General features: G+C 68.8%; 40 protein-coding genes and 2 pseudogenes. 25 read left to right on the top strand and 17 right to left on the bottom strand.

Annotated features, from left to right (window positions below):
* Both Q0Z66_RS06645 and Q0Z66_RS06640 read left to right on the top strand, forming a co-directional pair.
* Window positions 1-203 (top strand): annotated as a pseudogene (locus Q0Z66_RS06645) (allophanate hydrolase); the annotation flags it as partial.
* A complete protein-coding gene (locus Q0Z66_RS06640; protein WP_298039251.1) occupies window positions 200-1912 on the top strand; it encodes a biotin carboxylase N-terminal domain-containing protein in 1713 nt (570 codons plus the stop codon). The pseudogene Q0Z66_RS06645 and the gene Q0Z66_RS06640, both read left to right, overlap by 4 nt.
* 23 nt (window positions 1913-1935) lie before the next feature.
* Here the strand turns inward: Q0Z66_RS06640 and Q0Z66_RS06635 are convergent, their stop codons facing one another.
* Together Q0Z66_RS06635 and Q0Z66_RS06630 are read right to left on the bottom strand one after the other, a co-directional pair.
* Entirely contained in the window at window positions 1936-2595 is a 660-nt protein-coding gene (locus tag Q0Z66_RS06635; RefSeq protein ID WP_298039248.1) for a response regulator transcription factor, read from the bottom strand.
* Window positions 2588-3778: an ATP-binding protein gene (locus tag Q0Z66_RS06630; protein WP_298039246.1), complete on the bottom strand. Its 1191-nt coding sequence runs from the start codon at window positions 3776-3778 to the stop codon at window positions 2588-2590. Before Q0Z66_RS06630 ends, Q0Z66_RS06635 begins: the two co-directional genes overlap by 8 nt.
* Before the next feature lie 105 nt (window positions 3779-3883).
* Between Q0Z66_RS06630 and Q0Z66_RS06625 the strand changes: the two genes are divergently transcribed.
* Both Q0Z66_RS06625 and Q0Z66_RS06620 read left to right on the top strand, forming a co-directional pair.
* Window positions 3884-5608, top strand: a complete 1725-nt coding sequence (locus Q0Z66_RS06625; RefSeq protein ID WP_298039244.1) for a PspC domain-containing protein — start codon at window positions 3884-3886, stop codon at window positions 5606-5608.
* Window positions 5605-5958, top strand: coding sequence for a hypothetical protein (locus Q0Z66_RS06620; RefSeq protein WP_298039242.1), 354 nt, complete (start codon window positions 5605-5607; stop codon window positions 5956-5958). Before Q0Z66_RS06625 ends, Q0Z66_RS06620 begins: the two co-directional genes overlap by 4 nt.
* A gap of 106 nt (window positions 5959-6064) precedes the next feature.
* Here Q0Z66_RS06620 and Q0Z66_RS06615 read toward each other — a convergent pair whose 3' ends face one another.
* The 3 genes from Q0Z66_RS06615 to Q0Z66_RS06605 form a co-directional block, all read right to left on the bottom strand.
* Window positions 6065-7405, bottom strand: a complete 1341-nt coding sequence (locus Q0Z66_RS06615; RefSeq protein ID WP_298039240.1) for a solute carrier family 23 protein — start codon at window positions 7403-7405, stop codon at window positions 6065-6067.
* A gap of 83 nt (window positions 7406-7488) precedes the next feature.
* Window positions 7489-8349 carry a phosphoribosylaminoimidazolesuccinocarboxamide synthase gene (locus tag Q0Z66_RS06610; RefSeq protein WP_298039237.1) on the bottom strand — a complete coding sequence of 287 codons (861 nt, stop codon included), beginning with the start codon at window positions 8347-8349 and terminating at the stop codon, window positions 7489-7491.
* A gap of 68 nt (window positions 8350-8417) precedes the next feature.
* Window positions 8418-9266, bottom strand: a complete 849-nt coding sequence (locus tag Q0Z66_RS06605; protein WP_298039233.1) for an Ltp family lipoprotein — start codon at window positions 9264-9266, stop codon at window positions 8418-8420.
* A 132-nt stretch (window positions 9267-9398) separates the two neighbouring features.
* On the opposite strand from Q0Z66_RS06605, the gene Q0Z66_RS06600 reads away from it, so the two are divergent.
* The 5 genes from Q0Z66_RS06600 to Q0Z66_RS06580 all read left to right on the top strand — a co-directional run bounded on the left by Q0Z66_RS06600 (window position 9399) and on the right by Q0Z66_RS06580 (window position 14685).
* Window positions 9399-10652: a histidine kinase gene (locus tag Q0Z66_RS06600; protein WP_298039228.1), complete on the top strand. Its 1254-nt coding sequence runs from the start codon at window positions 9399-9401 to the stop codon at window positions 10650-10652.
* Between the two features lie 113 nt (window positions 10653-10765).
* Window positions 10766-11779 (top strand): Abi family protein, encoded by a 1014-nt coding sequence (locus Q0Z66_RS06595; protein WP_298039223.1) that lies wholly within the window; start codon window positions 10766-10768, stop codon window positions 11777-11779.
* A gap of 61 nt (window positions 11780-11840) precedes the next feature.
* Complete coding sequence (locus Q0Z66_RS06590; protein ID WP_298039220.1) at window positions 11841-12530, top strand: response regulator transcription factor; 690 nt, start codon at window positions 11841-11843, stop codon at window positions 12528-12530.
* A 90-nt stretch (window positions 12531-12620) separates the two neighbouring features.
* Window positions 12621-14111 carry a DHA2 family efflux MFS transporter permease subunit gene (locus Q0Z66_RS06585; protein ID WP_298039214.1) on the top strand — a complete coding sequence of 497 codons (1491 nt, stop codon included), beginning with the start codon at window positions 12621-12623 and terminating at the stop codon, window positions 14109-14111.
* Between the two features lie 43 nt (window positions 14112-14154).
* On the top strand, window positions 14155-14685 hold the full coding sequence (locus Q0Z66_RS06580) for a GNAT family N-acetyltransferase (RefSeq protein WP_298039211.1): 531 nt from the start codon (window positions 14155-14157) through the stop codon (window positions 14683-14685).
* A gap of 160 nt (window positions 14686-14845) precedes the next feature.
* Here the strand turns inward: Q0Z66_RS06580 and purD are convergent, their stop codons facing one another.
* Window positions 14846-16123 carry a phosphoribosylamine--glycine ligase gene (gene purD / locus Q0Z66_RS06575; RefSeq protein ID WP_298039207.1) on the bottom strand — a complete coding sequence of 426 codons (1278 nt, stop codon included), beginning with the start codon at window positions 16121-16123 and terminating at the stop codon, window positions 14846-14848.
* A 133-nt stretch (window positions 16124-16256) separates the two neighbouring features.
* Here purD and Q0Z66_RS06570 point away from each other — a divergent pair, with 133 nt between their 5' ends.
* Complete coding sequence (locus Q0Z66_RS06570) at window positions 16257-17096, top strand: DUF805 domain-containing protein (protein ID WP_298039201.1); 840 nt, start codon at window positions 16257-16259, stop codon at window positions 17094-17096.
* Between the two features lie 69 nt (window positions 17097-17165).
* On the opposite strand, the gene Q0Z66_RS06565 is transcribed toward Q0Z66_RS06570, so the two are convergent.
* A complete protein-coding gene (locus Q0Z66_RS06565; protein WP_298039198.1) occupies window positions 17166-17849 on the bottom strand; it encodes a CoA pyrophosphatase in 684 nt (227 codons plus the stop codon).
* Window positions 17850-17946: 97 nt separating this feature from the next.
* On the opposite strand from Q0Z66_RS06565, the gene Q0Z66_RS06560 reads away from it, so the two are divergent.
* Window positions 17947-18315: a sterol carrier family protein gene (locus Q0Z66_RS06560; protein WP_298039195.1), complete on the top strand. Its 369-nt coding sequence runs from the start codon at window positions 17947-17949 to the stop codon at window positions 18313-18315.
* A gap of 15 nt (window positions 18316-18330) precedes the next feature.
* On the opposite strand, the gene Q0Z66_RS06555 is transcribed toward Q0Z66_RS06560, so the two are convergent.
* The 3 genes from Q0Z66_RS06555 to Q0Z66_RS06545 are packed head-to-tail and all read right to left on the bottom strand — an operon-like array spanning window position 18331 to window position 21280.
* On the bottom strand, window positions 18331-19107 hold the full coding sequence (locus Q0Z66_RS06555) for a heme ABC transporter ATP-binding protein (protein WP_298039192.1): 777 nt from the start codon (window positions 19105-19107) through the stop codon (window positions 18331-18333).
* Window positions 19104-20153 carry an iron ABC transporter permease gene (locus Q0Z66_RS06550; protein WP_298039189.1) on the bottom strand — a complete coding sequence of 350 codons (1050 nt, stop codon included), beginning with the start codon at window positions 20151-20153 and terminating at the stop codon, window positions 19104-19106. Before Q0Z66_RS06550 ends, Q0Z66_RS06555 begins: the two co-directional genes overlap by 4 nt.
* Window positions 20150-21280 (bottom strand): ABC transporter substrate-binding protein, encoded by a 1131-nt coding sequence (locus Q0Z66_RS06545; protein WP_298039186.1) that lies wholly within the window; start codon window positions 21278-21280, stop codon window positions 20150-20152. Before Q0Z66_RS06545 ends, Q0Z66_RS06550 begins: the two co-directional genes overlap by 4 nt.
* 155 nt (window positions 21281-21435) lie before the next feature.
* Here Q0Z66_RS06545 and Q0Z66_RS06540 point away from each other — a divergent pair, with 155 nt between their 5' ends.
* From Q0Z66_RS06540 to Q0Z66_RS06525, 4 genes are all read left to right on the top strand, one after another.
* Complete coding sequence (locus Q0Z66_RS06540) at window positions 21436-22032, top strand: hypothetical protein (protein WP_298039183.1); 597 nt, start codon at window positions 21436-21438, stop codon at window positions 22030-22032.
* A 20-nt stretch (window positions 22033-22052) separates the two neighbouring features.
* Window positions 22053-24089: an HtaA domain-containing protein gene (locus Q0Z66_RS06535; protein ID WP_298039181.1), complete on the top strand. Its 2037-nt coding sequence runs from the start codon at window positions 22053-22055 to the stop codon at window positions 24087-24089.
* A gap of 97 nt (window positions 24090-24186) precedes the next feature.
* A complete protein-coding gene (locus Q0Z66_RS06530; protein ID WP_298039178.1) occupies window positions 24187-25029 on the top strand; it encodes a siderophore-interacting protein in 843 nt (280 codons plus the stop codon).
* Between the two features lie 53 nt (window positions 25030-25082).
* Window positions 25083-25397 carry a potassium transporter Trk gene (locus Q0Z66_RS06525; protein ID WP_298039175.1) on the top strand — a complete coding sequence of 105 codons (315 nt, stop codon included), beginning with the start codon at window positions 25083-25085 and terminating at the stop codon, window positions 25395-25397.
* A 28-nt stretch (window positions 25398-25425) separates the two neighbouring features.
* Here the strand turns inward: Q0Z66_RS06525 and Q0Z66_RS06520 are convergent, their stop codons facing one another.
* On the bottom strand, window positions 25426-26031 hold the full coding sequence (locus Q0Z66_RS06520; RefSeq protein ID WP_298039173.1) for a zinc-binding alcohol dehydrogenase: 606 nt from the start codon (window positions 26029-26031) through the stop codon (window positions 25426-25428).
* A 78-nt stretch (window positions 26032-26109) separates the two neighbouring features.
* Here Q0Z66_RS06520 and purM point away from each other — a divergent pair, with 78 nt between their 5' ends.
* From purM to Q0Z66_RS06505, 3 genes are read left to right on the top strand one after another with little or no spacing between them, the layout of a single operon-like run.
* The gene (gene purM, locus Q0Z66_RS06515) at window positions 26110-27228 is read left to right on the top strand and encodes a phosphoribosylformylglycinamidine cyclo-ligase (protein WP_298039171.1); all 1119 of its coding nucleotides are present in this window, start codon (window positions 26110-26112) and stop codon (window positions 27226-27228) included.
* A 6-nt stretch (window positions 27229-27234) separates the two neighbouring features.
* Window positions 27235-28695 (top strand): amidophosphoribosyltransferase, encoded by a 1461-nt coding sequence (gene purF / locus Q0Z66_RS06510; RefSeq protein WP_298039169.1) that lies wholly within the window; start codon window positions 27235-27237, stop codon window positions 28693-28695.
* Window positions 28692-29984: an MFS transporter gene (locus Q0Z66_RS06505; RefSeq protein WP_298039167.1), complete on the top strand. Its 1293-nt coding sequence runs from the start codon at window positions 28692-28694 to the stop codon at window positions 29982-29984. The genes purF and Q0Z66_RS06505 overlap by 4 nt, the downstream gene beginning before the upstream one ends.
* Window positions 29985-30055: 71 nt before the next feature.
* Here Q0Z66_RS06505 and Q0Z66_RS06500 read toward each other — a convergent pair whose 3' ends face one another.
* Window positions 30056-30244 (bottom strand): DUF3073 domain-containing protein, encoded by a 189-nt coding sequence (locus tag Q0Z66_RS06500; protein WP_298039164.1) that lies wholly within the window; start codon window positions 30242-30244, stop codon window positions 30056-30058.
* A gap of 150 nt (window positions 30245-30394) precedes the next feature.
* Between Q0Z66_RS06500 and Q0Z66_RS06495 the strand changes: the two genes are divergently transcribed.
* Window positions 30395-30937: a universal stress protein gene (locus Q0Z66_RS06495; RefSeq protein WP_298039161.1), complete on the top strand. Its 543-nt coding sequence runs from the start codon at window positions 30395-30397 to the stop codon at window positions 30935-30937.
* On the opposite strand, the gene Q0Z66_RS06490 is transcribed toward Q0Z66_RS06495, so the two are convergent.
* From Q0Z66_RS06490 to Q0Z66_RS06480, 3 genes are read right to left on the bottom strand one after another with little or no spacing between them, the layout of a single operon-like run.
* Window positions 30934-31578 (bottom strand): hypothetical protein, encoded by a 645-nt coding sequence (locus Q0Z66_RS06490; RefSeq protein WP_298039158.1) that lies wholly within the window; start codon window positions 31576-31578, stop codon window positions 30934-30936. The genes Q0Z66_RS06495 and Q0Z66_RS06490 overlap by 4 nt on opposite strands.
* A gap of 58 nt (window positions 31579-31636) precedes the next feature.
* Window positions 31637-32278: a PadR family transcriptional regulator gene (locus Q0Z66_RS06485; protein ID WP_298039154.1), complete on the bottom strand. Its 642-nt coding sequence runs from the start codon at window positions 32276-32278 to the stop codon at window positions 31637-31639.
* A complete protein-coding gene (locus Q0Z66_RS06480) occupies window positions 32275-33114 on the bottom strand; it encodes a DUF4097 family beta strand repeat-containing protein (protein ID WP_298039152.1) in 840 nt (279 codons plus the stop codon). The genes Q0Z66_RS06485 and Q0Z66_RS06480 overlap by 4 nt, the downstream gene beginning before the upstream one ends.
* A 116-nt stretch (window positions 33115-33230) precedes the next feature.
* Here Q0Z66_RS06480 and Q0Z66_RS06475 point away from each other — a divergent pair, with 116 nt between their 5' ends.
* Both Q0Z66_RS06475 and Q0Z66_RS06470 read left to right on the top strand, forming a co-directional pair.
* The gene (locus tag Q0Z66_RS06475; protein ID WP_298039150.1) at window positions 33231-33599 is read left to right on the top strand and encodes a hypothetical protein; all 369 of its coding nucleotides are present in this window, start codon (window positions 33231-33233) and stop codon (window positions 33597-33599) included.
* 5 nt (window positions 33600-33604) lie between these two features.
* Window positions 33605-34408, top strand: a complete 804-nt coding sequence (locus tag Q0Z66_RS06470; RefSeq protein ID WP_298039147.1) for a nitroreductase family protein — start codon at window positions 33605-33607, stop codon at window positions 34406-34408.
* 2 nt (window positions 34409-34410) lie between these two features.
* Here Q0Z66_RS06470 and Q0Z66_RS06465 read toward each other — a convergent pair whose 3' ends face one another.
* Complete coding sequence (locus Q0Z66_RS06465) at window positions 34411-35937, bottom strand: FAD-dependent oxidoreductase (RefSeq protein WP_298039145.1); 1527 nt, start codon at window positions 35935-35937, stop codon at window positions 34411-34413.
* 92 nt (window positions 35938-36029) lie between these two features.
* Here Q0Z66_RS06465 and Q0Z66_RS06460 point away from each other — a divergent pair, with 92 nt between their 5' ends.
* The 3 genes from Q0Z66_RS06460 (at window position 36030) to Q0Z66_RS06450 (ending at window position 39966) form a co-directional block, all read left to right on the top strand.
* Window positions 36030-36398, top strand: coding sequence for a CrcB family protein (locus Q0Z66_RS06460; protein WP_298039142.1), 369 nt, complete (start codon window positions 36030-36032; stop codon window positions 36396-36398).
* Complete coding sequence (locus tag Q0Z66_RS06455; protein WP_298039141.1) at window positions 36395-36754, top strand: CrcB family protein; 360 nt, start codon at window positions 36395-36397, stop codon at window positions 36752-36754. Before Q0Z66_RS06460 ends, Q0Z66_RS06455 begins: the two co-directional genes overlap by 4 nt.
* Before the next feature lie 77 nt (window positions 36755-36831).
* Window positions 36832-39966, top strand: coding sequence for an efflux RND transporter permease subunit (locus Q0Z66_RS06450; RefSeq protein ID WP_298039138.1), 3135 nt, complete (start codon window positions 36832-36834; stop codon window positions 39964-39966).
* A gap of 43 nt (window positions 39967-40009) precedes the next feature.
* Here Q0Z66_RS06450 and Q0Z66_RS06445 read toward each other — a convergent pair whose 3' ends face one another.
* Complete coding sequence (locus tag Q0Z66_RS06445) at window positions 40010-40906, bottom strand: aldose 1-epimerase family protein (RefSeq protein WP_298039136.1); 897 nt, start codon at window positions 40904-40906, stop codon at window positions 40010-40012.
* 234 nt (window positions 40907-41140) lie between these two features.
* Between Q0Z66_RS06445 and Q0Z66_RS06440 the strand changes: the two are divergent.
* Window positions 41141-41757 (top strand): annotated as a pseudogene (locus Q0Z66_RS06440) (ATP-dependent helicase); the annotation flags it as partial.

Below are 41757 nucleotides of genomic sequence, written 5' to 3'. Positions count from 1 at the left end.
ACGGCGAACTGCCCAGCGAGGGCGCCGTGACCGGCGCCATCCAGGTGCCCGCCGACGGACAGCCCGTGCTGTTCCTGCCCGACCACCCGCTCACCGGCGGCTACCCCATCATCGGTGCGCTCACCGACCGCAGCCTGGACCTCGCCGCCCAGCTGCCGCCGGGCGCCCGCATCCGTTTCCGCATCGAAGAAGGTCTCTCATGAAGAAGGTTCTGATCGCCAACCGCGGCGAGATCGCGGTCCGCGTGATTCGCGCATGCGCCGAGGCGGGCTACGGCTCGGTCGCCGTGTACGCCGACCAGGATGCCGAGGCCATGCACGTGCGCCTCGCCGACGAGGCCGTGGGGCTGGGCGGGGCGACCGCCGCCGACACGTACCTGTCGATCGACGCGCTGCTGGATGCGGCCCGCCGCTCGGGCGCGGACGCCGTGCACCCCGGCTACGGGTTCCTCTCGGAGAGCGCCGCATTCGCGCGCGCCGTCGAGGACGCAGGCCTCACCTGGATCGGCCCGACGCCGGCGAGCATCGACGCCCTCGGCGACAAGATGACCGCGCGCCGCATCGCGCAGAAGGTCTCCGCGCCTCTCGCCGCCGGCACCGATGAGCCGCTGGCCGGCCCCGCCGAGGCCGTCGCATTCGCCGAGCAGCACGGCCTGCCCATCGCGATCAAGGCCGCGTTCGGCGGCGGAGGACGCGGACTCAAGGTCGTGCGCGAGCTCGACGAGGTGGCCGAGGCGTTCGACGCCGCCACTCGCGAGGCCGTCGTCGCCTTCGGACGCGGGGAGTGCTTCGTGGAGCGGTTCCTGGAGAGCCCCCGCCACATCGAGGTGCAGGTCCTCGGCGACGGCACGGGCACCGTGGTCGTCGTCGGCGACCGGGACTGCTCGATGCAGCGCCGCAACCAGAAGCTCATCGAAGAGGCGCCGGCGCCCGGGCTCACCGAGGCGCAGCGCGCCGAGATCCACGACGCCGCCCGCCGGGTGTGCGGCGAGGTGTCGTACCGGGGCGCGGGAACCGTCGAGTTCCTGCTCGCCGCCGACGGCACGATCTCGTTCCTCGAGGTGAACACGCGCCTGCAGGTCGAGCATCCGGTCACCGAGCTCGTCACCGGCGTCGACCTCGTGCGCGAGCAGTTCCGCATCGCGAACGGCGAGGGCATCTCGTTCTCCGCGACTCCTGAGCCCGCCGGTCACGCGTTCGAGTTCCGCATCAACGCCGAGGACCCGGGCCGCGGCTTCCTGCCCAGCCCCGCCGTCGTCACCGTGCTGCGGGTTCCCGGCGGCCCCGGTGTGCGCTGGGACAGCGGCATCGAGGCGGGAGACGCCGTACAGCCCGCGTTCGACTCGATGATCGCGAAGCTCATCGTGCACGCGGACTCCCGCGACGCCGCGCTCGTGCGCGCCCGCCGTGCGCTGCGCGAGCTCTCGGTGGAAGGACCCGCGACCGTCATCGGCTTCGACCGCCTCGCGATCGACCAGCCCGAGTTCGCCACCGACGGCTTCGCCGTGCACACGCAGTGGATCGAATCGGCCCTGCTGCCGCGGCTCGAGCCGCAGCTGCGCCCCGCACCCATGGAGGACACCGGCCTGCAGCGCTTCGGCGTCGAGATCGACGGCCGCCGCGTGGTGCTCGGAGTTCCGGCCGCGCTGCTGCGCGGATTCGCCGCGGGTGCTCCTGCCGGTGAAGCGCCTGCCGCGGCCGACCCCGCCGAGCTGCGCACGCCCGCGCCCGGCAGCCTCGTGCGCTGGACGGTCGACGACGGAGCATCCGTCGCCGAGGGCGATACGGTCGCCGTGCTCGACGCGATGAAGATGGAGACCCCGGTCGCCGCCCACCGCGCCGGTGTGCTGAGCCAGTCGGCCGCCGTCGGCGACATGGTCGCCGCGGACGCCGTGATCGGCCGCATCGGCTGAGGCAGGACCGGCGGATGGCCGCCTCAGAGCAGTCGTCGCGCGGTCGCCCAGGCGGTCAGCTCGTGCCGTGACGACAGCTGCAGTTTGCGCAGCACCGCGGATACGTGGGTTTCGACGGTCTTGACCGAGATGAACAGCTCTGTCGCGACCTCCTTGTAGGCGTATCCGCGGGCGATGAGGCGCATGACCTCCTGCTCGCGGCTCGATAGACGGTCGAGTTCGTCGTCTGCGACAGCGGTCTCACCGGACGCCGCGCCGAACGCGTCGATGACGAATCCGGCCAGCCTCGGTGAGAACACCGCGTCTCCCGCGGCGACGAGGGCAGCGGCGTCGGACACCTCGCGGCCGGACGCGCCCTTGGTGATGTAGCCGCGGGCACCGGCACGGATGACGCCGACGACATCCTCCGCGGCGTCGGAAACGCTCAGAGCGAGGAACCGGGTCGAGGGCGCATCGGGTCCGGCACGTCGGATCACCTCTTCGCCTCCGGTGCGTCCGGCGGGGCCGCCGGGCAGGTGCACGTCGAGCAGCACGACGTCAGGCTGCGTCCGCGTGATGGTCTCGATGGCGCTTGGCACGTCGTCGGCCTCGCCGAGCACGGTCAGGGCGGGGTCGAGGTCGGCGCGCAGCCCGGATCGGAAGATGGAGTGGTCATCGATGATGACGATGGTCAGCTCAGGCACGGGCACCTGCCTGAGCGTAACGGATGCGCACCTGCGTGCCGGTGCCGCCGGGGCCCGGGCCGACGGCCGCTGATCCGCCGGCTCGCTGCATCCGCCCGATGATCGATTCGCGCACGCCGAGACGGTCGGATGGCACGGCGGCGAGGTCGAATCCCGCACCGCGGTCGCGGATGAAGACCTCCACCGTCCCGGGGGAGCCCTCGATGTAGACGGACAGCTCGCCGCCGGCGTGACGGGCGGCGTTCAGCATGGCTTCGCGGGCGGCGGCCGCCACCTCGCCGCTTGCGCGCTCGGAGATCGTTCCGGCCGAGACGACGGTGACGGCGGTCTCGAAGTCGAGCTCGAGCGCGTTGGCGAAGTCGCGCAGGTCGGTGGCGAGGTCGCTGTCGGCGACGTCGTCTCCTTCGTACAGCCAGGAGCGCAGTTCGCGCTCCTGTGCGCGGGCGATGCGGCCGACTTCGCTCGATGCGCCTGCCCGGTTCTGGATGAGCGCGAGGGTCTGCAGCACGGAGTCGTGCAGGTGCGCGGCCATGCGGGCGCGCTGCTCTTCGCGGATGCTGTGCACCCGGGCATCCTGCAATTCACGGAAGCGCGCCACCCAGGTGGCGGACCAGACCAGCCCCGTGCCGATGGCGGTGAGGAGGACGATTCCGAGCGCCGCGCCCCAGACGGATGTGCGTGCCTCTTGCGGAACGACGAGAACGACGAGTGCCGCGATCGCGGTGAGCACGGCGGTCGCGACACCGCGGACGATGAGGTCCTGCTGCGGTCCGCGGGCCGGGTCGCTTCGATCGAGGATACCGGACCAGACGCCGGCCGCGGAGGCGAGCACGACGGGCAGGACGAAGGGCGTCAGCGCCATCGGAGCACGAAGCCCCGCGGATGCTGCGGCTGAGACCTCGACGCCGATGACGAGCAGTGCGGCCATGGCGGATGCGAGCAGGATCCATGCGACCGGAGCCCGCCTCGTGACGTGTTCCGTGCCGTCGCGGAGAGGGGTGAACGCCCAGATCCACAGGTACAGCAGCGCCCCGGATCCGAACACCGCGGTGCCGGCGACGAACATGACCCGCACGGCTGAGACCCGCCACCTGTGCTGCGCGGCGATGCCCTCAGCGACGCCGGCGACCGTGCTCGAGCGTGTGCGCTCGAGGCGCGGCATCCCGAGCTGTGAGGTGGTCATGTCCTCTATGTAACCACCGGCATGCGTCCCTCATCGTCGAAGCCAGGGTTCGATCAGGGGGATCCCCCATGGCGACGGATGAGCGGATGCCGGGAGGATCGAAGCATGGAAAAAACGTTGACCTCGGATGCCCCGCCGCCGAGCCCTCCGGACACCGGATTCTTCGCCTGGGTGCGTTCACTCGGCTTCGTGCGCACGGAGGGCTGGATCGCCGGCGTCTGCTCGGCCGTCGCCCGGCGCACCGGTACGGATACGATCATCATCCGCGGCATCTTCGTGGTGGCGGCTGTACTGGGCTTCCCGATCGCCTGGGTGTACGCGATCGCCTGGGCGCTGATGCCTGATGGTGAGGGACGCATCATCGCCCGGTTGCGGCACGGCTCGGCGCCGGGGGCGCTCGGCGTCGTGATCACCGCCGGGTTCGCGCTGATCGCGGGCTGGGCGGGCGCATCGGTGTTCGGCGCTGTCGTGGCCGCTTCACGGCCGGAGGGGATCGGCTGGAACGCGGGCGCCCTCGGCGCCTGGCTCGTCGTGATCGCGGCGGTCGTGATCGGGGTCGCGTGGCTGCGCCGTCGCCCATCACCCGCCCGTCCTCACGGCGCCGGCCGTGAGCGGCTCAGCGCGGGTGGACGCTTCGGGGTCGTCGCGCTGAGCATCGGGCTCGGCATCCTCCTGCTGATCCTGTTCGGGATTCTTGCCCCCGCCATCTTCGGGTACGACGCGGGAGGCGCCGGGTCGGCGCTGGCCATGCTCGTCCTCCTGGCCGCCGCATTCGGCGCGGTGCAGCTCGTGCGCACCGTCGTGCGGCGTCGCCGGCATCCAGCCCCGTCATTCGCCCCGGTGTCCGCGCTGTCCGTGCGCAACATCGACGGCATCGCCGGCGAATTGGATGCTGGAGAGCCGGGTTCCGAGGCTCGGACCGAGGGTGCAGCATCCGCCGACGATCCGGAAATCGCGACCGACTCCGACTACGACGCCTGGCGCCGCGGTCAGGACGAGTGGCGCACCGGGAGCGACGAGTGGCGTCGCGAGCAGGCCGACGCGCAGCGCATCGTCCGCGAGCAGCAACAGGCCGAAGCGCGCGCATTCGCGCAGGAGGTCGCGCGTCGACGGGCAGAACGCCGGGCCGCACGGCCGCGGATCCCGTTCGCGTTCGGCGCGGTCGTGATCGGCCTCGCGATGCTCATGGCCGCGGCTGCAGGGCTCTTCGCGCTGCAGGATGAGGGGTGGGGCACCGAAACATACCGGGCGCTCGGCGCCTTCAGCGGCGCGCTGTTCGCCTTCGCCCTGGTGTGCGCCATCGGCATGATCGTCGCGGGTTCCCTGCGCCGCCGCAGCGGATTCCTCGCCGCCGTCACCACGATCGCCCTGCTCATCGGAGGCGGGACGGCACTCGGAGCCAACGGTGCCCTCGGCGCCACGACACGGGGAACGATGGTCACCGCGGGCAACGAAGAAATCGTTCAGGCCTATGGGGCGCTGTACCTCGAACTGCCGTCCCTGGGAGACGATGACGCGAGCATCGACGTGCAGCGCCGCCGCGGATTCACGAAGATCACCGTGCACCCCGACGTCGCCGCCGAGCTGCGACTCGACGTCGATTCCGAAACCCTGGTCACCATCATGGGGACCGACGACGACGGCTGGTACGTCGAAACCGAGCGGTTCCCGGCGACCGACGGGGTGATCACCTGGTCGAACGGACAAGCAGATCCGGCTGCGCCGGTGCGCACGGTCGATCTCACCCAGATCGACGGCGGACACATCACCATCTACGTGATGGAGACCGCAGACGACGGCACACCGGACGATGAAGGAGACACGGAATGAACGACATCGACGAGATGGACCACGCACCGGCCGAGCCGCCGCTGTTCCACCCGGCGCCCGGGCAAGATGTCGAGGGGCCGCGCATCCGGTGGGCGGCCATCATCTGGGGTGCTGTGTTCGCGGCGCTCGCCGCGTGGGGACTCTGGCACACGGCCGGGGCCGGACGCTTCGGGGCCCTGCAGGAAAACATCGTTTCGTTCCTCATGCTGGCGGACGCCGCGACCATCACGATCGGGGTGATCCTCACCATCGGAGCCGTGGTCCTGATCATCGGTCTCGTCGGCATCGCCCGGCAGCTGCAGAAGCGGACGTCCCCCGGCGGTGTCGTCGCGCTCCCTCCCCGCGCATAACTCCGGAAATTTCGCGGCACCGCGCACAGTGGCAGAAGAGACACCGCAGCAACGCAGAAGGCCGGGCCCCACGCAGGGGTCCGGCCTTCATGCTGACGTCGGAGGATTACTCCGGGTCGCCGCCCATCTGGCCGACGGCGGGAATGGGGCCGCCGTCGTCTGCGCCGGTCTTGCGGGCACGGGCGATGGCGTTGCCCACGTGGTAGATGAGGATGGCCGCGACGGTGCCGAGCACGATCGCGCCGAGCTCGAAACCGCCCCAGTTCATGGTGTAGCCGCCGACGGCGAGCACGAACGACACGGCGACCGTGTACTGGTTGACGGGGCGCGAGAAGTCCACGCGGTTGTCGACCCAGATCTTGATGCCGATGACGCCGATGAGGCCGTACAGGGCGGTGGTGACGCCGCCGAGAACACCGGCGGGGATCGTGTTGAAGATGAAGCCGACCTTGGGCGAGAAGGCGAGCAGGATGGCTGCGGCGCCGGCGACCCAGTAGGCCGCCGTCGAGTAGACGCGGGTGGCGGCCATGACGCCGATGTTCTCGCCGTAGGTGGTGGTGGCCGATCCGCCGAAGCCGCCGGCGATCGCGGTGGCGACGCCGTCGGCGACGAGCGCGCGGCCGGTGTGCTTGTTGATCGACGGGTCGTTGGTCATGGTGGCGACGCCGCGCACGTGGCCGACGTTCTCGGCGATGAGCACGAGCACGACGGGCAGGAACATGGGCACGTATGCCCACGCTGCCGGGTCGGTGAGGGCTGCGAGGTGGAAGTCGGGCAGGCCGATCCACGCGGCGTCCTCGATGCCCTCGAACTTCACCTGGTCGGTGAAGATCGCGACGATGTAGCCGACGATGACGCCGAGGAAGATGGAGATGCGCCCGAGGAATCCGCGGAACAGCACGCTGAACAGGATGACCGCGACGAGGGTCACGGAGGCGAGTTCGGGCTGGGCGTTGAAGTTGTTCCACGCGGCGGGGGCGAGGTTGAAGCCGATCAGCGCGACGATGGAGCCGGCGACGACGGGCGGCATGAACTTGTCGATCCAGCCGACGCCGACCGCCTCGACGATGAAGCCGATCGCGGCGAGCAGAACGCCGACGACGAAGATTCCGACGAGCGCCTGGGTGATCTGCTGCGGCGTCTCAAGGGCCTGACCCGCGTTGATCGCGGTGATCGGGGCGAGGAAGGCGAACGATGAACCCAGGTAGCTGGGCAGGCGGTTGCGGGTCAGCAGCAGGAACAGCAGGGTCCCGACGCCGGAGAACAGCAGGGTCGTCGAGACCGGGAAACCGGTGATGATCGGGACCAGGAAGGTGGCTCCGAACATCGCGACGATGTGCTGTGCGCCGATCGCGAAGGTGGCGGGCCAGTTCAGGCGTTCTTCGGGTTTGACGACCTGGCCGGGTGCGACGTTACGACCGTCGCCGTGGATCTTCCACGCGGGCATGCGGGTGCTCCTCATATTCGGGGTGGTGGGAGTGCTGAAAAAACACTACCGCCCCGGTGGGCATGCCCGAGTGCGGGCGGATGCTACGCGGTGAGCAGCTCGATCAGCTCGCGGTAGCGTGCGGCGGTGCGCTCGACGATCTCATCGGGCAGCACGGGCGGCTCGCCCTGCTTGTCCCAGTTCGCAGCGAGCCAGTTGCGGACGATCTGCTTGTCGAAGCTGGCCATGCGCTCATCGGGCGTCGTGCCCGTGCGCCAGGCCTCGGCTTCCCAATAGCGGGAGGAGTCGCTCGTGAGCACCTCGTCGGCCAGGCGCAGGGTGCCGGTGGCATCCGTGCCGAACTCGAACTTCGTGTCGGCGAGGATCACGCCCTTCGTCTCGGCGATCTCGGCGGCCTCGCCGTAGATGCGCAGCGAGACGTCGCGGAGCTCGGCGGCGCGGTCGGCGCCGACGAGTTCGACGGTCTGCTCGAAGGTGATGTTCTCGTCGTGCTCCCCCATCGGCGCCTTGTAGGCGGGGGTGAAGATCGGCTCGGGCAGACGGTCGCCGTTCTGGAGGCCGGCGGGCAGCGGGATGCCGCAGACGGTGCCGTGCTCCTGATACTCGGTCCAGCCGGAGCCGGTGATGTAGCCGCGCACGACGCATTCGACGGGCAGCATGTCGAGCGACTGCGCGAGCATCGCCCGGTCGGCGACGGCATCCGGCATCTCGCCCTCGGCGAGGTGATTCGGGAAGTCGATCTGGTCGAACCACCAACGGCTCAGCGTCGTCAGCAACGCCCCCTTGGCGGGGATGCCGGGGGAGAGCACGAAGTCGAAGGCGCTCACCCGGTCGGACGCCACGACGAGGATGCGCGTGTCCGCGGCGTCTTCCGGGGCATACAGGTCGCGGACCTTGCCGGAGTAGACATGACGCCAGCCGGGGATGCTCTTCGCTTCGCTCACGTGAACATTATTGCGTGCCGGAGGGTGCGCTCGGACCGCGCTCCCTCCGGCATCCGCCCGCCATGGGCTCAGTCGTTCAGATGCGCGATGGCGTAGTCGGCCTCGGATGCGGTGAACTTCTCGCCGTATTCGCTGGTGAGCTGGTCGCGGATCGCGTCCGGCGACATGGACATGAGGTTCTGGTAGTCCTTGGCCTTCGCAAGGGCGTTGGCGTTCCAGTCGGCGTCGATCGTGTCGATCGCGTACTGTCCGGCCTCGGCGGAGAACTTCTCGCCGTACTGGCTCGTGAGCTGGTCGTAGATGCCGGCCTTGCTCATGTTCATGAGATCGGAGTACTGCTCGGCCTTGGTGAGCGCGTTGGCGTATTCCGCGGGGATAGCGGGCTCGGCGGGCTCCGCCTGCTTCTCCTCGACCGGTGCGGCGGGCTCCTCCTCCTGCTCTTCGATGGCGGGTTCGGCGACGGTCTCGACGGCGGCCGGCTCGTCGGCATCCGGTGCGGCGCTCGTGCCGGAGGTGCCGGTGACGACGTTCAGCACGATCCCGAGGGCGATGATCGCGCCGGTGACGATCCAGGCGGTCTTCCGGTGCTGCGCGTAGCCGGCGAGGCGCTGTCCGCGGGAGTCGCGGGTCGCGCCGGTGAGCACGAGCACGAGGTCGACGAGCACCCAGATGCCGAGGCCGCCGAGGGTGATGAGCTTGAGGATGCCGGTGCCGATCTTGCCGAGATAGAACCGGTCGACGGCGAAGAAGCCGAGGAGCATCGCGAACAGCCACGTGAGGATGAAGGACTTGTCGCCGGTGGTGGCGGGGCTGGATGCGGGAACGGGGGCGGATGCCGGAATAGGCGGTGTCAGGGCGGGCGGGGCGACCCCTGCCGGGGCTGCGGGCGGTGCGGGAGTGGAGTTGTCGAATGTCATGCTCTGAGTGTCTCGGTGCAGGAAGTCGGGGCGGATCGGCCGGTCGGGCACAGTGTCCTCCGCCGATCGGCGGAGGCAGCCGCGGACGACCGGCCGACGCGCCGTGTCGGTGGTGCGCCGTACTGTCGAACCATGACGAACCCGACCAGCATCCGCCGTCGGATCACCCGGCGCGGGTGGTCCGTGCTGCTCGTGGTGCTCGGTTCGCTGTTCGATTTGTGCGCGGTCGTCAACGTTCCCGGCGGGGCCGCGCTTGCGGCTCAGCACGGAGGGGAGGTCACGATCACCGGGTTCGGCGCGGTGCTCGGGCTTCTCTCGTTCGTGGCGTGGATGAGTGTGCCCTGGCGGCGCAGGCATCCGCTCGTCGTTCTGATCGCCGGGGGAGTGATCGCGCTCATCGGCATCTCCTATCTGCTGCTGCTGGTCGGGGCGGTGAGCACGATCCGTCGGCATCCCGATCGTCTGCGGCCGGTGTCCGCGGGCGTGATCGCGGTGGTCGCGATCTTCGTGATCCGCGAGACGGTGACGCCGTGGTGGGGTGCGGCCCTGCCCTGGTTCGCCGCGTCATCGGCGGATCGCTCGGGCATCGGCTGGGCGATCGCATCCGTCGTCCTCGCGGTGGCATCGCTGACCGTGACCGGCGCGGTTGTGCTCTCCTCCCGCGCGCAGCAGCGCGCGGCGCTCAGCCGGGGGATCGCGGATGCGGAGCGCGAGCGGGCCGATGTGCTCGGCGAGGAGATGGTGCGTCAGGCCGAGCGCGAGCGCATCGCCCGCGACATGCACGACGCACTCGCTCATCGACTCTCGGTCGTGTCGCTGCATGCCGGCGCGCTGGAGATGGTGGCGGGTGACGATGCGGGAGGGATGGCCCGCACCGTGCGGGAGCAGGCGCATGCGGCGCTCGACGACATGCGCGGGCTCATCGGAGACCTGCGCACCGGCCCCGGGCAGGCGTCGCCGTCGACGATGCGGGCGATCGGCCCGTTGCTCGCCGAGACGCGGGCTGCGGGCGCGGTGATCGCCTCGTATGTGCTGATCGAGTCGCCCGAGCGGGCCGGCGCGCAGTTCGACAGCGCGGTTCACCGGATCGTTCAGGAGTCGCTGACCAATGCGCTGAAGCATGCGGCATCCGCTCCGATCGACGTGCACGTGCAGGTCGATCCCTCCGGCGGCGCGCGCATCCGTGTCGTCAATCCGCTGGTCGACGGGGGGAGGGCGGCCGCGCCGGTGGTGCCCGGTGGCGGCCACGGCGTGCTCGGCATCCGTGAGCGGGCGGCGGCACTCGGGGGCACCGCCTGGATCGGCCCCTACGAGGGGTCCTTCATCGTCGACGTGACGCTGCCCTGGCAGGAGCGTGTCGCAGGCTCCTCGTCCGGGGCGAACTGAGCGATGCCTGTCGAGGCCCGCGTGGTAGTCTTGGCCCACTACATCCCCCACGCCTCTCGGAGAAGCGCACTTGGGGGATTTTTTCGTATCCGGAGTTTGGGAGCGCTGGCGCGATGAACCGACCGGAGCGCGTGCCTCGTCCGCGCGGAGTACGGCACTACGACAAGCCGGCGCTCGAGCCCACGGCGCTCCTGGACCGATTCGTCGCACGCGGCATGAGCATTGCGGATCGAGATCGTGCACTCCGTTACCTTCGGCACATCGGCTACTACCGGCTCTCGCCCTACGCGATTCCCTTCCAGCGCAGTCACTCGGATCAGCTGATGCGGGAAGGTACATCGTTCGACGATGTTCTCGACCTCTATGTATTCGATCGCGCGCTCCGATTACTGGTGATCGATGCTCTGGAACGGGTCGAAGTCGCCGTGCGAGCCGCTCTCACCGACCACATGGCGACGACATACGAGGATCCGCATTGGTACGCAGACGCCTCGCATTTCTCGGATGCTCGCCAGCATCACGGCCTGGTGAGGATTGTCCGAGCAACGTCGGAGAGTCGACTTCTCGCTGTTGCCGAGCCTGCTCGGACGGAGAATGCGGGCTCCGCGACCATCACCCACAGATCAGCGCTCGAGCACTATCTCACGACCTATGGGAGGCCCGAGCTGCCACCGTCGTGGGTGATGGTCGAGGGGCTCACGATTGGGCAGTTGGCCAGCGCCTACCGCAATCTCATGCGCCGCTCTGACCGGACGGCCGTGGCTGCGAGCCTCGGCGTGACTGGTCCGGTGCTCGAGTCATGGATGCAGACATATGTGCGGGTGCGCAACGTGTGCGCGCACCATGGCCGCCTATGGAACCTCGGGCTGGGGGTGTATCCGATGATTCCGACTTCGCGGAGCATCGCGTGGTTGCGCGCGTCGGATTCGCTCCCGGAACGTTCGCAAAAACGGCTGTATCCGGTGCTCGTCTCGTTGCAATCGATTCTGAGCACCGTGTCGCCGGGGAGCGGATGGGCTGTTCGTCTGCATGAGCTCATGGAGACGCGACCGCTCATGAACCTTGCCGGCATGGGGATGCCATCGGACTGGTCTCGCGACGAGTTCTGGCGCAGGCGCCTGGAGTGAAGTGGTCGACGTGACGCTGCTCTGGCAGGAGCGTGTCGCAGGCTCCCTCTAGGCTCAGGACGTGGACTCCTCTCTCGAACAGAACCAGCCGCCCGTGCGTGTGCTGATCGTCGATGACGAGCAGCTCGTCCGGTTCGCGCTGCGCGCCATCCTCACGTCGGATCCATCCATCGAGGTGATCGGTGAAGCATCCGATGGGGCGGCCGCCATCGAGCAGGTACGGATGCACCGTCCGGACGTCGTGCTCATGGATGTGAGCATGCCGGGGGTTGCGGGTCCGCAGGCCACCGAGGCGATCATCGCCCAGTCGTCGGCGAAGGTTCTGGCGATGACCGGCCTGCGGGCGGAGGAGCACATGCTGCAGATGCTCCGCGTCGGCGCGAGCGGGTACCTCCTCAAAGACGAGCCTCCGCAGCGGATCATCGAGGCGGTGCGGCGCACGGCCGCCGGTGAACCCGTGCTGTCGGCGGTCAACGCGGCACAGCTCGTCCGGCTCGTCGTCGCGGACGAGGGCGGTACCGAGCGCGGGGCGGCTCTCGCTCGGATCGAGGGTCTCACCGAGCGGGAGCGCGACGTCGCGCTCGGAGTGGCCGCTGGCGCGACGAACCAGGAGATCGGTGCGCGACTGCACATCGCTCCGGGAACGGTCAAGACGCATCTCGAGCAGGTCTTCGTCAAGCTCGGAGTGCGCGGGCGGCTGCAGGTCGGCATGCTGGTGGAGCGTGCGGGACTCGGGCCGGTCGATATCTGAGCCATCCGGATGAACGGGTATAGTCCCGTGGGGTCCTGGGGGCTTCATCCACTCCGAGCGCTGCAGCGCTCAGCGAAAGGCCGCACAGCAATGATCGAACAGGCTTCCGGAGCATCCGCTCCTGCCGTCCCGCAGAACCCGTGGCCGGCGCTGTGGGCGCTCGTCATCGGGTTCTTCATGATCCTCGTCGACACGACGATCGTCTCGGTCGCGAACCCGGCGATCAAGGCGGCGCTCGACCCGGCGTCGAACAACCTCGACAGCGTCGTGTGGGTGACGAGCGCGTATCTGCTCACGTATGCGGTGCCGCTTTTGATCACGGGCCGTCTCGGCGACCGCTTCGGCCCGAAGAACATCTACCTCATCGGCCTGACGATCTTCACGCTGTCGTCACTGTGGTGCGGCCTGTCGGATTCGCTCGGGATGCTGATCGCCGCCCGTGCCGCGCAGGGACTGGGCGCGGCGCTCATGACGCCGCAGACGATGGCGGTCATCACGCGGATGTTCCCGCCGCAGCACCGTGGTGCGGCGATGGGCCTGTGGGGTGCGACGGCCGGTGTCGCGACGCTGGTCGGGCCGCTCGCGGGCGGTTTCCTCGTCGACGGCCTCGGCTGGGAGTGGATCTTCTTCGTGAACATCCCCGTCGGCATCATCGCCTTCGTCGCGGCGTGGATCCTCGTGCCGCAGCTCGAGACCCACAAGCACCGCTTCGACGTGCTCGGGGTCCTGCTCAGCGCGCTGGCGATCTTCCTCATCGTGTTCGGTCTGCAGGAGGGTGAGACGTACGACTGGGGTGCCATCTGGGGGCCGATCTCGGTGTGGGGTCTGATCATCGCCGGCGTCGTGGTGCTCGCGCTGTTCATCGTGCAGCAGGCGCGCACGAAGAGCGAGCCGCTCGTGCCGCTCGGGCTGTTCCGCGACCGCAACTTCTCGGCCTCGAACATCGCGATCGCCGGCGTCGGGTTCACGATCACGGCGCAGACGTTGCCGCTGATGTTCTTCCTGCAGACGGCGCGTGGGCTTACGCCCACCGAGTCGGCACTGCTGATGATCCCGATGGCGGTGATCTCGGGCGTGCTCGCGCAGCCGGTCGGCAAGCTGCTCGACCGCGTCGACCCGCGCGTGATCCTCGTGCCGGGGCTCGTCCTCGTCTCGGCGTCGCTGTTCTGGTACGCGGCGCTGTCGAACGTGGACACCCCGATCTGGATGTTCCTGCTGCCCTCCGCCGTCATGGGCATCGGCAGCGCGGGTATGTGGGGTCCGCTCGCGACGACGGCGACGCGCCGGCTGTCGCCGCGGGATGCCGGTGCCGGATCGGGCATCTACAACACGACCCGCACGGTCGGGTCGGTGCTCGGCTCCGCCGCGATCGCGGTGTTCATGCAGGCGCGTCTCGAGGCGAATCTTCCGGGGTCGGCGGATGCCGCGGGATCGATCAGCGGCGGCACGCTGCCCGACGTCGTCGCGACCGGTTTCGCCGCGGCCATGGGGCAGACGATCCTGCTGCCCGCCTGCGCGATCCTGCTGTCGCTCGTCGCGTGCCTGTTCCTTCGAGGCAACCCCGCGAAGCAGCGGGCCTGACCCGGATTTGGGTGGCGGAAGCCGGTGGCGGAAAGATGGGCGGATGAGTGTTCGTCTGATCCGTCCCACCGCTGAGCTCTTCGACTCCTGGTCATCCGCCGTCACCGAATTCGACGGCGTGCACATCGACGGATCGGGTACGACGGCGCCGGTCGCCGGCGATCGCGAGACGCTGGACGCACTCATCGCGAAGGCCGAGCAGATGGCCGATACGAGCATCCCCGCGCCGGAGGGGTACGTGCACAACGACCTCTACTGGATCGTCGATGCCGATGAGGTCGTGGGCTTCGTGTCATTCCGGCACGAGTTGAACGACTGGCTGCGCCGCATCGGCGGGCACATCGGCTACGCGGTGCGCCCGACCCGTCGCCGGCAGGGATACGCGCGCACGGGCCTCGCCCTGGCGCTCGACCGTGCTCGCGAGCTCGGGCTCGAGCGGGTCATGCTCACCTGCGACGACGACAACCCCGGATCGTTCCGCACGATCGAGGGCGCCGGCGGGGTGCTGGAGGACAAGATCGAACTGCCCGAGGAGGGCCACGCGCTGCTGCGCCGCTACTGGATCGCGCTGTAACGCCCGCCGACACTCGTCCGTCTGAATGACGGTTGTCGGCGCATCCGCCCGTTCTGGACTGACATGTGTCGAATCCGCTGACAACTGTCAGCCAGCCCGTCCGAAAACGCCGACGGCCCGCCCCGGACAGTGCCGGGCCGGGTCGTCGAACGACGCGCGCTTATTCCGCGACGCGCGCTGCGATGTCGGTGCGGAAGTGCCCGCCGTCGAGGTCGATGAGGCCCATGGCTTCATAGGCCCGTGCCCGGGCGGAGGCGAAGTCCGTCCCCGTCGCGACGACGTTGAGCACGCGGCCGCCGGTGGCGACGAGATCTCCACCGGGGGCATCCGGCCCCGCGGTCGCGGCGTGCACGAGGCGCACACCATCGATGGCGGCAGCGGCGGCGAGGCCGGCGATCTGGCGTCCGGTCTGCGGTGCTTCGGGATAGCCCTCGCTGGCGAGCACGACGGTGATCGCGACGTCGTCGGAGAAATCGGGCTGCGGCTGGTCCTCGAGGTTTCCGGATGCTGCGGCGAGGAGCAGCTCCGAGAGGGGCGTGCGCAGACGCGGCAGCACGACCTGGGTCTCGGGGTCGCCGAAGCGGGCGTTGAACTCGATGACCTTGATGCCTGCGGGGGTGAGGATGAGCCCCGCGTAGAGGAGGCCGATGAAGGGGGTGCCCTCAGCATCCATCTGGCGGATGACGGGGAGCGCGACGGTCTCGGTGACCTCTGCGACGAACTCCTGCTCGCTGCCGAACTGGTCGGCAAGCCACGGCAGGGGCGAGTAGGCGCCCATGCCGCCCGTGTTGGGGCCCGCGTCGCCGTCGTAGGCGCGTTTGAAGTCCTGCGCGGGGCTGAGCGGGCGGACCGTGTCGCCGTCGGAGAGGAAGAACAGGGAGACCTCGGGGCCGGAGAGGAACTCCTCGACGAGAACGGGGCCTGCGGGCAGGTACTGCTCGGCGTGCGCGAGGGCTGCGGCGCGGTCGTCGGTCACGATGACGCCCTTGCCGGCGGCGAGGCCATCGGCCTTGACGACGTAGGGGGAGCCGAGGTCGTCGAAGGCGGCTTCGACGTCGGCGATGGATGCTGCGCGCACCGCGCGTCCGGTCGGCACTCCCGCGGCATCCATGATCCGCTTCGCGTAGGCCTTCGAGCCCTCGAGCTGGGCGGCGGCCTTGCCGGGGCCGAACACGGGGATGCCGCGTTCGCGGAGCGCATCGGCGACACCGGCGACGAGAGGGGCCTCGGGGCCGATCATGACGAGGTCGATGCCGTTCTCGTTGGCGAACGTCGTGACGGCGCCGCCATCGAGCTGATCGAGGGCGACGAGCGTCGCGTCCTGCGCGATGCCGGCGTTGCCGGGGGCGGCGAAGATCTCGTGCTGAGTGTCTTCCGCCCGCAGGGCGAGGATGATCGCGTGCTCACGGGCACCGGAACCGAGGACCAGAATCTTCACGGCTCCAGACTACCGACGCGCGCGCGGCCCGCGTACCCTCGTTGCCCCGATGAACGGGTATGCGTCACAGCATATTGATAGGCTCGCGACACGTGGGGGTGCGCTCCGGATGCCACGCCCGGAGGGAGCATCGATGTCCGACCAGCAGCCGTACGAGCCGCCGCAGCCGCACCAGCCGACGCCGACTTATCAGCCGCCCGCATCCGCCGGTGCAGAGAATTCGACGGATGCCTCGCCCGCAGCCGCGGTTCCCGCATACCCGTCGGCACCCGCCTCTATACCTGCCCCAGCACCCGGTTTCGGCGCGGCGCCCGCAACCCCGACCGCGCCGACGTATCCGGGAGCCCCGCAGGCATTCCCCGGTGCGCAGCCGACCCATCCGGGTGCGCAGCCCGGGTACGCCGCACCCCAGCAGGCCTACGCGGGGGCGCAGCCCGGTTACCCCGCCGCCCACCCCGGCTACCAGGGGCACGCGGCGGCCGGGTACGGCGCCCCCGGTTATCTGGGTTATGTGCCTGCTGCGCCGCGCGGTGCGAGCCACCCCGATGATCTGACTCTGCCGCTGTACGGTGCGACGTTCGGTCAGGCGCTCAGCCGCTTCTTCAAGAAGTACGCCACTTTCTCGGGCCGTGCATCGCGCAGCGAGTACTGGTTCGTGCAGCTGTTCGTCGTGCTGGTGTCGGCGGTCGCGGTCGTTCTCGGTTCCATTCTCCTCGGCACCTCCGCCGCGCAGGAGTACAACGGAGGTGGCAGCGGCGTGACTGCCGGCATCGCGGTCATCATCTTCATCGCCATGGGGATGTTCAGCCTGGCGATCATCGTTCCGAGCCTCGCGATCAGTTGGCGCAGACTGCACGACGCGAACTTCGCCGGCCCGTTCTGGTTCCTGTCGCTGACCTCGGCCGGCGCCCTGGTCGTGCTCGTGTTCACGATCCTGCCGTCCAACCCGCAGGGGGAGCGCTTCGACCGCTGAGTCGACCGCGACGTGAGAGGACGGATGCCGCACGGCGTCCGTCCTCTCATGTCTTCGGATGTCGCGCTCTCAGCGCGTGATCGGACGCTCCACGCTCTCGTCCCACGGCACGGACCACCCGCATGCGTCGAAGATGCGATCGAGCACCATGGCGGTGAATCCCCACACGATGGTGCCGTCGAGATCGAACGCGGGTCCGCGGAAGGCGATGGCCCCGCGGCGGGTGACCGAGCGGAACCGGTTCGCGGGATCGAGGAGTTGCGCGACGGGCGCGCGGAAGACGTCCACGGTCTCGGCATGATCGACGGCGGCGACCTTCGAGGGGCGCGTCCACCAGCCGAGCACGGGTGTGACCCGGTGGTTGCTCGCGGCGAGGGGTAATTCGGGGAGCCGCGCGAGGATCTCGACGCCGGTCGGGTCGAGTCCGGTCTCCTCTTCGGCTTCGCGCAGGGCGGTGGCGACGGCATCCGCGTCTTCCGCGTCGCGTCCGCCGCCGGGGAAGGACACCTGTCCCGGATGCGATGACAGGGTCGGCGAGCGGCGCTGCAACAGCACGTCGAGGTCTTTCGCGACGGGTGTGTGGCGGGTGTCGGCGGGGATGCTGTCGAGCACCCCGAACAGGATGAGCACCGCGGATTCGCGGGCGGCGGTCCCCTGAGGGATCTGCGGGAGGATCCGTGGCGTCCAGTCGCCGGTCGCCACGGCGTGCAGCAGATCGTCGCGCGCTCCGTGCGAGTCAGGACGCATGCTCATGCTCCGAGGCTAGCCCGCTCTGCAGGATTGCGGCCCGAATCGGAGCGGACGCTTGCCGCCTGCGCGTCCGAATGACGAGGCGACGTACTCTGGGCTGATGGCCAAGAAGATCGACATCGCCGACGGACGTGCGGCACTGGATGCTGTGCGCACCGCGGCCGCGGCGGGCGAGAAGCCGGCCCGCACGGCGTCGGCGACCGCGGTGCGGTACCTGCTGCAGCTGCTCGATGAGAAGGCGCCGGGCAACAGTGTTGAGGTGCGGGTGCCGCCGTTCGGTGCGGTGCAGGTCGTGCAGGGGCCGCGGCATACTCGCGGGACGCCTCCGAACGTCGTCGAGATGGATGCTCCCACCTGGGTCGCGCTCGCGACGGGCGTCGAGGCGTGGGCGGATGCCGTCGCCGCCGGCCGCGTGATCGCCTCGGGCGTGCGCGCGGATCTGTCGGACCTGCTGCCGTTGCGGCCGTAGGGCCGGCGTCGACTCCTAGCGGCGCGGAACCACCAGCGGCACGCCCGTGATCGGGTGCGGGAAGACGTCGACCGGTTGGCCGTAGACCTGCTCGATCCGCTCCGCGGTGAGCACCTCTGCGGGGGTTCCCGTCGCGATGACCCGTCCGAAGGCGAGGAGGGTGAGGCGGTCGGCATGCGCCAGGGCGGCGTTCAGATCGTGGAGGACGACGGCGACGGTGGCCCCGGCATCCGCGGTCGCGCGCACGATCCGCATGACGTCCTCGTGGTGCTTGAGGTCGAGCGCCGCGGTGGGCTCGTCGAGCAGCATGATCGGGGCCTTCTGCGCGAGCACCCGGGCGAGGGCGACGCGGGCGCGCTCGCCGCCTGACAGTGAGGAGACGGAGCGGTGCGCGAGGCCGTCGACCTCTGTGGCGCGCATGGCCTCGAAGACGATGGCGTCGTCGTGCTCTTCGTGTTCGGTGCGCGCCCAGGGGGCGCGCCCCATGCGCACGACCTCCTCGGCCGAGAAGGGGAACGACACGGCATTCTCCTGCAGAAGCACGGCGCGCAGGCGTGCGAGGTCGCGCGGGCGGATGTCCGAAACGCGGCGCCCGTCGAGAAGGACGTCGCCGGATTCGGGGGTGAGGTCACCGGAGAGAACGCTGAACAGCGTCGATTTTCCGGCACCGTTGGGGCCGACGAGGGCATGGATCTCGCCCGGATTGACCTCGATCGAGGCATCCTCGAGGATCGCGCGTCCGGCGGATGCCGGGCGCACGGTGATGGCGGATGCTGTCAGGCGAGCGGTCATGCCCATCCTCCCGAACGACGACGCGTGCGAACGAGCAGCCACAGGAAGAACGGCCCTCCCACGAGCGAGGTGATCATGCCGATCGGCATATCCGCCAGCGGCACCGCGGTGCGCGCGACGAGGTCGGCGAGGGCGATCAGCAGTGCGCCGCCCACGGTCGAGGAGATGATCAATGGAAGGTGAGCGGGGCCGATCGTCATGCGCATGAGGTGCGGGATGACGAGACCCACGAATCCGATGATGCCCGCGAAGGCGACGGCCGCGCAGACGAGCACCGCGACGGTGACGATCACGACGATGCGCAGCGCTTCGACGTTGACGCCGAGGTGTCGGGCGGTGCGCTCGCCGAGGGCGAAGAAGTCGAGGCGGTGTGCGACGGTGATCGCCGCGATGATGCCGACGATGGTCAGCGGGGCGACGATCGCGATGTTCTGCCAGAGGGCGCCGTTGAGGGATCCGAGCTGCCAGAACACGATCTGCTCGCGCGTGGAGGTCGTTCCGAGGAAGGTCAGGAATGCCATGCCAGCGCCGCCGATAGCGTTGATCGCGATACCGGTCAGCAGGAGTGTGACGACTTCGGGGCGGCCTCCGGATCGGCTGATGAAGTAGACGGAGAAGACGGCGACGAGGCCGCCGATGAAAGCCATGCCGGGTGTCGTCCACATCCCGAACGTCGCCAGCCCGAAGGTCAGGCTCGCGGCGGCTCCGAGGGCGGCTCCCGATGAGACGCCCACAACGCTGGCATCCGCCAGCGGGTTGCCGAAGATGGCCTGCATGAGCACGCCCGACACGGCCAGGGCGGCGCCGACGAGCACGCCGAGCACGAGCCGCGGCAGGCGGATGTTGAAGATCACCCCGGAAGCGGACGCATCGTCGGAGTTTCCCAGCAGGATGCCGATGATCTCGGCCGGAGACAGCTGGTACTGGCCGCTGCCGAGCGACACCAGACAGGTGATGACGAGCGCCGCGGTCAGCGCGATCGTGACGACCGTGAAGCGCAGCCATCTGTGTCGTGCGGGAGTCGGCGTGACGACCTCGCCGCTCATTCGGCGGACTCGGCGGCCGTGGTCTCGCCGGAGGCGGGGGCGTACAGAGCCCGGGCGATGGCGCGGACGACCTCGGGCGATCGGGGCCCGAAGCTGAGGATCTCAGCATCCGCCATGTCGATCACGCGCTGGTTCCGACCGGCCGGCGTCTCGGCGACGGCCGGCACGCGCTCGATGAGACCGGTCACGCCGCCGACGGATTCGAGGCCGTCGGTCATCATGACGAGCACGTCGGGCTGGGCGGCGGCGAGGGCCTCGGCGGTCATGGGCTTGTTCCCCTCCCAGCCGATCTCGGTGGCGACGTCGATGCCGCCGACCGCGTCGATGAGGGAGTCGGCGCCGGAGTCCTTGCCGAAGATGTAGTAGACGTTGGCGTTGCCGCGCACGTAGAGGAACAGCATGCGGGCCCGGTCGTCCTCGTCGGCGGGGATGACCTCGGCGATCTCGGCGAGGGCCGCGTCGAGCTGCGTGTCGACCTGCTCGATGAGCGCGGCGCCGCGGGTGGGGATGCCGAGCGCGGTGGAGACCTCGGTGACGAGCTGGTCGGTGTTGTCCAGGCGCAGGTCGTCGGAGATCACCACGATGGGGATGCCGGCGTCGCGCAGCTGCTGGCGGACCTCCTTCGGGCCGATCGTCGTGTCGGTGAGGATGATGGTCGGGGCGAGCTCGAGGATGGCCTCGGGGTTCAGCGAGTGCCCGGTCTTCGTGACGACGGGCAGATCTTCAGTGCCGTCGAAGGCCGTCGATGAATCGCGACCGACGACGTTGTCGCCCATGCCGAGGGCGAAGACGGTCGAGGCGATCGTGCCCGAGATGTCGATCGCGAGGATGCGGCTGACGTCGGTGACCTCGACCTCGCGGTCTTCGGCATCGATGACGGTCACGGGAAGTTCGGGCGCGGTGGTGTCGGAGACCGGGTCGATGGCGTGCGTGGGCAGGCAGGCGGTGGAGCCGCCGGTCGCCGCGCGCACGTCGTCGACGAGATCGAGCTCGGAGAGCTGGAGGGCAGCCGCAGGGCAGAAATCGGATGCTTCGCCCTCTGCTCCGGCGTTCGCCGCAGGGGACGCGCACCCGGCGAGGCCGATCACGAGCGCGGCGGCGACGAGCAGGGAGAGCGGAGAGCACATAGGGAAGCCTGTCCTAATCTTTGACGCGACAGTCTCGAGCAGGACAAAGTTCGAGATGGAGGTTAGCTAAGCCTAACCAATTCTACCCATTGCATCGGCCCGGAAGGGTCTCATCGGCTGTGCGCCCGAGCGCAGCCGTATGCGAGGAGGCATCCGTGAATCACACCGAGTCCCGAGCGATACAGCATCGCTCACGCGCAGCAGTGGCGGCTCTCATCGCCGTGCTCATGGCGCTGTTCACCACGATCACCGCGCCGACGGCGATGGCCGCCGAAAGCGCGAGCATCGCGACCAGCGTGAGCGCATCCGAGAGCGGCCTCGAGATCACGGTGAACGCCACGGGGCTTCCCGAGGTCGCGGGTCTCTATGGTGCTTTCATCGAGCAGGGCAACGACGCGGCATTGAACGAGCAGTCGTACGTCGCCTTCGCGCTGCCGTTCCCCTCGGTGAAGGACGGCGCCGCCTCGTTCGTGCTGAACGCCCCGGCCGAGAAGCTGGACCGTGAGCGCTCCTACGAGGTCGTGCTCTGGAAGCAGCACAGCGCTTTCACTCCCGAGAACCTCTATGGTCGTGCGAACGTCGAGATCACGGCGGCGCAGTGGGATGCCGTCTTCCCCCCCCGGCTGAGCCGGAGCCGACTCCTGAGCCGACTGCGCCGGTCGACCCGGAGCCCACGGACCCGGAGCCCACGGACCCGGAACCTACAGACCCGACGACCCCGGTCGAGCCGGAGCCGGCGGTTCCTGCGCTGAGCGTTTCGAAGACGGAGGGTTTGAACCCGGCCGGTGAGTCGATCACGGTCACGGCGGAGAACTACGACGGTTCGGCGGATGGCAAGTACACGCCGGGTAAGGCCGGTTTCTACCTGCAGGTCGGGTGGATCGCCGAGGACTGGCGTCCGTCTGAGGGTGCTGCGTCGGCGAATCGTGCGAATGCGTTCTCGACGTGGGTGTCGGATGAGGCGGCGACGGCCGCTCCGACGAAGTGGACGGTGAACGCGGATGGCACGGTGAGTGCTTCGTGGACGGTCGAGATCGATCAGGCGTCGTTGGACGAGGCGTTGGCGGCGAAGCCGATTCCGGGTGCGAGGCTTGCGGTGTTCTCGATTGCTGCGGGTGGTGCGACGGTCGCGGGTAATGAGCTGGCTGTTCCGATCGCGTTCGGCAACGGTGGCGGCGAGGACCCCAACGGCCCCGACAAGCCCGAGGTGCCGAACAAGCCCGAAACCCCGGCGAAGCCGACCACCCCGCCGGCTTCTGTCGCGGGCGGTTCGATGCGCTGGGCGATCTCGTCGTCGTTCGTGAGCTACATCACGGGTCGCATCGCGCAGGGCGAGATCAGCGTCTTCAACGGCGCGACGCGCTCCGGCGGACTCTTCCAGTTCGGCCAGGCCGCGGGTAGCACGTACTACGTGAAGACGGGTCTCGGATCGGTCGGATACACCGGTTCGGTGCGCTTCACCGGACACCACGGTGTGCTCGATGTCACGGTCTCGAACCCGCGGATCGAGATCACCTCGGCATCCAACGCGACGCTCTACGTCACGCACGGCGGATCCCGCGTCGCCTTCGCGACGGTCAACCTGGCCGCCGCGACCAAGACGACGGCGAACGGTGTGGTGACCTACACCGCCGCACCGACCGCGCTCACGGCCGCAGGCCAGAGCAGCGTCCTCAACGGCTACAGCACGGTGCTCGACCCGGTGACTTTCACCGTCGGCACTCCCGCAGCAGCACCGGGAGGCACGGTCGGCACGGTAGCCGCGGCATCCGTCGCGCCGAAGGCGACGCTGCCGGCAGCACCGCCGGCGAGCCAGGGCGTCATGATCGACGCTGAGAACCTCGAGGCGCTGCAGACGGGCGAGAAGGCGACGGTCTCGGCCGATGGCTTCCAGGCCGGCGAGCAGGGCATCAAGGTCGTCGTCTACTCGACGCCCGTGCTGCTCGACACGGTGACCGCAGATGCGGACGGCGTTGCGAGCTGGACGGGCACGCTGCCCGCCACGCTCGAGAACGGTGCGCACACGATCACCTTCCAGGGGTCGGTCGACCGCGGGCTCGAGTTCACGCTCGAGCGCGAGACGGCGGCCGTCATCGGCAAGTGCACGGTCGAGGGCGCCACGCTCAACTGGGGTTACAAGGAGAGCTTCCGCAACTACATCGAGGGCATCGCCCACGGCGGGTGGGACCTCGAGGGCCTCGAGTACCGCTACCCGGAGTTCGTGTGGGGCGACGGCACCGGTTCATACGATGACGAGACCGGCAACGGCCTGGTCGACTTCGGGGGAACGATCGTCTTCAACGGTCACGACGGCGCGCTGAACACGCACCTGTCGAACGCGCGAGTCGAACTCGCCGGCGACACGGGGTACATCGTATTCGACATCACGGGCACGACCCAGGGCGGCGAGGCGGTCGATCAGAAGAGCGTTCGCTTCGTGGAGTTCTCGATGGCGGATGCCGTCACTGAGAACGGTGTCATCGCCCTCTCGGGTGCGGAGTCCGTGCTGACGGAGAGCGGTTCGGCAGCCTTCGGCACCTACGCCGCCGGTGAAGCGTTCGACCCGGTGTCGTTCAGTATTCCCGTCGGTGAGGAGTGCGGCATCGTCCCCGTCGCGGAAGAGGAGGCGTCCGAGCCGGAGGCCGCTGCGGTGACCACTGCCCAGATCGAGCCGATCTCCGCCGAGGCCGGGTTCCCGCTGTGGGCCTGGATCCTCATCGGCGTACTGGTGGCCGGCGCGGGAGTCGGTGGCGGAATGCTGATTCAGCGCCGCCGCACCCCGGCATCCGCGTCCATCAGTCAGGATTGATCCAACCGCACATTGCACGGTCCGAGGTCCGCGTCCGGTTCTGCCGGTTCGCGGGCCTCGGGCCTGCGTGCTTGTGCTCATGAGCGAAGGAGACAGAATGACTGCCCCTGAGCGTCCCGCCCGAGGAGGGCGCCGTCCCGAGCGTCCGCAGATCGTGCTCGAGGTGATCGAGCGGATCCGACTGACCCCGCACCTCGTGCGCATCGTCGCCGGAGGCCCCGGCATCGCGGCCGTCGCCGATAACGGTTTCACCGATGCGTATACGAAGATGCTCTTCGCGCCGGCCGAGGCGAATCTGACGCCGCCCTACGACGTGGAGGCGCTGCGCGAGAAGCTTCCCGTGGAGCTGATGCCCACGCGGCGCACGTACACGATCCGCCGTTTCGATCTGGAGAACGGCCAGATCTGGATCGACTTCGTCACGCACGGCGACGAGGGCGTCGCGGGTCCGTGGGCGGCCTCCGCCGAACCGGGCGATGCGGTCGTCCTCGGAGGCATCGGCGGCGGTTATGCGCCTGATCCGGAGGCCGACTGGCATCTGCTGGCCGGCGACGAGTCGGCGATCCCGGCGATCGCCGCAGCTCTGGAAAGGATGCCGGCGGATGCCGTCGGCGTCGCCTTCGTCGAGGTGCAGAACGTTGACGAGCAACTCGAACTGGTGCATCCGGCCGGGATCGATGTGCAGTGGCTGCACCGCGGCGACGCTGAGGCGGGCACCACGACGCTGCTCGCCGATGCGATCCGGGCCATGCCCTGGCGTGAGGGGCGCGTGCAGGTCTTCGCGCACGGCGAGCGCGGTGAGATGAAGCAGCTGCGTCCGTATCTGACGGATGAGCGGGGTCTGGATCGTACGCAGATGTCGCTGTCGGCGTACTGGGCGCACGGGCGTCGTGAGGATGCCTTCCAGGCGGAGAAGCGCGAGGAGATCGGTCAGATCTGATCGCTGGGACGGGAGCGGATGCCTCTCACAGAGGGTGATGGGACAATAGGCATATGTCTGCCCCCGAATCCTCCGCTCCCGTCGAAGCGACCGTCCGGCGTGTGCCGCGCTATGGCGTATTCATGGCGCTGGGCGCCGTGCTGGGGATCATCGCGGCCGGCATCATCACGATGGCCGGCAGCTATGAGCCGTCGACGGCGCTGAACGTCGTTTACCCTCCGGGGCAGGTATTCGGCTTCGCGCTGCTGTGGATGGTGCCGATCGGCATCGGGCTGGGCGGTCTCGTCGCGATTCTGCTCGAGCGCATCGCGCGCCGCCACGACCGGGTGGTGCGGGTCGACCGCGAGACGATCGTCGCCGAGGACTGAGCGCCGGCGATGCTCCGCGCCAGCTCGTTCAGGCGAGTTCGGCGATGATGGGACGGATCGCTGAATCGAAGGCGACCACGTCACGGCGCATGCCGTCGGTGACGGCGACCGTGAGATCTCCGATCCACCAGATGCCGCGCTGCGAGAACGGCAGCACTTGCACATTCAGCTCGAACGAGTGCGCGCGGCGTCCGATGTCCCGCTCGAATTCGGCGATCGCGCTGGCGTAGGCGCGGTAGGCGCCGCCTCCGGTCGCCGTCTTCATCGTCTCGAAGTAGCGCTTGCGGGCCGCGTCGGCGTACTGCTCGGCGGCCGCGGCGAGCGGTGCGATCGCGGTGCGCAACTCTTCCGCGCCGGTTTGGGGCAGTGCGAGATGCGATTCGAAGCCGTCGATGAGCTCGAGCGGCACATCGGAATGATGGGAGCGCGGTTCGACCGTCATGTTCCAGTAGCGCAGCCACTGCTTCTCGAGCCGCTCGGAAGCATCGATCGCGTCGGGCGCGCGCACGGGCAGATCGCGCAGCGTCGGCAGCCCGGAGGGTTCGCGGATTCCGAGCTTCTGGCGCAGGGCGAGCGCGACGAGCACCGGAACCCCGGCATCTTCGCGGATGAGCCACTGCGGCTTGTCGGCCATGGCCCCATCCTAGGGAGGAAGCGCACCGGAGTGGCGGAAGCGGATTTCCCATCGCCTGACGACCGGTAGTCTTATCGCGTGGCTGCCTCTCCCACCAACCCCTATTCCGATGCCGGTGTCGATACTGCTGCGGGTGACCGTGCTGTCGAGCTGATGAAGTCTTCCGTGCGCGCGACGCACGGACCGGAAGTGCTGGGAGGTGTGGGCGGCTTCGCCGGTCTCTTCGACGCGAGCGCGCTGCTGGGCTATACGAAGCCCCTGCTGGCGACGAGCACGGATGGCGTGGGTACGAAGGTCGCGATCGCGCAGGCCATCGATAAGCACGACACGATCGGCCAGGATCTCGTCGGCATGGTCGTCGACGACATCGTCGTGGTCGGGGCGAAGCCCCTGTTCATGACCGATTACATCGCGTGCGGCAAGGTTTTCCCCGAGCGCATCGCCGATATCGTGCGCGGCATCGCCGACGCCTGCTCGGCGACGGGCACGGCCCTCGTCGGCGGTGAGACGGCCGAGCATCCGGGTCTTCTGGGCGTCGACGACTACGACGTCGCGGGTGCCGCGACGGGCATCGTCGAGGCGGATGCCGTTCTCGGCGCCGACCGCGTGAAGGACGGCGATGTGGTGCTGGCGCTGGCTTCCAGCGGTCTGCACTCCAACGGCTATTCGCTCGTTCGTCACATCATCGCGGGTGCGGGGATCGGTTATGGCGACGCCGCGGCCGAGTTCGGCACGACGTGGGGCGAGACGCTCCTCGAGCCGACCCGCCTCTACACGCTTCCCCTGCTCCGCCTGATCGAGAAGCTGGCCGAGGGGTCGGTGCACTCGCTCAGCCATGTCACGGGTGGCGGCATCGCCGCGAACCTCGCCCGCGTGCTGCCGGTCGGCAGCTGGGCCGAGGTCGACCGGTCGACGTGGGCGCCGAGCCCGGTCTTCCAGGTGCTCAGCGACATCTCGGGCACGAAGCTGACCGAGACCGAGGGCACGTGGAACCTGGGCATCGGTTTCCTCGCGGTCATCGATCAGAGCCAGAAGGATGCCGCGATCGCGGCGTTGGCGGCCGAGGGCATCGACGCCTGGCAGGTCGCGACGGTCGGCATGGGTGCACGCCCGGCCGGAGAGTTCGAAGAGGGCGCCAAGGGCGTCGATGGTGGAGCTGTGCGCCTGATCGGCGCATATGCGGACGGAGTGAAGTAACACCCCATGTGCGGAATCGTCGGAGTGGTCGCAGGCGGCCCGGTCAACCAGGACATCTACGACGCACTGCTGCTTCTGCAGCATCGGGGGCAGGATGCCACGGGCATCGCGACCGCCGAGCCGAGCGGCGTCATGCACGTCACGAAGGCCGAGGGCATGGTGCGCGAGGCCTTCCGCACGCGCGACATGCGCTCGCTGCTCGGAAACGTGGGTCTCGGTCACGTGCGCTACGCCACGAAGGGCACGGCCTCCAGCGAGGAGGAGATGCAGCCGTTCTATGTGAACGCGCCCTACGGCATCGTCCTCATCCACAACGGCAACCTCACCAACACGCGTGAGCTCACGGCAGACATGGCCAAGGAGTACCGTCGCCACCTGAACTCCTCGAGCGACACCGAGCTGCTGCTCAATGTTCTCGCCGGTGAGCTGCAGCGCACGACGAGCGATGTCGACCTCGACCCCGAGCGCATCTTCGAGGCCGTCGCGGGCACGAACGAGCGCATCGAGGGCGCCTATGCCGTGATCGCCGTGATCGCCGGCTACGGTCTGCTCGCGTTCCGCGACCCGCACGGCATCCGTCCTCTGATCCTCGGCCGCCGTGACGGCGCCGCGGGCAAGGACGAGTGGATCGTGGCGAGCGAGTCGCTCGTGCTCGAGAACGGCGACTACGAGGTCGTGCGCGAGGTTGCTCCCGGTGAGGCGATCTTCATCACCGATGAGGGCGAGCTGCACACCCGTCAGTGCGCGAAGGACGCGCAGCTGTTCCCGTGCGCCTTCGAGTACGTCTACCTGGCTCGTCCCGACTCGACCATGAACGGCATCGCCGTGTACGAGTCGCGTCTGCGCATGGGGGAGCGCCTGGCCGACACGATCGCGAAGCACGTTCCGCGCGAGAAGATCGACGTCGTCATGCCGATCCCCGACTCGGCGCGCCCTTCGGCCATGGAGGTCGCCCGCAAGCTCGGCATCGAGTACCGCGAGGGCTTCTACAAGAACCGCTATGTCGGCCGCACCTTCATCATGCCCGGACAGGCCGTTCGCAAGAAGAGCGTTCGTCAGAAGCTCAATGCGATGTCGACCGAGTTCCAGGGCAAGAACGTGCTGCTGATCGACGACTCGATCGTGCGCGGCACGACGAGCAAGCAGATCATCCAGATGGCGCGGGATGCCGGTGCGAAGTCGGTCACCTTCGCCTCTGCCGCACCGCCCGTGCGCTACCCGCACGTCTACGGCATCAACATGCCCTCGAAGCATGAGCTGATCGCCCACGGCCGCACGATCCCGGAGATCGCCGAGGAGCTGGGCGTCGACCACCTCGTCTACCAGGAGGTCGAAGACCTCAAGGCGGCGATCATCGACGGCTCGGATGTCACCGACCTCGACATGAGCTGCTTCGACGGTCGCTATGTGACCGGAACCATCACTCAGGAGTACCTCGACTGGGTGGAGAGCACGCAGACGTCGTGACGGCTCCGCGGCCGCTGGCGAGAGGACGCATCCTCGCACTGCTGGGAATCCTGCTGTGCGCGTTCTCCCTGCGCTCGGCGGTCGCGTCGCTGTCGCCGCTGCTCGATTACGTCGCGGCGGACTTCGCCGTCTCGGCGGTCGTGCTGGGCCTCATCGGCACGGCGCCGCCGGTGTGCTTCGCGATCTTCGGCCTGTGCACGCCCCTGCTGGAGCGCCGGTTCGGCCTCGAACGGGTCACGGTTCTCGCGCTCACCGCCATCGCCGCGGGGCTCGTGCTGCGCGGTTTCGCCGGTGGCTCGCTGTCATTGCTGTTCACGACCGCGCTGATCTTCGCCGGTGTGGGTATGGGCAATATCCTTGTGCCGCCGCTCGTGAAGAAGTACTTCGCCGATCGCATCGGCGTGATGCTGACGCTGTACACGACGGCCATGGCCGTCTCGACGGTGCTGCCGCCGCTGGTCGCGGTGCCGGTGGCGGATGCTGCGGGCTGGCGGGTTTCGCTGGGGCTGTGGGGCGTGTTCGCGCTGGCGGGGATCGTGCCGTGGGTGCTCATGCTCGCAACGGGTCGGACGGCGGGCCTCCCGGCGGGGGCCGCTGCTCGCGGGACTGAGGCTGCCGATGCTGACCCCGCGGTGCTGTCGACCGGCCCGATCGCGGTCGCGCCGACGAGCTCGCGCCTCTTCGCGCGTCTGCTGCGCCTGCCGCTCGCCTGGTCGATCGCGGTCGTGTTCAGCACGTCGTCGATCATGGCCTATGTCGCATTCGCGTGGCTGCCGTCGATGGTGTCGGAGATCGCGGGCGTCTCGGCGGTGGAGGCGGGTCTTCTGCTGTCGCTCTTCGCCGTGATGGGACTTCCGGCGTCGTTGCTCGTGCCGGTGCTCGTCGTGCGGTTCCAGGCCACCCGCCCCGTCTACGCGGTGGGGTCGATCGCCGGCCTCCTGGGCGTTCTGGGACTGCTGCTCTGGTCGAATCCGGTCACCGTGTGGTTGTGGACGGGGCTCTTCGGCATCGTCGGCGTCATGTTCCCGCTCGCGCTCGTGCTCATCAGCATCCGTTCACGCACGCCCGAGAGCGCCGTCGTGCTGAGCAGTTTCGTGCAGAGCGTCGGTTACGTGATCGCGGCGGGCTTCCCGCTTGTCGTGGGCGTGCTCCATGAGGCGACGGGGAGCTGGCGGGTGCCCCTGCTGGTGATTCTGGGCGTCCTGATCGTCTCGATCCCGTTCGGTTTCATCGCCGGCAGTCGGCGCACGGTCGAGGAGGAGTGGGAGCGGCGTCACGGACGCTGGTGAGCGACATGTCCGTTCCGGGGCACGACAAAGACCCCGCTACCGAAGTGGCGGGGTCAACGGTCGAGAAAGGACTAGGCCTTCTCGAGCTCGTCTTCGTCTTCGTCTGCGTACTGATCCGCCCACTTGTCGACGTAGGCGTCTTCGTCGTCGGACGGATTCGCCAGTTCGCGCTCCAGTGCGGAGTAGTTCACCGACGGGCTATATGCCTTGAGTTCCCGGGCGATCTTTGTGTGTTTCGCCTTCTGACGGCCACGGCCCATGCGCGAGACCCCCTAACGAGTTGAGCTGTCGAACGGGCTGGCGTTCGCAGCGTTTCACGACACCGGCGTGCAGCCGGTAAGAGTAGCATTCAGGATAGCACGAGGGCCAGGTCCTCTGGCCTTCGCACGCACGCGAAGGGACTGATTCTCATGGTGGACACGACCTCCCCGACGCCCGATGAGGCTGCCGAGAATTCGGTCCTGCAAAAAGCCGTGATCGTCGGCCTCCAGCCCGGGCAGGCCCCGCATGTTCTTTCCGAGGCGGCGCGCTTCGCGCGGCTGCTCAGCGCGCCGCTGGTCATCGTTCATGTCGACGTGACGCGATTCGTCACCTATGAGGACCCCGACGGCTATGTGCACTCCGCGCCGATCGATCTGAACCGGGAAGCGGGGGTCGCCGATTTCGACGATGTGCGGGCCGCTGCCGCGTCCGCACTGGAGGGCTCCGGGCTGACCTGGACCGCCCGCCAACTCGTGGGGGATCCGGCCCTGGCGATGAAGCAGCTGGCGAACACCCTCGATGCGCAGCTCATCGTCGTCGGCACCCGCAAGCGCGGGCTGGGGGAGTCGATCCGTGAGTTCTTCACCGGTTCGGTCGCCGCGCGGCTGGCGCATCGTCAGCACCGCTCTGTGCTCGTGGTGCCTCTCGAGGAGTCGGTGCCCGACGACCAGAGTGAGATTTGGGCGGATTAGCGGCGCGGCTCGGGCGCCGGTTGCGCTGAGAGCAACGTCAGCACGCATGCGGCGATCAGCGCGAGGCTGAGAAGACCCAGCAGGATCGGTTCGGTGGGCAGCTCGGTGGTGAACTGCAACCGGTGGAACAGGGTCGACAGGCTCGCGTTGGTGCCGAGGAGGCCGGCCAGGATGCCCGCGCTGGCGCCGGTGATCCGTACCCAGGGGGTGCGGGTGAGGAAGCCGGCCATCAGGAGTCCGATCGTCGCGAGCAGGAGAATCGTCAGGCCGGGCGAATCACCCGCTGAGGTCTCGGTGTTGTGGAGGGGGAAGCCCGCATCCACCGGGCGGAGAATGGCTCCGGGCAGGAACAGGCAGAGGAGCATGAGCACCGCGGCGGCGGGAGCGATGTACGTGGACGCCCCGATGAGCCGGGGGATCAGCGGAATCGGGCCGGCGGGCGCCGTGGCCTGCTGGGGAACGCGCAAAGAGGGCAGATGCTGCTGGATGTGCGCGGCCAGGGCGGGGTAGCAGTTCGGGTGCGCGAGGATCATCGACCAGAGGTCGGGGCGGGCTGTGGCCACAGCGCCGAGCGTCGCGCTGGGGATGTTCGGGTCGAGAAGATCAGCGGCGGTGCAGGTGGACGGTTCCAGCGTGATCATCGTCATCCCTCGAGGTCGCCCGGCGGATCTCGCCGGCGCCGCTGGTCACCTTAGCGACTCAGCGGTCACCGCCGTTGAGGGCCTGTGCAAACTCGGATGCCGCGGCATCCAGCGCCTGTTCGAGAGCCGTCACGGACTCGGCGCTGAGAGCTCCGCCGTGCGCCACATGCGTGCGCATGTCGGTGCGGATGCGGACGCGAAAACCGTTCACCGCCGCATCCGCGCGCTGCATCCGCTCCCGGCTGGTGAGTCGCTCACCGTTCAACGGCGTCGATGCGGGGCGTGCTCGCGTGTGGCTCTTCGCCTGTGCGCGCTCGTCGTGCGCGGCCGCGGCGAGGTCGGCGCGCAGCGTCTTCATCGCCTGCTGCACGCTCTGGCGCACTTCGCTGGCGATCAGGCGCACAGAATCGGCGAGACCCGATTCGATTCCGGCGAGGTCGCCCTCGCGTGCGGCGAGTTCTGCGCGACCCGCATCGGTGATGGCGTAGATGGTCGTGCGGCCCTCGACGGTCTTGGAGACGAGACCCTCATCCTCGAGCTTCGCCAGGCGCGGGTAGATCGTGCCGGCACTGGGCGTGTACGTGCCGCCGGTGCGCTCGGTCAGCGCCTGAATGATTCCGTAGCCGTGCTGCGGAGACTCGGCGAGCAGCGACAACAGGTACAGGCGCAGGTCGCCGTGCGAGAAGACTGCGGGGCTCATGAGTCCCACTCCGCGTCGTCGGCGATGGTCTTCAGCGGGCGGCGGAGCACGGTGGTGTCGCCGGACACCGAATTGCTGTGGATGTCGACGAAGGAGCCGGCGAGTTCGCCGACCGAGCCGGTGTAGCTGACCGGCTTCGAGCCGCCGCGATCGATGCCGTCGAGCATGATGCCGCCGCTCATCGATCGGATGACGTAGTTGGCCGGCAGAGTCTCCTCGAGGCGGATCGTGCTGTCGCCGGAGATGGTGTTCAGAGTGATGGCGTTCACGGCTCCCGCGGCATCGACCCACACGGCACCGGACACCGTGTCGACCACGGCCTTTCGTACGGAGCCGGTCAGTGAGACATCGCCGGAGACGCTGTTCGCCGTGGCGGATCCGGTCAGGCCTCGCACCTGCATGTCGCCGGAGACGGAGTTGAGCGAGAGGTCGCCCTGGTGGGTGTCGACGATGATCTCGCCGGACACGGTGTTCAGGCGGGCGTCGTTCGCGAGCCCGGAGACGAGTGCGCCGGCGCTCACGACCCCGAGGGTGAGGGCGATGCCGCGCGGGACCGCGATGCTGATCTCGGCGCGGGGACCACCGGATCCGAAGTTGCGGAACACCTCGAGGAAGTTGTCCCAGCCGAGCTGCGGGTGGTCGATCTCGATCTGGGTGCCGTCGGATTCGATGCGCAGGTCTTTCACGGTCACGCCGTGCACCTCGATGCGGATGCCGGGTTCGTCGTGCGCGATGACATCGACCTGGCCTCCGACGAGGCCGACCTTGAGCCGTGCGGCCTGCGCGATGTCGATGACGCGTTCCTCGCCGGGGGCGATGAGCCACTTCTCGGGCATGGTGCTCTCCTCGATCGGGCGATATCGAGATATATCGCGTTGAGGAACACTAACACGATATATCGCGAGTCTGTCAAGGGGTGTGCGCCTCCATGCCGAGGGCATAGGGTCGACGCATGATCCGGCACCGCAGCCTGAGGACCGCAGCGCCGCTGTTCGCGGCAGCGGCCGGCGCTTATGCCGCGAACTGTGCCCTGGGCGCCTCCGTCGCCGTCCGTCTCATCGACACGAGCGGTTTCCGATGGCTGCACCATGCTCTCTACATCGTGACGTGTACGACATCGGCCGTGGCCGTCGGTGCGGGCCTCGCATCCCGGTCGTCCGCCGCGCGGAATGCGGCTCTGCTGCTCATGCCGGCGGCCGTGCCGCTGACGGCGATCGCCCGGGTCGGCGCCCGGACTCGGCGGCATCCCCTCATCGCGCTGGGCGCCGCACCCTTCTTCCTCGCGGCCGTCATCCGGTCGTGCCGACCCGATCGGAAGTGAACAGTATGGAACTGCTCGATGCCATCCGCCGCCGCAAGACCACCAACGGGGCGTTCCTGCCCGATGCGGTCTCCGAGGAGCATCAGCGCATCCTGCTCGAGGCCGCCGGGCGCGCACCCTCGCAGTTGAACAGCCAGCCGTGGCGGTTCGTGGTGATCGAGGACCGTGGCACGATCGCCGACATCGCCCGCATCTCGGGCGAGAGCATGACCGAGGTGATGTCGAACGGCACCTTCTTCGAACGGTACAAGCCCTACTTCCGGTTCTCGCAGGCCGAGATGGATGAGAAGCGCAGCGGGATGCTGTTCGACAAGCTGCCCGCCGCGCTCCGGCCCTTCACCGGCCAGGTGTTCACCAAACGAGGGCAGAAGCTCATGAACGCGCTGGGCGTGCCGAAGACCCTCGGAGCGGAGAACCGCAAGCTCGTCGCCGGTTCGCCTCTGCTGCTGGGCGTCATGCTCGATCGCGGCGAATACCGGCCGGGGCAGCTGTCCTCGTTCTACTCCGTGTTCAGCATGGGGGCCGCGATGGAGAACATCTGGTTGACGACGGTGGAGCTCGGCATAGGAATCCAGTTCATCTCGTTCCCCATGGAGTCGCCGGGGCGGTGGGAGGAGATCGTGCGGATGCTGGGTGTGCCCGACGACCTGGAGCTCATGGCCGTCTACCGCCTCGGATATCTGCCGCCCGAGCAGCGCCGGCCCGCGATCGACTGGACCAGCAGTCAGCGCAGACTCGCCTCGCAGTACGTGTTCCGCGAGACGTGCGCGACGCAGCAGCAGGGGTGGGACGCACCGCTCGGAGGATGATCTCACTCATCGGAGGTGCGGGGGATCTGCGGCAGATCCTTCACCGCGGGGCCCTCGATGCGGGTGCCGTCCGCGGCGAAGCGTGACGCGTGCAGAGGGCAGTCCCACGTGCACTCGGCGTCGTTCCAGGAGAGCACGCCGCCGAGGTGCGGACAGATCGCGTCGACTCCGCGCGTGACGCCGTCGACGGTCGAGATACCCACCAGGCGGATGCCCGAGCGGGCCACGACGCCTTCGCCCTCGGCCGGACGTGCGACGGGAACCGGTTGTGCGGCATCCGCCCACCCCGATGTCATCCGGACCGCGACCCTTCCGCCCTCGGCGATGCCGCGGCCGATGTCGGAGGGCACTGTCAGACGGGTGCCGATCGCCCGCATCCACTCCGCGCGGTCACCGAGCGGGTCGCCGAGGATCTCGGCGGTCAGCCGCAGCGCCGCCGCGGGCGCGTTCGACAGGCCCCACTTGGCGTAGCCGGTCGCGAGACGGATGCGGCCGAGGCCGCGCGGCAGCGCCCCGACGAAGGGGATGAGATTGTGTGATTCGTAGTCCTGGGCCGACCAGCGGTGCGTCTCCTCCGCGCCGGGGAAGTGCCGCCTGGTCCAGTGCGCCAGCTCGTCGAGGCCGGCGGCCTCATGCGGTTCCCGGCCGACCGGATGCCCGTTGCCGCCGACGATCAGGTTCGCGGCGTCGGCGGGGCCGTCGCCGGGCGAGACCGGGCGGATCGAGTGCGTATCACCATCGACCGAGATGTAGGTCTGTGCGGGTACGTCGCCGGGCACTCGGAACGAAACGCACCAGGAGCGCTGCCCGCGCACCTTCGCGAAGTACAGCCCGCGGTCGAGGATCGGGGTTCCGGTGGCCAGCACGATGTGCGGGGCGAACAGCGGTCCCTGTGCTGTCTCGATGCGCGACTCCGGCAGCGCGCGTGCGCCGGTCACCCGGACGCCCGTGTGAAGTCGCCCGCCCGTCGCGATGAGCTCCTGGGCCAGGGCCGCCACGAGCGCCATCGGATCGATCGTCACCTGGTCATCGAGCGCGACGGCGCCCGCCACGGGGAACGGCAGCTCGCGGACGTCGCTGCCCGCCAGCATCCGCGCCGGCAGACCCGCCTCGCGGGCCGCCTCATAGGTGCGGCGGATGCTGTCGAGCCCGGACCTGCCCGACGCGTAGGCGTGATCGCGGCGCCGGGTGAACGGGACTCCGGCCTGCTCGGCGAAGGCGAGCATCCACCGCATGCCGGACCGGTTCGCGTCGACGTACGCGCGCACGAGACCCGCCGGATGCTGACGGCGGATCTCGCCGAGGCGGTCGCTCTGCAGGAGGGAGAGCTTGCCGGTGTTCGAGCCCGATGCCAGCTCTCCGGGGGATCCGGCCTCGACGACCGCGACGTCGAGGCCGCGGCGTGCGAGCATCACGGCGGTGCTGAGACCGGTGAGGCCGGCGCCGACGACGATCGCATCGTGGCGTTCGCCGGGAACGAACGGCGAACCGGCGGGAGCGGATGGGGCGATCTTCCACAGCGAGGTCATGCGCCCACTCAACGTGCTCCGCCCCGATGGGCCCAGTGCCTTGACAGCGCGCGCGGGCATCGTGAGTCGGATGCCGCGACTACAGTGGCGACGTGACCCTTCGCCGCTTGCTGCTCGTGATGTGCGGCGGGATGCTGGGAACCGCGGCGCGCCTGGGGATCGCAATCCTCGTCCCGGATGTCGGCGGGATGCCGCTCGCGACGCTGATCGTCAACGTGCTCGGTGCCCTGCTGATCGGCGTGCTCGCCGCACGGCTGACCGGTTCCTCCGATGCGCGGACATTCCTCGGCGCCGGGGTGCTCGGCGGCTTCACGACCTACAGTGCATTCGCGGTCGGTACTGCCGCCCTCGATCTCCTCCCGGCGATCGCGTACGCGGCGCTCACCCTGGCGCTCGGCATCGTCGCGGCCGCGACGGGTCTGCGCATCGGCCGATCCGGCGAGCGGGGGAGAGGGCGGTGAGCGTCGTCGTCTTCCTGCTCGCCTGCATCGCCGGCGGGTTCGGAGCGGGGTTGCGATACCTCGTCGACGTCGGCGTGATGGCGATCACCCGCGGCCGGTTCCCCTGGGGGATCATCGTCGTCAACATCACCGGGTCCTTCGCTCTCGGAGTCGTGACGGCGTCCCTCCCCGAAGCCGTGTTCATCGTCGGTGCGGGTCTCCTCGGCGGCTACACGACCTTCAGCACGTCGGCGCTCGACGCCGTCGCCCTCTGGCGCGACGGGGAGCGCCCGGCATCCGTCCTGCAGATCGGCGTGACGCTCGTCGCATCCGTCATCGCGGCGTTCGCCGGCCTCGCCCTCGGCGGTCTGCTCTGACGTTCCCAGCCCGCTGAATGCCCGCTGTGAAAGACTGAGCCCGACCCCTTAAGCGCCTCACGATCGAGAGTCTCCCCGTGTCGAAACTCGCTGTCCTCAGCCTCCGCAATCGCGCGCTGATCGCCCTCATCACGATCGTCGCCGCCGTTTTCGGCGGCCTCGCGCTGACGAACCTCAAGCAGGAGCTCATCCCCTCGCTCGAGCTGCCCGCGCTGATCGTCATGTCGACCTACCCCGGAGCATCCCCCGAGGTCGTTGAGAACGATGTCTCCACGCCGGTCGAAGGCGCCATCCAGGGCGTGCCCGGGCTCGAATCGACGAGCGCCACGAGCACGACGAACGCATCGATCATCCAGGCCACCTTCGCCTACGGCGAGAACCTCGCCACCGCCGAGCAGAAGATGCAGCAGGCGATCAACCGCATCTCCTCGGCCCTGCCCGACGGCGTCGAGCCCCAGGTATTCGCGCTCTCGCTCGACGACCTGCCGGTCATCCAGATCGCCGTCAGCGGACTCGGCGACGCCGAAACCGCCCAGACCGATCTCGACAACGTCGTCCTCCCCACGATCGAGGACGTCGACGGTGTGAACGCGGCGCAGGTCATCGGCGGCATCGCACAGCGCATCACGATCACCCCGGACGCGGCGAAGCTCGCCGCAGCCGGCCAGAGCACGCAGGCCATCAGCTCGGCGCTGCAGCAGAACGGCACACTGTTCCCCGGTGGAGACATCACCGAGAACGGCGAGACGCTCACCGTTCAGACCGGTGAGAAGATCACCTCGATCGACGCGATCGCGGCCCTCCCGATCGTCGGGACGGATGCCACGATCGGCGACGTCGCGACGGTCGCGCTCGACACCGAGCCGATCTCCTCGATCTCGCGCGTGAACGGCGAGGACGCGCTGTCCGTAGCGATCACGAAGCTCCCCGCGGCGAACACCGTCGAGGTCTCCGACGGCATCCTCGCGGCCCTCGACGAGCTGCGCGAGACGTTCCCCGACGCCGAGTTCACGGTCGTCTTCGATCAGGCGCCGTTCATCGTGCAGTCGATCGAGACGCTCGCCACCGAAGGCCTGCTCGGCCTCGTCTTCGCCGTGATCGTCATCCTCGTATTCCTCATGTCGATCCGCTCGACGATCGTCACCGCGATCTCGATCCCCACGAGCGTGCTCATCACCTTCATCGGGCTGCAGGCCTTCGGCTACTCGCTGAACATCCTCACCCTCGGTGCGCTCACCATCGCGATCGGACGCGTCGTCGACGACTCGATCGTCGTGATCGAGAACATCAAACGCCACTACGTCGGCGACGCCGACAAGGGCGATGCGATCCGTCTCGCCGTGCGCGAGGTCGCCGCGGCCATCACCGCGTCGACCATCACCACGGTCGCCGTGTTCCTGCCGATCGTGTTCGTCGGCGACATGGTCGGTGAACTGTTCCGGCCGTTCGCGATGACCGTCACGATCGCGATGGTCGCCTCCCTCCTCGTGTCGCTCACGATCGTCCCGGTGCTCGCGTACTGGTTCCTCAAGCCCGGCGCCGAACTCGTCGGCGCCGACGGCGCGGTCATCGACCCGGAGCATCCGGATGCCCCGCCGACCAAGCTGCAGCGCGCCTACCGGCCGATCCTCGCCTGGACCCTCAAGCACTCCGCGCTCACCGTCGTGCTGTCGGTGCTCGTGCTGGTCGCGACCGGCGGCGCGGCGACGCTGATGAAGGTCAACTTCCTCAGCGACACCGGCCAGAACACCATGACCGTCACGCAGGATCTCGGCCCCACCGCGAGCCTCGAGACGAAGGATGCCGCAGCCCTCGTCGTCGAAGAGGCGCTCGAGGGCATCGACGGCATCGAGGCGATGCAGGTATCGGTCGGATCCAGCGGATCCGCTCTCATGGACTCGTTCTCCGGCGGCGCCGGAGTGACCTACTCGATCACCACCTCGGCCGACGTCGACCAGGAGCAGCTGCGCGCCGACGTGCTCGACGCCGTCGCCGACCTCGAAGACGTCGGCGAGATCGGTGTCAGCGCTGCGGCCGGCTTCGGATCCAGCGACATCGAGGTCAACATCACGGCACCGAACGGTGATGCGCTCGACGAGGCGACCGCCGCGGTCGTCGCCGAGCTCGACGGGCGCGACGGCATCGGTCAGGTCACCGACAACCTCGCCGCATCCCTGCCCTACATCGCCGTCGCCGTCGATCGTGACGAGGCGGCTCTGCGCGGACTGTCGGAGGTCGCCGTCGGACAGCTCGTCTCCAGCACGATGCGTCCGCAGCAGATCGGCTCCATCGAGATCGACGACAGCTCGCTGACGGTGTACCTGGCAGCATCCGAGCCGCCGGCGACCATCGCCGAACTGCGTGAACTCGCCATCCCGACGCCTCTGGGCATCATCCGACTCGCGGACATCGCCACGGTCGAGGAGCGCGAGGGGCCGACCTCGATCACGACCCAGCAGGGCCGACGCACCGCGACGGTGACCGTGCCCCCGGCATCCGACAACCTGGCCACCGCCACGGTCTCGGTCACCGCAGCGCTGGAAGCCGTCGACCTCCCCGATGGCGCCAGCGCCGAGATCGGCGGCGTCGCCACGCAGCAGGCCGACTCGTTCTCGCAGCTCGGACTCGCGATGCTCGCGGCGATCCTCATCGTCTACATCGTCATGGTCGCGACCTTCAAGTCGCTGCGTCAGCCGTTGCTGCTGCTCATCTCGGTGCCGTTCGCCGCGACCGGCGCGGTGCTGCTGCAGCTCGTCACGGGCCTGCCGCTGGGTGTCGCATCGCTCATCGGAGTGCTGATGCTCATCGGCATCGTCGTTACCAACGCGATCGTGCTCGTCGACCTCGTCAACCAGTACCGCGAGAAGGGGCTGTCGACCATCGACGCGGTGAAGGCCGGTGGCGAGAAGCGTCTGCGCCCCATCCTCATGACAGCACTCGCGACGATCTTCGCGCTCGCGCCCATGGGCCTCGGCATCACCGGGCACGGCGGGTTCATCTCGCAGCCGCTCGCGATCGTCGTGATCGGCGGCCTCGTGTCGTCGACCGTGCTCACGCTCGTCGTGCTGCCGACGCTCTACAACCTCGTCGAAGGCGCCAAGGAGCGTCGCGCCGCACGCAACCAGGGCGCGGATGCTGTGGACGAGGCTCCGGTCGAGGAGCAGCCCGACCACGCGCTGACCCGCCGCGAGCTGCGCGAGCAGCAGGACTGAAAACGTCGGCGCCCCGCCATGCGGGGCGCCGACGAAATCGGCATCAGCTCAGTTCGACGCCCCAGCTGAGGCTCCACGTCTCGCCGGGGGCGAGACGACGGATGCCGAGACCGCTGTTGAGACCGTCGGCCGGAGCCGTCATCGGCTCGATCGCGACCGCGAGCTGCTGACCGGGATAGCCGGTCGTCGTGTAGACCTGCACGAAATCGAACCCCTCGCCCTGCCACAGAGCGACCGTGCGGCCATCGGGCGCTGTCAGGGTGCTGCGCGCACGGCCATCGGCATCACGGCGCAGATCGGCGAAGCCCGTGTCGAGCGTGACATCGCCGAGGCGGATGCCGTCGCGCAGATCCTGCGGAGCGGGAGACGTGCCCGTCGGCAGCAGACGGTCATCGACATCGAAAAGGGTGTCTGCCGGCACCGTCAGCACGAGATCGTGCGGATCGACGTCGCCGATCGTGACGAACGGGTGCGTTCCCAGGGCGACAGGAGCCGCAGCATCCGACCGGTTCGTCAGCGTGTGCGTGACCTCGATGCCCGCATCCGTCAGCGCATAGGTCACGGTCGTCGCGATCTCGTACGGGTAGCCGGACTGCGGGTGGATCGTCGCGCTCAGAGTCGCCGCAGCATCCGTCTGCTCGATCTCATAAGCGGTGAAGCGCAGCAATCCGTGGCTGGCGTTGTTCATCGCCGGCTCCGTGACGGCGAGGTGACGGCTCGCCCCCTCGTCATCCCAGATGCCGTCGCGCACCCGGTTCGGCCACGGCGCGAGCACCACGCCCGAGCAGGACGGAGTCGCAACGTTCTCGGGGTAGCGGGCGACGAGGTCGACACCATCGACCGCGAGAGCGCGCAGGGATGCTCCGACCTGAGCGATCTGCGCCGTGACGGCGCCGCGGGAAAGACGGATCTGGAAACCGGTGGGGGAGAGCGAAGTCACCCCGCAATCGTACGGGGGTCTTTCCCAGGTGAGTGCCCTAAGCTCGTCAGGTCGGCTTCGGGCACCCGCGATCGCGCGGGCGTTTGATACTCAGTGTGAGCCCAGGGGCCGATGGTTCATAAACCATCACATGAATGGCCCCGGCCGACGAATGCCCGGGTATGTCTGCCCTGCGCTGATCTCTGCGCGCCGGAGCGGGCGCTGTTCTCGTGTCAGAGACAGTCAGGAATACCCATGCCTAAGAGTGGCAAGCCCAAGGGCGGACGTCCGTCCCAGAACTTCGAACCCCGCTACGCGAAGAAGACGTCGTTCCACGACCGTCACAACGGTGGCCGTCCCGCGTCGCGCGGCGACAGCGCCGAGACGGGCGAGCGCAGCTTCGACCGCCGTCCGGGCAGCAAGAGCCCGAACCACCGCGGATACCGTCCCGCCGAAACCGACAGCGGCGCACCCAAGCAGCGCTGGAGCAACGAGCAGCGCGCCGGTCGCGACGAAGCCCGCGGCATCCGTGGCGACCGTCCCCGCTACAACAACGACCGGCCGTCGTTCGATCGCAACGACCGCGGTGGCGAGCGCCGCTTCGACGACCGTCCCCGTCGCGATGAGCGCGGAGGCGACCGTCCCCGTTTCAACGGCGACCGTAATGAGCGTCCGGCGTTCAACCGTGACCGCAACGAGCGTCCCCGTTTCAACAACGACCGTCCGTCGTTCAACCGCGATGACCGTGGTGGCGAGCGTCCCCGTTTCAACGGTGACCGCAACGAGCGTCCCCGCTTCAACAACGACCGTCCGTCGTTCAACCGCGATGACCGTGGTGGCGAGCGTCCCCGTTTCAACGGTGACCGCAACGA

Origin of the sequence: uncultured Microbacterium sp. (assembly GCF_947632095.1) — a bacterium.
Classification (GTDB): Bacteria; Actinomycetota; Actinomycetes; order Actinomycetales; family Microbacteriaceae; genus Microbacterium.
This window is presented reverse-complemented; position numbering and strand designations above follow the sequence as displayed.

Bases quoted from the DNA above. Each gene is read 5' to 3' on its own strand.
- Q0Z66_RS06640 (WP_298039251.1), top strand. From the start codon at position 200: ATGAAGAAGGTTCTGATCGCCAACCGCGGCGAGATCGCGGTCCGCGTG.
- Q0Z66_RS06630 (WP_298039246.1), bottom strand. From the start codon at position 3,778: ATGACCACCTCACAGCTCGGGATGCCGCGCCTCGAGCGCACACGCTCG.
- Q0Z66_RS06625 (WP_298039244.1), top strand. From the start codon at position 3,884: ATGGAAAAAACGTTGACCTCGGATGCCCCGCCGCCGAGCCCTCCGGAC.
- Q0Z66_RS06620 (WP_298039242.1), top strand. From the start codon at position 5,605: ATGAACGACATCGACGAGATGGACCACGCACCGGCCGAGCCGCCGCTG.
- Q0Z66_RS06615 (WP_298039240.1), bottom strand. From the start codon at position 7,405: ATGCCCGCGTGGAAGATCCACGGCGACGGTCGTAACGTCGCACCCGGC.
- Q0Z66_RS06605 (WP_298039233.1), bottom strand. From the start codon at position 9,266: ATGACATTCGACAACTCCACTCCCGCACCGCCCGCAGCCCCGGCAGGG.
- Q0Z66_RS06600 (WP_298039228.1), top strand. From the start codon at position 9,399: ATGACGAACCCGACCAGCATCCGCCGTCGGATCACCCGGCGCGGGTGG.
- Q0Z66_RS06595 (WP_298039223.1), top strand. From the start codon at position 10,766: ATGAACCGACCGGAGCGCGTGCCTCGTCCGCGCGGAGTACGGCACTAC.
- Q0Z66_RS06585 (WP_298039214.1), top strand. From the start codon at position 12,621: ATGATCGAACAGGCTTCCGGAGCATCCGCTCCTGCCGTCCCGCAGAAC.
- Q0Z66_RS06580 (WP_298039211.1), top strand. From the start codon at position 14,155: ATGAGTGTTCGTCTGATCCGTCCCACCGCTGAGCTCTTCGACTCCTGG.
- Q0Z66_RS06570 (WP_298039201.1), top strand. From the start codon at position 16,257: ATGTCCGACCAGCAGCCGTACGAGCCGCCGCAGCCGCACCAGCCGACG.
- Q0Z66_RS06565 (WP_298039198.1), bottom strand. From the start codon at position 17,849: ATGAGCATGCGTCCTGACTCGCACGGAGCGCGCGACGATCTGCTGCAC.
- Q0Z66_RS06560 (WP_298039195.1), top strand. From the start codon at position 17,947: ATGGCCAAGAAGATCGACATCGCCGACGGACGTGCGGCACTGGATGCT.
- Q0Z66_RS06555 (WP_298039192.1), bottom strand. From the start codon at position 19,107: ATGACCGCTCGCCTGACAGCATCCGCCATCACCGTGCGCCCGGCATCC.
- Q0Z66_RS06550 (WP_298039189.1), bottom strand. From the start codon at position 20,153: ATGAGCGGCGAGGTCGTCACGCCGACTCCCGCACGACACAGATGGCTG.
- Q0Z66_RS06545 (WP_298039186.1), bottom strand. From the start codon at position 21,280: ATGTGCTCTCCGCTCTCCCTGCTCGTCGCCGCCGCGCTCGTGATCGGC.
- Q0Z66_RS06530 (WP_298039178.1), top strand. From the start codon at position 24,187: ATGACTGCCCCTGAGCGTCCCGCCCGAGGAGGGCGCCGTCCCGAGCGT.
- Q0Z66_RS06525 (WP_298039175.1), top strand. From the start codon at position 25,083: ATGTCTGCCCCCGAATCCTCCGCTCCCGTCGAAGCGACCGTCCGGCGT.
- Q0Z66_RS06520 (WP_298039173.1), bottom strand. From the start codon at position 26,031: ATGGCCGACAAGCCGCAGTGGCTCATCCGCGAAGATGCCGGGGTTCCG.
- purF (WP_298039169.1), top strand. From the start codon at position 27,235: ATGTGCGGAATCGTCGGAGTGGTCGCAGGCGGCCCGGTCAACCAGGAC.
- Q0Z66_RS06500 (WP_298039164.1), bottom strand. From the start codon at position 30,244: ATGGGCCGTGGCCGTCAGAAGGCGAAACACACAAAGATCGCCCGGGAA.
- Q0Z66_RS06495 (WP_298039161.1), top strand. From the start codon at position 30,395: ATGGTGGACACGACCTCCCCGACGCCCGATGAGGCTGCCGAGAATTCG.
- Q0Z66_RS06490 (WP_298039158.1), bottom strand. From the start codon at position 31,578: ATGATCACGCTGGAACCGTCCACCTGCACCGCCGCTGATCTTCTCGAC.
- Q0Z66_RS06485 (WP_298039154.1), bottom strand. From the start codon at position 32,278: ATGAGCCCCGCAGTCTTCTCGCACGGCGACCTGCGCCTGTACCTGTTG.
- Q0Z66_RS06480 (WP_298039152.1), bottom strand. From the start codon at position 33,114: ATGCCCGAGAAGTGGCTCATCGCCCCCGGCGAGGAACGCGTCATCGAC.
- Q0Z66_RS06475 (WP_298039150.1), top strand. From the start codon at position 33,231: ATGATCCGGCACCGCAGCCTGAGGACCGCAGCGCCGCTGTTCGCGGCA.
- Q0Z66_RS06470 (WP_298039147.1), top strand. From the start codon at position 33,605: ATGGAACTGCTCGATGCCATCCGCCGCCGCAAGACCACCAACGGGGCG.
- Q0Z66_RS06465 (WP_298039145.1), bottom strand. From the start codon at position 35,937: ATGACCTCGCTGTGGAAGATCGCCCCATCCGCTCCCGCCGGTTCGCCG.